General features: G+C 63.5%; 54 protein-coding genes and 1 tRNA gene (2 of these 55 only partly in view). 31 read left to right on the top strand and 24 right to left on the bottom strand.

The features are described from left to right. Positions 1-126, top strand: partial view of a sulfotransferase domain-containing protein gene (locus tag K3136_RS07315; RefSeq protein WP_221429692.1) — the 3' portion only. 792 nt of this gene lie to the left of the window's left edge; 126 of the gene's 918 nt are visible here — the last part of the coding sequence; the start codon falls outside the window, past its left edge; it ends in the stop codon at positions 124-126. A gap of 140 nt (positions 127-266) precedes the next feature. On the opposite strand, the gene K3136_RS07310 is transcribed toward K3136_RS07315, so the two are convergent. Then, the gene (locus K3136_RS07310) at positions 267-782 is read right to left on the bottom strand and encodes a thermonuclease family protein (protein ID WP_221429691.1); all 516 of its coding nucleotides are present in this window, start codon (positions 780-782) and stop codon (positions 267-269) included. A 139-nt stretch (positions 783-921) separates the two neighbouring features. On the opposite strand from K3136_RS07310, the gene K3136_RS07305 reads away from it, so the two are divergent. The 4 genes from K3136_RS07305 (at position 922) to K3136_RS07290 (ending at position 2,813) form a co-directional block, all read left to right on the top strand. Next, positions 922-1,173: an HP1242/YdcH family protein gene (locus K3136_RS07305; protein ID WP_221429690.1), complete on the top strand. Its 252-nt coding sequence runs from the start codon at positions 922-924 to the stop codon at positions 1,171-1,173. Between the two features lie 83 nt (positions 1,174-1,256). After that, entirely contained in the window at positions 1,257-1,793 is a 537-nt protein-coding gene (locus K3136_RS07300) for a DUF4440 domain-containing protein (RefSeq protein ID WP_221429689.1), read from the top strand. Positions 1,794-1,884: 91 nt separating this feature from the next. Beyond that, a complete protein-coding gene (locus K3136_RS07295; RefSeq protein ID WP_221429688.1) occupies positions 1,885-2,343 on the top strand; it encodes a hypothetical protein in 459 nt (152 codons plus the stop codon). Next, complete coding sequence (locus K3136_RS07290) at positions 2,340-2,813, top strand: DUF2314 domain-containing protein (protein ID WP_221429687.1); 474 nt, start codon at positions 2,340-2,342, stop codon at positions 2,811-2,813. Before K3136_RS07295 ends, K3136_RS07290 begins: the two co-directional genes overlap by 4 nt. Positions 2,814-2,816: 3 nt before the next feature. On the opposite strand, the gene K3136_RS07285 is transcribed toward K3136_RS07290, so the two are convergent. Further along, entirely contained in the window at positions 2,817-3,470 is a 654-nt protein-coding gene (locus tag K3136_RS07285) for a hypothetical protein (protein ID WP_221429686.1), read from the bottom strand. 108 nt (positions 3,471-3,578) lie between these two features. Between K3136_RS07285 and argB the strand changes: the two genes are divergently transcribed. From argB to K3136_RS07260, 5 genes are all read left to right on the top strand, one after another. Beyond that, entirely contained in the window at positions 3,579-4,469 is an 891-nt protein-coding gene (gene argB, locus K3136_RS07280) for an acetylglutamate kinase (RefSeq protein WP_221429685.1), read from the top strand. Between the two features lie 70 nt (positions 4,470-4,539). Continuing rightward, entirely contained in the window at positions 4,540-4,821 is a 282-nt protein-coding gene (locus tag K3136_RS07275) for a YggT family protein (RefSeq protein ID WP_221429684.1), read from the top strand. Next, complete coding sequence (folD, locus tag K3136_RS07270) at positions 4,821-5,714, top strand: bifunctional methylenetetrahydrofolate dehydrogenase/methenyltetrahydrofolate cyclohydrolase FolD (RefSeq protein ID WP_221429683.1); 894 nt, start codon at positions 4,821-4,823, stop codon at positions 5,712-5,714. The genes K3136_RS07275 and folD overlap by 1 nt, the downstream gene beginning before the upstream one ends. Then, on the top strand, positions 5,711-6,391 hold the full coding sequence (locus tag K3136_RS07265; protein WP_221429682.1) for a hypothetical protein: 681 nt from the start codon (positions 5,711-5,713) through the stop codon (positions 6,389-6,391). The genes folD and K3136_RS07265 overlap by 4 nt, the downstream gene beginning before the upstream one ends. Next, positions 6,388-7,011 (top strand): MarC family protein, encoded by a 624-nt coding sequence (locus K3136_RS07260; protein WP_221429681.1) that lies wholly within the window; start codon positions 6,388-6,390, stop codon positions 7,009-7,011. Before K3136_RS07265 ends, K3136_RS07260 begins: the two co-directional genes overlap by 4 nt. Here K3136_RS07260 and K3136_RS07255 read toward each other — a convergent pair. The 3 genes from K3136_RS07255 to K3136_RS07245 are packed head-to-tail and all read right to left on the bottom strand — an operon-like array spanning position 7,008 to position 9,065. After that, entirely contained in the window at positions 7,008-7,526 is a 519-nt protein-coding gene (locus tag K3136_RS07255; protein ID WP_221429680.1) for a hypothetical protein, read from the bottom strand. The two genes, K3136_RS07260 and K3136_RS07255, sit on opposite strands and share 4 nt — an antisense overlap. Continuing rightward, positions 7,523-8,134, bottom strand: coding sequence for an LON peptidase substrate-binding domain-containing protein (locus K3136_RS07250; RefSeq protein WP_221429679.1), 612 nt, complete (start codon positions 8,132-8,134; stop codon positions 7,523-7,525). The genes K3136_RS07255 and K3136_RS07250 overlap by 4 nt, the downstream gene beginning before the upstream one ends. A 7-nt stretch (positions 8,135-8,141) precedes the next feature. Further along, on the bottom strand, positions 8,142-9,065 hold the full coding sequence (locus K3136_RS07245) for a tetratricopeptide repeat protein (protein ID WP_221432260.1): 924 nt from the start codon (positions 9,063-9,065) through the stop codon (positions 8,142-8,144). A gap of 193 nt (positions 9,066-9,258) precedes the next feature. Between K3136_RS07245 and K3136_RS07240 the strand changes: the two genes are divergently transcribed. Together K3136_RS07240 and K3136_RS07235 are read left to right on the top strand one after the other, a co-directional pair. Next, positions 9,259-9,333: transfer RNA gene (locus K3136_RS07240), tRNA-Gly, on the top strand. 125 nt (positions 9,334-9,458) lie between these two features. Beyond that, positions 9,459-11,666, top strand: a complete 2,208-nt coding sequence (locus K3136_RS07235; protein WP_221429678.1) for a TonB-dependent receptor — start codon at positions 9,459-9,461, stop codon at positions 11,664-11,666. Positions 11,667-11,673: 7 nt separating this feature from the next. Here K3136_RS07235 and K3136_RS07230 read toward each other — a convergent pair whose 3' ends face one another. The 4 genes from K3136_RS07230 to K3136_RS07215 all read right to left on the bottom strand — a co-directional run bounded on the left by K3136_RS07230 (position 11,674) and on the right by K3136_RS07215 (position 15,947). Further along, positions 11,674-12,849, bottom strand: a complete 1,176-nt coding sequence (locus K3136_RS07230) for a saccharopine dehydrogenase family protein (RefSeq protein ID WP_221429677.1) — start codon at positions 12,847-12,849, stop codon at positions 11,674-11,676. 83 nt (positions 12,850-12,932) lie between these two features. Beyond that, entirely contained in the window at positions 12,933-13,487 is a 555-nt protein-coding gene (dcd, locus tag K3136_RS07225; RefSeq protein WP_221429676.1) for a dCTP deaminase, read from the bottom strand. Positions 13,488-13,566: 79 nt separating this feature from the next. Beyond that, a complete protein-coding gene (locus K3136_RS07220) occupies positions 13,567-15,519 on the bottom strand; it encodes a hypothetical protein (RefSeq protein ID WP_221429675.1) in 1,953 nt (650 codons plus the stop codon). Continuing rightward, positions 15,516-15,947, bottom strand: a complete 432-nt coding sequence (locus K3136_RS07215) for a hypothetical protein (protein WP_221429674.1) — start codon at positions 15,945-15,947, stop codon at positions 15,516-15,518. The genes K3136_RS07220 and K3136_RS07215 overlap by 4 nt, the downstream gene beginning before the upstream one ends. 110 nt (positions 15,948-16,057) lie before the next feature. Here K3136_RS07215 and K3136_RS07210 point away from each other — a divergent pair, with 110 nt between their 5' ends. Beyond that, positions 16,058-17,299 carry a glycosyltransferase family 4 protein gene (locus K3136_RS07210; protein WP_221429673.1) on the top strand — a complete coding sequence of 414 codons (1,242 nt, stop codon included), beginning with the start codon at positions 16,058-16,060 and terminating at the stop codon, positions 17,297-17,299. Here the strand turns inward: K3136_RS07210 and K3136_RS07205 are convergent. The 5 genes from K3136_RS07205 to K3136_RS07185 all read right to left on the bottom strand — a co-directional run bounded on the left by K3136_RS07205 (position 17,296) and on the right by K3136_RS07185 (position 22,334). Continuing rightward, positions 17,296-18,525, bottom strand: a complete 1,230-nt coding sequence (locus tag K3136_RS07205) for a WcaI family glycosyltransferase (protein ID WP_221429672.1) — start codon at positions 18,523-18,525, stop codon at positions 17,296-17,298. The two genes, K3136_RS07210 and K3136_RS07205, sit on opposite strands and share 4 nt — an antisense overlap. A 7-nt stretch (positions 18,526-18,532) precedes the next feature. After that, positions 18,533-19,159, bottom strand: coding sequence for a hypothetical protein (locus K3136_RS07200; RefSeq protein ID WP_221429671.1), 627 nt, complete (start codon positions 19,157-19,159; stop codon positions 18,533-18,535). Between the two features lie 73 nt (positions 19,160-19,232). Then, positions 19,233-20,030 (bottom strand): DUF1295 domain-containing protein, encoded by a 798-nt coding sequence (locus K3136_RS07195; protein WP_221429670.1) that lies wholly within the window; start codon positions 20,028-20,030, stop codon positions 19,233-19,235. After that, the gene (locus K3136_RS07190; RefSeq protein WP_221429669.1) at positions 20,023-20,652 is read right to left on the bottom strand and encodes a 1-acyl-sn-glycerol-3-phosphate acyltransferase; all 630 of its coding nucleotides are present in this window, start codon (positions 20,650-20,652) and stop codon (positions 20,023-20,025) included. The genes K3136_RS07195 and K3136_RS07190 overlap by 8 nt, the downstream gene beginning before the upstream one ends. A 71-nt stretch (positions 20,653-20,723) precedes the next feature. Further along, positions 20,724-22,334 carry a carboxyl transferase domain-containing protein gene (locus K3136_RS07185; protein WP_221429668.1) on the bottom strand — a complete coding sequence of 537 codons (1,611 nt, stop codon included), beginning with the start codon at positions 22,332-22,334 and terminating at the stop codon, positions 20,724-20,726. A gap of 64 nt (positions 22,335-22,398) precedes the next feature. Between K3136_RS07185 and K3136_RS07180 the strand changes: the two genes are divergently transcribed. Then, complete coding sequence (locus tag K3136_RS07180) at positions 22,399-23,160, top strand: hypothetical protein (RefSeq protein ID WP_221429667.1); 762 nt, start codon at positions 22,399-22,401, stop codon at positions 23,158-23,160. 31 nt (positions 23,161-23,191) lie between these two features. Here K3136_RS07180 and K3136_RS07175 read toward each other — a convergent pair whose 3' ends face one another. After that, positions 23,192-23,497 (bottom strand): alkylphosphonate utilization protein, encoded by a 306-nt coding sequence (locus K3136_RS07175; RefSeq protein WP_221429666.1) that lies wholly within the window; start codon positions 23,495-23,497, stop codon positions 23,192-23,194. Further along, on the bottom strand, positions 23,494-24,660 hold the full coding sequence (locus K3136_RS07170; RefSeq protein WP_282099887.1) for an isovaleryl-CoA dehydrogenase: 1,167 nt from the start codon (positions 24,658-24,660) through the stop codon (positions 23,494-23,496). Before K3136_RS07170 ends, K3136_RS07175 begins: the two co-directional genes overlap by 4 nt. A 168-nt stretch (positions 24,661-24,828) precedes the next feature. On the opposite strand from K3136_RS07170, the gene K3136_RS07165 reads away from it, so the two are divergent. The 4 genes from K3136_RS07165 to K3136_RS07150 all read left to right on the top strand — a co-directional run bounded on the left by K3136_RS07165 (position 24,829) and on the right by K3136_RS07150 (position 29,225). Next, positions 24,829-26,361 (top strand): GAF domain-containing protein, encoded by a 1,533-nt coding sequence (locus K3136_RS07165; RefSeq protein ID WP_221429665.1) that lies wholly within the window; start codon positions 24,829-24,831, stop codon positions 26,359-26,361. A gap of 79 nt (positions 26,362-26,440) precedes the next feature. Then, positions 26,441-26,926, top strand: a complete 486-nt coding sequence (locus tag K3136_RS07160; RefSeq protein ID WP_221429664.1) for a hypothetical protein — start codon at positions 26,441-26,443, stop codon at positions 26,924-26,926. A 5-nt stretch (positions 26,927-26,931) separates the two neighbouring features. Then, entirely contained in the window at positions 26,932-27,690 is a 759-nt protein-coding gene (locus tag K3136_RS07155) for an ATP-binding cassette domain-containing protein (protein ID WP_221429663.1), read from the top strand. Next, positions 27,687-29,225, top strand: coding sequence for an ABC transporter permease/substrate-binding protein (locus K3136_RS07150; protein ID WP_221429662.1), 1,539 nt, complete (start codon positions 27,687-27,689; stop codon positions 29,223-29,225). The genes K3136_RS07155 and K3136_RS07150 overlap by 4 nt, the downstream gene beginning before the upstream one ends. Position 29,226: 1 nt before the next feature. Here the strand turns inward: K3136_RS07150 and K3136_RS07145 are convergent, their stop codons facing one another. The 3 genes from K3136_RS07145 to lgt are packed head-to-tail and all read right to left on the bottom strand — an operon-like array spanning position 29,227 to position 31,631. Then, a complete protein-coding gene (locus K3136_RS07145) occupies positions 29,227-29,640 on the bottom strand; it encodes a DUF2147 domain-containing protein (RefSeq protein WP_221429661.1) in 414 nt (137 codons plus the stop codon). 60 nt (positions 29,641-29,700) lie between these two features. Continuing rightward, positions 29,701-30,756, bottom strand: a complete 1,056-nt coding sequence (locus tag K3136_RS07140) for a class I SAM-dependent methyltransferase (RefSeq protein WP_247711304.1) — start codon at positions 30,754-30,756, stop codon at positions 29,701-29,703. Next, positions 30,753-31,631, bottom strand: coding sequence for a prolipoprotein diacylglyceryl transferase (gene lgt / locus K3136_RS07135; protein ID WP_221429660.1), 879 nt, complete (start codon positions 31,629-31,631; stop codon positions 30,753-30,755). Before lgt ends, K3136_RS07140 begins: the two co-directional genes overlap by 4 nt. Positions 31,632-31,803: 172 nt before the next feature. On the opposite strand from lgt, the gene K3136_RS07130 reads away from it, so the two are divergent. From K3136_RS07130 to K3136_RS07120, 3 genes are all read left to right on the top strand, one after another. After that, on the top strand, positions 31,804-33,498 hold the full coding sequence (locus tag K3136_RS07130; protein WP_221429659.1) for a class I adenylate-forming enzyme family protein: 1,695 nt from the start codon (positions 31,804-31,806) through the stop codon (positions 33,496-33,498). Next, on the top strand, positions 33,495-36,254 hold the full coding sequence (locus K3136_RS07125) for a [protein-PII] uridylyltransferase (RefSeq protein ID WP_221429658.1): 2,760 nt from the start codon (positions 33,495-33,497) through the stop codon (positions 36,252-36,254). Before K3136_RS07130 ends, K3136_RS07125 begins: the two co-directional genes overlap by 4 nt. 85 nt (positions 36,255-36,339) lie before the next feature. Then, the gene (locus K3136_RS07120) at positions 36,340-38,745 is read left to right on the top strand and encodes a TonB-dependent receptor (protein ID WP_247711303.1); all 2,406 of its coding nucleotides are present in this window, start codon (positions 36,340-36,342) and stop codon (positions 38,743-38,745) included. Between the two features lie 165 nt (positions 38,746-38,910). On the opposite strand, the gene K3136_RS07115 is transcribed toward K3136_RS07120, so the two are convergent. Further along, entirely contained in the window at positions 38,911-39,576 is a 666-nt protein-coding gene (locus K3136_RS07115; protein ID WP_221432256.1) for a YggS family pyridoxal phosphate-dependent enzyme, read from the bottom strand. A 59-nt stretch (positions 39,577-39,635) separates the two neighbouring features. On the opposite strand from K3136_RS07115, the gene K3136_RS07110 reads away from it, so the two are divergent. The 5 genes from K3136_RS07110 (at position 39,636) to K3136_RS07090 (ending at position 47,171) form a co-directional block, all read left to right on the top strand. After that, positions 39,636-40,127, top strand: coding sequence for a thiamine phosphate synthase (locus K3136_RS07110; protein WP_247711302.1), 492 nt, complete (start codon positions 39,636-39,638; stop codon positions 40,125-40,127). Between the two features lie 57 nt (positions 40,128-40,184). Further along, on the top strand, positions 40,185-42,527 hold the full coding sequence (locus K3136_RS07105) for an FtsK/SpoIIIE family DNA translocase (protein ID WP_221429656.1): 2,343 nt from the start codon (positions 40,185-40,187) through the stop codon (positions 42,525-42,527). A gap of 9 nt (positions 42,528-42,536) precedes the next feature. Further along, the gene (locus K3136_RS07100) at positions 42,537-44,084 is read left to right on the top strand and encodes a DUF389 domain-containing protein (RefSeq protein ID WP_221429655.1); all 1,548 of its coding nucleotides are present in this window, start codon (positions 42,537-42,539) and stop codon (positions 44,082-44,084) included. A gap of 125 nt (positions 44,085-44,209) precedes the next feature. Continuing rightward, the gene (gene ald, locus K3136_RS07095) at positions 44,210-45,328 is read left to right on the top strand and encodes an alanine dehydrogenase (protein WP_221432153.1); all 1,119 of its coding nucleotides are present in this window, start codon (positions 44,210-44,212) and stop codon (positions 45,326-45,328) included. 61 nt (positions 45,329-45,389) lie between these two features. Further along, entirely contained in the window at positions 45,390-47,171 is a 1,782-nt protein-coding gene (locus K3136_RS07090) for a sensor domain-containing diguanylate cyclase (protein ID WP_221432152.1), read from the top strand. A gap of 1 nt (position 47,172) precedes the next feature. Here the strand turns inward: K3136_RS07090 and K3136_RS07085 are convergent, their stop codons facing one another. Genes K3136_RS07085 through K3136_RS07075 form a run of 3 tightly spaced genes read right to left on the bottom strand, consistent with a single transcriptional unit; the run spans position 47,173 to position 49,912 of the window. Beyond that, positions 47,173-47,562 carry an acyl-CoA thioesterase gene (locus tag K3136_RS07085; RefSeq protein WP_221432151.1) on the bottom strand — a complete coding sequence of 130 codons (390 nt, stop codon included), beginning with the start codon at positions 47,560-47,562 and terminating at the stop codon, positions 47,173-47,175. Then, entirely contained in the window at positions 47,559-47,837 is a 279-nt protein-coding gene (locus K3136_RS07080; RefSeq protein WP_221432150.1) for a hypothetical protein, read from the bottom strand. The genes K3136_RS07085 and K3136_RS07080 overlap by 4 nt, the downstream gene beginning before the upstream one ends. Before the next feature lie 14 nt (positions 47,838-47,851). Continuing rightward, positions 47,852-49,912, bottom strand: a complete 2,061-nt coding sequence (locus K3136_RS07075) for a S9 family peptidase (RefSeq protein WP_247711472.1) — start codon at positions 49,910-49,912, stop codon at positions 47,852-47,854. 235 nt (positions 49,913-50,147) lie between these two features. Between K3136_RS07075 and K3136_RS07070 the strand changes: the two genes are divergently transcribed. The 5 genes from K3136_RS07070 to K3136_RS07050 all read left to right on the top strand — a co-directional run bounded on the left by K3136_RS07070 (position 50,148) and on the right by K3136_RS07050 (position 55,500). Then, complete coding sequence (locus K3136_RS07070) at positions 50,148-51,953, top strand: aminopeptidase P family protein (RefSeq protein ID WP_221432149.1); 1,806 nt, start codon at positions 50,148-50,150, stop codon at positions 51,951-51,953. Positions 51,954-52,028: 75 nt separating this feature from the next. Next, positions 52,029-52,424, top strand: coding sequence for a VOC family protein (locus K3136_RS07065; protein ID WP_221432148.1), 396 nt, complete (start codon positions 52,029-52,031; stop codon positions 52,422-52,424). A gap of 188 nt (positions 52,425-52,612) precedes the next feature. Continuing rightward, positions 52,613-53,302 (top strand): EF-hand domain-containing protein, encoded by a 690-nt coding sequence (locus K3136_RS07060; protein WP_221432147.1) that lies wholly within the window; start codon positions 52,613-52,615, stop codon positions 53,300-53,302. A 48-nt stretch (positions 53,303-53,350) separates the two neighbouring features. Further along, on the top strand, positions 53,351-54,076 hold the full coding sequence (locus tag K3136_RS07055; RefSeq protein ID WP_221432146.1) for a response regulator: 726 nt from the start codon (positions 53,351-53,353) through the stop codon (positions 54,074-54,076). Beyond that, positions 54,073-55,500, top strand: coding sequence for a sensor histidine kinase (locus K3136_RS07050; protein WP_221432145.1), 1,428 nt, complete (start codon positions 54,073-54,075; stop codon positions 55,498-55,500). Before K3136_RS07055 ends, K3136_RS07050 begins: the two co-directional genes overlap by 4 nt. Here K3136_RS07050 and K3136_RS07045 read toward each other — a convergent pair. Further along, positions 55,497-56,690 carry the 3' portion of a helicase HerA-like domain-containing protein gene (locus K3136_RS07045; RefSeq protein ID WP_221432144.1) on the bottom strand. 345 nt of this gene lie beyond the right edge of the window, so 1,194 of the gene's 1,539 nt are visible here — the last part of the coding sequence; its start codon lies beyond the right edge, outside the window; its stop codon occupies positions 55,497-55,499. The two genes, K3136_RS07050 and K3136_RS07045, sit on opposite strands and share 4 nt — an antisense overlap.

The raw sequence follows: 56,690 nt of genomic DNA, 5'->3' as shown, positions 1-56,690 counted from the left end.
GCGACAGTCCTGCCCGCCTCGGTGACGGAGGCTATCGATGCCATGTGGGCCGAACGGGTGACTCCGGTCACCGGCCATGCAGATTTCGCATCGCTGGCTGCGGAGATCGACGCGCGCTTCGATTAAGCGCCCCTACCGCGACATCGCCCGGTGAAGGCATCGGGATAACATTCCGGCCCGCGCAGCCTTGCAAGCAGGCTTTCGGGCGGTCACTCGGGGGTGCTGACCCGTGTCATGCGAGGGGCCATATCGCACTACGCAAGGGCTCAGTCACCGTCCCCGCTGCACCAGTCTACCGCCGATGTGCCCCAGCCGCTGCCTTCGGCAAGGCCTGCCGCGATCATGTGATCGGCCAGCAAATCGTCGCCCCGTCGCGCCTCTCGCAATTCGCGGCCATAGCGGTCGTAAGGCGGTTCGGTCCCGCCCGTCCACTCGAAGCGACCCCTCGCGAGCCACCGGTGAAGTTCGAGCTTCGCCCGATTGGCCTTCGCAACCTCCAGCTTGCACGCGCCATCCATCTCCGGCGCGTCGAAACCGGTGAGGCGAACGAGGCGATTGCCGATGGCCAGCGTGTCACCATCGATCACGCAGGGGCCGGGCCCGGGCGTACCGCACAGGCGGAAGGTCATGCCGACCGTGGTCACCGGCTCGGGCGGGTCAAGCCGGTCGCCGAGCAGGAGCCAGGCGGCGATGAGGGCGACCAGCAGCGCCCATGTCACCAGGGTCTTGCGCCTGCTCCGTAAGCTGCGTCGTTTCGGCCTGAAGCGTGCGATCTTTCCCATCCTCGGCGGGACAATAGCGACGTCCCGCGCGCTCGCAAGAATTCCCGGCGGCGCGCTACCCGATTTGATCTGGCGCAAGGAGTGGCTGTACACTCCGCACTACTGAGGGCTGCAACACACTTCGAAAAGGATGCACGTCATGTCGCAGCACACGCCCAATGAACTCACCACGATCTTCAAGCGGGACCGTGACCTGATCACGCGGCTCAAGCGGGACGATGCGCATTATGCGCGGCTCGCGGACGAATATCACGAGGTGAACCGCGAGGTGCACCGGATCGAAGCGGAGACCGAGGCGGCCAGCGACGAGCGGGTCGAAGCGCTCAAGAAACAGCGCCTCTCGCTGCTCGACGAGATCACTGCGATCGTGTCGAAAGCGCGCGCCGCCTGACACGGCTGCGACGCGAACAGCGCAATAGTATTGACCTCTCCCGTTGGTGTATTATGTAAACGATACACCAACGGGAGAAAATCATGTCCGCTATCGCCGCCTTCCTGCTCGCACAGGCCGTGCCTGCTGCCGCAGTGCCCCCTGCAATGCCCGCGCTCGAAGAGGCTACGGCCCGGATAGAGGCCAATGACGCGCAGCTGTTCTGGGGCTTTTTCGAAGGCTGCGATCCCGATGCGGTGGCCGAACTGCTCCATCCCGACTTCCGCATGCTGCACGACCTCGTCGGCATGCCGCATGACAGTGCCGAAGACATTGTCGAAAGCTCGCGCAGGCAATGCGCTCGGCGTGCACCGGGCGGCGAAGCGGAAGGCTACAAGAACCGCCGCCTGCTCGTGCCGGGAAGCCGGACTATCAGCCGGCTGGGTGACTGGGGCATGCTGGAGGAAGCGCACCACACCTTCCACGAATGGCGCGGCGAGGAGATCGGCTGGGTGCAGACCGGCGGGGGGCGCTATTTGCACATCTGGCAGTGGATACCGGCGGAAGAGCGTTTCCGCCTGCTCGAAAGCCTGAGCCTCGATCACGGCCCAGCGCCGCAATACCCTCCTGCGCGCGACTAGGCCCACAGGACAATTTGCCGAGAATATGCTGGCCTGGCCTCTGGCAGGTCGAGACCTCTGCCGCTAAACCATTGGCAACAGGAGGGATCACATGAAACTACGGCTTGCCATTGTTGCCCCGTTTGCCGCGCTCGCGCTGTCGGGCTGCGTCACCACCGTTGCGCCGTCGACGCAGGCCAACACCGATGCATATCTCACGCGCATGCTGGCCGGGGAATCGGCGATGCAGGGCTCCGAGCTCGACAAGGCGCTTGCAGAGGCTTCGCAATATCCGCTCGGTTCGCTCGAGAACCCGGTGCGCGCGTCGATGCCGCGGGGCCAGCGCGCCTATCTTTCGCGCTTGCGCTGCGAAGACCTGAGCCGTCCCGAGTTTACCCGCGCGGGCAATGTCGGCCTCGGTCCCTTCGGAAATATCGTCGACGCCTATATCGTCACCTGCAACGGCAGCGAGCCTGCCGAGCGGACGATCCATATGGACATGTACCATTCCGGCTATGTCGAGAGCGAAGCGGTCGACGGCTACGGCATCACCGGAGGAAAGCCCGAGTGATCCGCGCAGCCAGCCTCGCCGCCGCCTTAATGCTCGCGCCGGTTTCGCTCTCGGCACAGGATGCCGAGGGCGATCCGATCATGGAATTCGAAAGCGTCGACGAGCAGATGAATGCCGCGATCGCCAACGCACAGGCGACTGCACCGCGGTTCCTGGCCTTGCTCGACAATCCGCCCGCAGGCGCAAGCAACTTCGTCTTCAAGTTTCCGCTCGAAGGCTATGAGCACATCTGGGTCGGCACGGTCGAACGCGATGGCGACTACCTGACCGGTCGGCTCAAGAACAATCCGCATGCGGAAGGGTGGAAGCTGGGCGATCTCGTCCGCGTGCCGATCACCGCGATCAGCGACTGGGGCTATGTCGACCGGACCGGCGTGGCGCAGGGATATTACACCGTGCGCGTCATGATCGATCACATGGAGCCCGTGATGGCCGCGGAAGTCCGCCGCCAGTACGGCTGGGACGACTAGGGACTACCAGCCCCAGGCAGCGGGCGGCGGGGCAACCGGCTGTTGCGCGTCGAATTCCACGCGGAACAGCCGGGTCGGGTCGTTGCGCCGTGTGAGTTGGTAGGCGAAGCGCGCATTCCCGCTGCCTGCCGGATCGACCTCCATGCGCCAGACGTTGGTGAGCGAGGCATCCAGCCCCTCGCGCTCGAACAGGGCGATCGAATAGGCATCGACCGGGAAGTCCTGGACCCGCGCCGTGCCCGCCGACAGCGTGTCGCCGCCATATTGGGTGACCGCGTCCTCCTCGCCATCTGCGTGGCGGTGATCGTGTTTCAGGCGAAGACCGTCCGACGTCCGGGTGACCAGCCAGGTGCGCGAGCGGTCCCAGCCGCCAGTTTGTCCTAACGCTTCGCTGCTTGAGGACGGCGCCTCCTCGACATGAAAGGCGATGGCGATGCGAGTCTCACTGCACTCGGCCCAATGCGCAATCATCGCGCGGCTCTGCCAGTCCTTGTCGCGCGCGTCGCTGCTGGCGAGTTCGCCGCGATAGGCATTGCCGCAATGGCTTTGCAGCGCGTCCCAGAAGGCTTGCTGCGATTGCGGCAAGGCAGGCAGGTCGGGCGTCGAGGCGCAGGCTGCCAGCGGCAGTGCGGCGAACAAGGGAAGGAGCTTTCTCATGGCGCAGGCCTAGCGCAGCTGTTGGCCCGCGAACAGATGTTACTCTTTCCCCCTCGTCGCAGGCCAGCTAGTGCACCGGCAAGCGTAACAGGGACCGAGTACCGGACGATGGATTTGAGCGACGCCAGCACCAAGGCACAGACGCTGATCGAGGCGCTGCCCTATTTCCAGCGCTATGCGGGCAGGAGCTTCGTTGTGAAATACGGCGGCAACGCCATGGGCGACGATGAAGCCGCGCGCGAATTTGCCGAGGATGTGGTGCTGCTGAAGGCAGTCGGTATCAACCCGGTGGTCGTGCATGGCGGCGGCCCACAGATCGGCGCGATGCTCGAAAAGCTCGGTGTCGAAACCCAGTTCATCGACGGCCTTCGCGTGACCGACAAGGCCACGGCGGAGGTTGCCGAAATGGTCCTGTCGGGCGCGATCAACAAGTCGATCGTCGGCTCGATCGCGCGCGCTGGCGGCAAGGCGGTCGGCCTGTCGGGCAAGGACGGCGGGCTGGTGACTGCGCGCAAGGTCGAACGCACGACCAAGGACCCCGAAAGCAATATCGAGAAGGCGCTGGACCTCGGCTTCGTCGGCGAACCCAGCGCGGTCGACACGACGATCATCGAGAAGGTCACGGCCTCGGGCATGATCCCGGTTGTCGCTCCTATCGGCAGCGGCGAGGACGGGCATACCTATAATATCAACGCCGATACGATGGCGGGCGCATTGGCAGCGGCGCTGGGTGCAGCGCGCCTGCTGCTGCTGACCGATGTCGACGGCGTGCTCGACAAGCAGGGCAAGCTGCTCACCGACCTGACGCCGCAAGACATCGGCAAGCTGCGCGAGGATGGCACGATCAGCGGGGGCATGATCCCCAAGCTGGAAACCTGTGTCAGCGCAGTCGAGGCCGGCTGCGAGGCTGCCGTCGTGCTCGACGGACGCGTCCCGCACGCCATGTTGCTCGAATTCTTCACCGCGCGTGGTGCAGGGACCTTGATAAGCGCTGCGTAACCCGTATCAGAGAGCTGATACACCTTCCCGGCGATGCCTCACGGTTCGCCGCCGAGCATTTGGAAATCACATGAAGACCCTCATCGATATTCTCATCATGATCATGCAGACGCTGAACATGATCGTGATTGTCTGGTTCATCATCGGTCTGCTCTTCGCCTTCAATGTCGTCGATCCGCGTCAGCCGTTCCTGTCGAGCGTCTACGATTCGATCAGTCGGCTGCTCGCTCCGCTACTCAATCCGATCCGCAGGATGATTCCGGACACCGGCGCGATCGATTTCTCGCCTATGATCCTGCTGATGGGCATGTGGATTATCATTCGTATCCTCGTCGGCATGGGGCCTTACTAATGACCGCGGAACGGATCGACGGCAAAGCTTTCGCCGCACGCCTGCGTGAGCGGGTGGGCGAAATGGCGGGCCAGTTCGAACAATGGTCGGGCCGCAAGGCCGGGCTTGCCGTGGTGCTGGTGGGCGAGGACCCGGCCAGCCAGGTCTATGTGCGCAGCAAGCACAAGGCGACCGTGGCTGCGGGCATGGAAAGCTTCGAGCACCGCCTGCCTGCCGATACGTCGGAAGAAGACCTCCTCGCGCTGGTCGACCAGCTCAACCGCGACGAAGCGGTCGACGGGATCCTCGTCCAGCTGCCGCTGCCCGACCATCTCGACGAGCAGGCGGTCATCGCCGCGATCAGCCCGAACAAGGATGTCGACGGCTTCCATGTGACCAACGCCGGACGGCTTGCCGTCGGGCAGAGCGGCTTCGTGCCCTGCACCCCGCTCGGCTGCATGATGTTGCTGGCAGACCGGCTGGGTGATCTCTCTGGTCTCGAGGCGGTCGTGATCGGCCGCTCGAACATCGTCGGCAAGCCGATGGCGCAGCTGCTGCTCGACGCCAATGCCACCGTCACAATTGCGCATAGCAGGACGAAAGATTTGCCTGCCGTAGTCAAGCGCGCGGACATCGTCGTTGCCGCCGTGGGCCGCGCCAAAATGGTGAAGGCCGAATGGCTCAAGGACGGCGCGACCGTGATCGATGTCGGCATCAACCGCCTGCCTCCTGCCGATGGCGAGGAGAAGGGGCGCCTGGTCGGCGATGTCGACTATGCCGGTGCCGAAGGCGTTGCCGGTGCGATTACTCCGGTGCCCGGCGGGGTCGGCCCGATGACCATCGCCGTGCTGCTGCGCAATACGCTGGTCGCCGCCTACCGGAACGCCGGGCTCGACGTTCCGGACAGCCTGTGATCGCGCGCAGCCTGGTTCTCGCCATTTCGGCACTCTCGCTTGCAGCTTGCAATGCAGGGCCGAACCCGCGTGACCGCTATGGGCGTTTCCTTCAGCCGGTCGCCCAGCCGAGCAAGGTGGTGGCGACCGAACTCGCCTTCGCGCGCGCGGCGCAGGAAGACGGCCAGTGGACCGCCTTTCTCGAATATGCTGCGGACGGCGCGCTGATCTTCGGCCGCAATGGCGCGATCGAGGCCAAGCCCTGGCTCAAGACGCTCGAAGATCCCGCCGCAGCCGTTTCATGGCAACCGCACCGGCTCTGGTCGAGCTGCGACGGATCGATCGCGGTGACGCAAGGCGCGTTCGAAGATCCCGAAGGACAGGTCGGCACCTTCAACACCGTCTGGCAGCGCCAGCGCGATGGTGACTACAAATATGTCTTCGATTTCGGCTTTCCGCAGGACGTCGCACCCGAAGCGCCCGAACTGATCCAGACCGCCGTGGCGGCTTGCGAAAAGTCAGTCGACGTCGGCGAACCGGATTCGACCATTCCGCTGAAGCTTTCGCGCGACGGCTCGCTCGCATGGGGCTTCCAGTTGGTGGGTGAAGGCGAGCGCCGCTACGTCGTCTGGCTTGTGACCGATGCCGGGTGGGAGCAGGTCGTGAACATCGCCCAGCCCGCAGGAGCCGCCGAATGACACAGCTCTTCCTGTCTGCATTCGTCACGCTGTTCGTCGTGATCGACCCTCCGGGTTGCGCGCCGATCTATGCCGGTCTGACCAAGGGCGCGACTTCCGCGCAGCGGCGCAACATGGCGATCCGCGCGGCGATTATTGCAGGCGTGATCCTCCTGATTTTCGCACTTTTCGGCGAGCAATTGCTCGGCGCGCTCCACATCGAGCTCGACAGCTTCCGTATCGCGGGCGGGCTGATGCTGTTCTGGATCGCTTTCGAAATGGTCTTCGAAAAACGCACCCAGCGGCGTGAGGAGCGGGCAGAGAAAGTCGCTTCGACGCCCGAGGTGGAAGACGTCTCGATCTTCCCCATGGCCATCCCCATGCTGGCCGGTCCGGGTGCGATCGCTGCGATCATGCTGCTGATGAACGAAGCTGACGGGATCGAGCAGAACCTCGTCGTGCTCGGCGCGCTGGCGGCAGTCCTCATCATCACGATGCTGGCCCTCATGGCAGCAGGCCCGATCATGCGGCTGTTCGGCGACAAGGTCGAAGCCGCGATCACCCGCGTCCTCGGCGTGCTCCTGGCAGCGCTTGCGGCCCAGTATGTGATCGACGGTTTGAGGGGAAGCTTCGGGATCTAGTCGGGCGACAGCCAAGGCATGTCATGATTGATCGACGAAATACGCAAACCCTTCTCGTCGGCAGAGATCCAGATTTTGCCACGATCCATCATGCAACCGCGCCAGCCCATATCTTCAAGGGCTGGCGCACCTTTGTCAGCTATCCTGATCCAATCCTCTCGCGAGAAGAACCTCGGCGTTACCGATGTGAAGTCTTCGCGATCGAAGACCATAAATCTATCGTCCCTATTCACGCTGAAACGGTCGGCGACAAACTGGTTGAAATAGGGAGCGGGCAGACCTTCCTTGATACCCGCGCTCAGGTGCGAGAAAAAACGGGAAACCTCCGCGCGTGTCGTTTCGCCGCCACAATAGACGATGTCAGTGGGGAGATCTTCTCGTGCTTCGAAGTCGCCGTCCTTGAGCATCGCTTCAAGGGCATAGACGGCGGTTTGGTCGGCCTTGCTGTCTTGTCCGGAAGCCGAGGTGCCGGATGAGGCCGCAATTGCGACCAAGAGCGGAACGACTATCTTCACTGGAGGGTCACGATCTCGTCGTCGTCGTCGCGCAAGGCGAAGAACTGCATCAGCTGGATCATTAGCTCGCAGCGTTCCGATAGGGTGGCAGCCTCGAGCAGTGCCTGCTTGGCGGCGCTGTCGAAGGGGGCGATCTGGGCCACTCCGTTGATCAGCGTTTCATCGTCCAGCCGCTCGACCGAATCCCAGTCCACCGAATAGCCCTGCATGGCGGCAAAGCGCTTGGCCTCGAATTCGAATCCGGCACGCTCCACGCTGGCGAGCACTTCGTTCTCCGGCTCTTCGATCAGCTCGGCCTCGACCTGCCGGAAGGCGGTGGTGACGTCGAGTTCGCGCAGGACACGGAAGCGCGCTTCGCCTTCCAGCACGATATTATAGCGCCCGTCCTCCAGTGCTTCGACATCGCCGATGCGGCCGATGCACCCGATCTCGTATAGCGGCGCGCCGTCCGAGCTGCGCTGCGGCTGGATCATCCCGATCAGCCTGTCCTTGGCCAGCGCGCTGCCGACGAGCTCGCGATAACGCGGCTCGAAAATATGCAACGGCAGCTGCAGGCCCGGGAACAGGATCGCGCCGGGCAGGGGGAAGATGGAGAGGCGTCGTGTCAAATCGCTTCTAACCGAACAACAGCTTCGAAAGGCGGCGGCGGGTGGCCACCACCCACGGATCTTCGAGACCGACGGCGCTGAAGATATCGAGCAGCTTGGCCTTGGCCGCACCCTCGTTCCATTCGCGGTCGGCCTCGAACATGGCGAGCAGCTCGTCGGCTGCCGCATCGCGGTCACCGGCGGCGAAGGCTGCCTCGGCATAGGCGAGGCGCGCATCCATATCGGCGGGATCGGCCTGCGCCTTTTCGCGCAGGGCCGCCAGCTCGCCGTCGTCGACCTTGTTGCCGGCAAGCTCGAGCGCGGCCTTGGCGTTCTCGATCTGCGGATCGCTGGCAAGGGCGGGATTGGCTTCGACGGCGGCGAGCACGCCCCTGGCTTCCTCGATCTGGTCGGCCTGCGTCAGCGCGCGGATCAGGCCGGCATGGGCTGCGACATTGTCAGGCGCCATCTCGGTAACCTGCGCGAAGACACCGGCAGCGCGTGCAGGGTCGCCTTCGGTCAGCATCTGTTCGCCCATGGCGACATATTGTTCCACCTGCTGGACCATCTGCGCTTCGGCGCCGTCGGCATCCCCGCCCTGGATCGGAAGCTGCGCCAGGATCTGGTCGAGCACTTCCTTCAGCTGCGATTCGCTGCGGGCCTGCGTCAGGTCGGCCACCGGCTGACCCTGGAACATGGCGTAGATCGTGGGGATCGACTGGACCTGGAACTGCGCGGCGATGAACTTTTCCTGGTCGACATCGACCTTCACCAGCACCACGCCCTTGTCGGCATATTCGCCCGCGACCTTTTCCAGCATCGGGGCGATCGCCTTGCACGGCCCGCACCAGTCGGCATAAAAATCGAGAATGACCAGCTTGGTCATCGACGGTTCGACGACCTCTGCCTTGAATTTCTCGACCGCCTTTTGCTCGTCGATGCTCAGCCCCATGCTTGCCACGTAATTCCGCCTTTCAATAAATAAAACGTCGGGTCCCCATGTGGGTCCCGGCTCGCGAATGTGAAGGGGCGTAGGCGCTCGATCGGCGCGGGTCAAAAAAGTGCATTTTTTCGCTTGCGAGACTCATAAGCCGTTGCTAGTTGCGCGCCTCCCCACCGGGCCACGCCCGGTAGAGCGCCAGTGAGCGGGCGTAGCTCAGGGGTAGAGCACAACCTTGCCAAGGTTGGGGTCGGGCGTTCGAATCGCCTCGCCCGCTCCATTTTTCCAAGACGACGTGAATCAGACGCAGCAGGCCCTCAGGCCTCGCTGTCGTTCGTCGTGCGCATATGCATTTTATCGCGAATCCGGTTGCAGTCGGGCAATGCGACACTAATAGGTCGCGATATGTTGTATCAGACCGCATCGCTTCGCCGCAGCCTGGCTGCTTCGCTTTCCATCATCGCAGTGGCAACTGCGGCGCCGACGATGGCGCAAGATCAGTCCGCCGAGGAAGAGCAGCAGGGCAGTCCGACTGCATCCGAGACCATCGTGGTCGAGGAAACGGGCGAGGACGATTTCCATAACCGCCGTATCGACGCGGACGGCACGATCATCGTCAGCGCGGAAGGCCTGCGCCAGTTCGACATTCTCGCAGGTGCCAGCGTGGTTGCAGGCGACGATCTCGACGAAAACATGAATGGCCAGATCGGTGAAGTCCTCGCTTCGCTTCCCGGCGTAACCGCAACCGGCTTTGCGCCGGGCGCATCACGACCGATCCTGCGCGGCTTTTCCGGCGAGCGCGTGAAGGTCCTCGTTGACGGGATCGGCGCGATCGACGTGTCGAACACTTCGGCCGATCACGCCGTATCGATCGATCCCCTGACCGCCGAGAGCATCGAGGTCCTGCGCGGACCGGCGGTGCTCCTTTACGGCAGCCAGGCGATCGGCGGCGCCGTCAATGTAATCGACAAGCGCATCCCGCGCCGCATTCCGACCGAGCCGGTACATATCGATGCGTTGGTACGTGTCGACACGGTGGCCGACCTTCGCGAAGGCGGTGCCTCCTTCGACATCCCGGTCGGCGACGGTTTCGTATTCCACGCCGACGGATCCTATCGCAAAACCGACGACGTCCAGGTTCCCGGCTTCGTGCTTGCCGACGGCCTGCGCGCCGAACTCCTCGAGGAAGCGGCCGAGGAAGAGGACGCAGGCGAATTCGAAGAAGCCGAAGAGCTGCGCGAGGCAGCCAATGCCAGGGGAACGCTGTTCAACAGCGGCACCGAAACCTGGACCGCGAACGGCGGTCTTGCATTCTTCCGCGGCGATTCGAGCCTCGGTTTCTCGGTCGGGGTCTACGACACCCTCTACGGTGTCCCGATCCGCCCCGGTGCAGGGCACCACGAGGAAGAGGGCGGCATGGATGTCGGGGAAGAAGAAGGCCCCGAAACCGTCAGCATCGGCTTGCGCCAGTATCGCGCTGACCTGCGCGGCGATATCGAGCTGGGCGACGGTTTCTTCGAACGCCTGAAAATCCGCACCGGCTATTCCGACTACACGCATACCGAGTTCGAAGGCGACGAGGTCGGAACCACTTTCGACGTCCAGGGCGTCGAAGCCCGCGCCGAACTGGTCCAGGATCCCGTCGCCGACCTGCGCGGATCGGTCGGCGTGCAGTATTATTTCCGTGATTTCTTCGCCCAGGGTGCAGAGGCCTATGTGGCACCCAACCGCACCGAGCAGCTGTCCTTGTTCGCGCTGCAGGAATATGGCGACGGTCCGCTGCAGCTCGAAGGTGCGCTGCGCTACGAGACCACCGATGTCGATTCCACTCAGCTGGGTGTCGAGCGCGCGTTCGACGGCTTTTCAGGCGCGCTAGGCCTTGCATGGCAGGCTGACGATAGCATCCGCCTGGGTGTGAACCTGTCGCGCGTGTCGCGCGCTCCCAGTGCCGAAGAGCTTTTCTCCGAAGGCCCGCACATCGCGACCCAGCAGTTCGAGATCGGCGACGTCGACCTGACGATGGAGCGCGCATGGGGCGCTGAAATCTTCGCGCGCGGCATCGCGGGCGACTTCGAGTTCTCGCTCGCTGCCTATCGGAACTGGTTCGACGATTACATCTATCTCAGTGCCAATGGCGAAGAGGAAGACGAGCTTCCCGTCTTCCTCTATCTCCAGCAGGATGCGACCTATTCGGGCGTCGAGGGCGAGGTCGTCTGGAATTTCTACGAAGGTGACAATCTCGACCTGCGCGCCGATTTCCGCGCCGAATATATCGATGCCAAGCTAAATGACGGGACATATGTGCCGCGCATTCCGCCGCTCGGTCTTCTCGGCGCGCTCGAAGCCGATGCGGGCGAGTTCAGCCTGCGCGGGGAAGTCGAATGGTTCGATGCGCAGCGCGATGTCGCTCCCTTCGAGACCGAGACCGACGGCTACACGCTCCTGAACGCAAGCGCCACCTGGCGCCCGCTTCGCGGCGATCCGGCAGTCACGGTCATTCTCAAGGCCGAAAACCTGCTCGACCAGACCGCCCGCCGTGCTTCGAGCTTTACCAAGGATTTCGTCCCCCTGCCCGGCCGCAACGTCAGCCTGGCAGTACGGATGAGCATCTAGGAGCGGTCTATTCCTCGACTTCGAAGCTGAGGTGGGCGCGGCTGCGAAGCCGCTCCACCAAGGCTTCGCCGAGGAAGGATCCGGGTGTGCCCACGCCGCCTTCGGCATCGCTTTCGAGCAGCGCCATGCCGGTTTCGCCGAGCATGCGGCTGGTCGAGCCGTAGCCCGGATCGAACTTGCCCTTTACGCCGTATCTGATGGTCTTCCCGTCGGGCCATTCGCCGGTGAACAGGACGTCGTAGAAGCCGTTCTCGCGCTCTTCCCTGGTCGGGCCTTCACCCGGCTTGGGCGGTTTGGCGCCGAACGGGTTCTTCATCATCTCGACCATGGCATTGGCGGCAGCCTTGCCGGCATCGCCGGGGCTGGTCAGCACCATCTCGTCATAGCGGAAGTCCTCGCCATAAGGGTGGCCGAGCAGGAAGTTCGTGCGGTGCACGTTCTTGGTGTTGATCGGGGCCATGACGAAAGGCGCGGCCCATTTGCCCAGTTCATCTTCATAGTGGGGGACCATGCCCGAAGGCTGGTCCGGGCCTTCGAAGCCAGGCGTCAGCGCGAAGGGATCGCGCAGCTGGCCGATGATCTTGGGGTTCTTCATCGCCGCCTTCATCGTCGCGCCGAGGCTGGCGGCCGTACCGCCTGAGAACGTGCCCTGCATGGCGCGGACACGGCCCTTCACACGCGGTGCGGGCGAGCCTTCGCGAGCCTTGGCTTCCTTCTGGAGCATCAGGACGCCGAGATCGAAGGGGATGGAATCGAAACCGGATGAGAAACAGATGCGCGCTCCGCTCTTCTTTGCCGCCTCGTGGTGCTGTGCGATCTTCTCGGCCATCCACGCGGGCTCGCCGCACAGGTCGGCATAGTCGGTGCCGGTCTTCACGCAGGCTTCGACCAGCGCGTCGCCATAAAGCTGGTAGGGTCCGACGGTCGTGAGGACGACCCTGGTGCGCTTGCACATGGCTTCGAGACTGGCAGGGTCGGACGCGTCGGCCACGATCATCGGCGTCGTACCCGGTGCCCCGATCTCGTCGCGCACAGCGGTCAGTTTGTCCTCGCTGCGGCCTGCCATCGCCCATTTGGGGCCGTCTGCCGCGTTGCCGTACTCGCGCACGAAATGCTCGGCGACGAGGCGTCCGGTATAGCCGGTCGCGCCATAGACGATGATGTCGAATTCCCTATCAGCCATGTCTCATCTCTCCACTGTGTGCGGAAAGATGTGCGCTGGCCCGCGCGAAGAGTCAAAGACGCAGGGTCAGCGCCGGACTGCGCTCAGAGCCGGGGCAGGGTAACGCCGCGCTGGCCCATGTATTTGCCCGCCCGGTCGGCATAGGTCACTTCGGGCCGCTCGTTCCCTTTCAGGAACAGGAACTGGCAGGCGCCCTCGTTGGCGTAGATCTTGGCGGGCAGCGGCGTGGTGTTCGAAAACTCCAGCGTCACATGGCCTTCCCAGCCCGGTTCGAGCGGGGTGACGTTCACGATAATGCCGCAGCGCGCATAAGTGCTTTTGCCGAGGCAGATGACCAGTACGTCGTCGGGAATACGGAAATATTCGACCGTCCGCGCGAGCGCGAAGCTGTTGGGCGGGATCACGCAGACATCGGTCTGGCGGTCGACGAAACTGGTGGCGGCAAAATCCTTCGGATCGACGATGGCGTTGTCGATATTGGTGAAGATCTTGAACTCGTCCGCCACACGCGCGTCGTAACCGAAGCTCGAAAGGCCGTAGCTGATGTTCCCTTCGCGGCGCTGGGCCTCGGTGAAGGGTTCGATCATGCCGCGGGTCGTTGCCGCCTCGCGGATCCATTTGTCGGAGAGAATCGCCATGGCGGGATAGATTCCGCATGGGCGGCCCATCGGCAAGCGGGAGGGTAAATTAATCCCCTCCCATCTGCTATTGCGAAGGTCAGGCGTCGGAGAAGAAGGCTTCCTCTTCCCACCTCTGCCAGTCGCGGTTGTAGCTGAACTCGATCCAGTCATAGGGATTGTCCAGCACCCGCGTCTCGCGCACGCCGAAGGAGTTGGAGGCGCCCTTGGTGAAACGGATCGCACCCGTCGCACCCTCCTTCACGAGGCGGATGCGCTGGCCGTCGACATAGCCGTGATCGGCCCCGCCAATCGGCGTTCGTGCAAGCGTCATGTCGGCGATAATCCCGCTGGCCATCTCCACCGTCATGCGCGGCGCACATGGCAATATCTCGCCCGACCCGGTGATCTGGGGCAGCTTGTACCAGCCGCGCGCCCAGAAATTGCTGGTCGGTTCGGCAGCCGCATAATGGATGCGCGGCATCGATATCGGGGTTGCGCCGCCGTTCGGGACACCGCCACCTGCCGTTTCGCCTGAGATGTGCAGCTCGCACGAACGGTCGAGGTATCCGGTCCAGAAACAGCCGAGCCACTGGTTGCCCTGTTCGGCGGCATGCCGGGTGCGATGGTGCGAAAGCCTGATGCGCACATGGGACGGCGGCAGCTTGTAGATCCCCACGGGCGCGCCCGGCATCGGCTCGGTCAGCGTGTCTACTCCGTAGAATTCGAGCGCATGGATGCCCGTCTTGCGGTCCAGCCACGATTCGATTGTCAGATCGGTATCGCGCAGCGCAAGTGCCTCGCCGCCATTCAGGGAGATGCTGCAATCCACCGTCCGGATGCTCCCGCGAACCCAGCTGGCGAAGCGCAGCGAACGGATATCGCGAAATTCGCAATTCTCGAGCAGCGTCATCGGCGGTGCACCGGTCTCGTCCCGCGTGGGATAGGCCTGTGCGTAAAGGACGCCATTTGTCGATCCGCTGCCAAGGCCCATCGCATCGCAATCGTGCCAGGTGCAATTGCGGTAGACGGCGCGGCTTTTCGCCACGTCCTCCTGCGCCTGGAAGCAGTCGCCAAAGCTGCTGTCGATTGCGAGGATTTCCGCATCGACACCCGGATTGAGCGCGCTGCCATTGCTCGTGGCAAAGCGGCAGTTTTGCAGCTCGATCCGTTCGACAGCATCGGCCTCGCCCGCGGTGAAGAGTATCTCGCCCTTCCAGCCCACCATGTCGGTGTCGCGGCAGATGATCTCGCCGACGAAGCAGTCCTGCACCCACAGCGCCTTGTCGGTGATGTCCCAGCCATCGCCCGTCTGCGCGTCGGCGGGCCACTCATAGGCTCCGGTATGCTGCCGGTTGCCCCTGAATACGAGACGATCGATTTCCAGCCGCCCGATGGTCCGCTGGCCCGGCCCCGGATTGGCAATATCGCCCTGAAGGTAGAGGCCGCCGCCACGCCAGACGGCGAGCGCAGGATCGCTGTCCGATGTCGGGACCAGCTGGTATTCGCTCTCCGGGTCTTCGCCATCGAGCGCGCGGAAATCGAGCACGGTCCGCTGCGCATCATGGCCCCTCAGGGCGATGGAGCGGCGTACGACGAGTGGATGTCCGTCTTCGGCACGCTTGTCCTCGGCCGGCGACAGGCGGGGCGGGCAATCGAGGCGGTATGACGATGCTTCGAAGCGGACCTCTGCCGCCTCGATTGCATGCGCGTAATCGATCGCAGCCTGGATCGCGGGCTGGTCGTTCACCGTTCCGCCACCGGCTGCACCGCCCTGCTCGACGGCGAGCGAACTGCGGTCGGGCAGCAGGCGGAAGATCCTGTTGTTGGCGGTCCTGGTCACGAAGCGGGGGTGGGCGGCGAGCAATGCCTCGTCGCACAGAGCGTCGCAGATGTAGCGCGCGGCACCCTTGCCGGGGACCGAATGGCCGGTGGTGTCGATCTGGACGACCTCGGCTGGCGGAGTGCGCGAAGCGAGGTCGGTGAACAGCGTAGGCAGCGCCTGCGCAGTGCGAGCGGCGAGCCCCAGTGCGGGGAGCGTGAGCGCGCTCATTGCGACAGCCTGTAGGCAAGCGTGCCCGAAGCGATTTTGCAATCGAGCCAGAGCGTGACGCCAGCATCGCTTTCCTCCCATACGGGCTCGCAGGCGTTGGCCGTAAAACTGCCCCACATGCCCCCTGCAAGCGTCAGGGGATGGAGCGTCGAACCAGCGTCGGTCGACCGCTTGACGGTGACGCTGCCGGTCCAGTCGCCCGAAAGGGTGCAGAAGATCGTGGAGAGGGCCGAAGGCACGAAAGGTCCGGCAAGGATATCGCTCGTAGTCTCTCCCTCGAGCGCCACAGGTGCCGCGGGCGGTGTCGCCTTTACCGGCAGTGGACGCGCGTCGGAGACGAGCGCGAGGTTGCCCGATCCATCGTCGAGGCCGAGCGCGAAGGCGGTTGCAAAGCCGGCCGGTGTTTGGAGGGGAATGGGATCGCTCATCGTTTTCGGTTCCTTGTTTGGATAAGATGAGCCAATCCGGTTAATCACGCGCCGGGCGGTAGGAAAATGCTTTTTGGCTTTCGCGCGCAGCCCGCTAGAGCTTGGCCGCGATGCAGGTCGCGGTTTTTCATCCCGGTACCCAACACAGCCGCCAGACCGCGCTGGCGCTGCAGCAGCTTGGCAGGCTGGCTTTCCTCGCGACCGGACTGTTCGACCATCCCTCCAGCCGCATGCGCAGTCTTGCCCGCGCCTTGCCGAGCGCCTTGTCCGCCCCGCTCGAGACCGAACTGTCGCGCTTTGCGGCCAAGGGCCTCGATCCGGCCAAGGTAAGGGCCATGGCCCGATACGAATTGCCCGAAAGGATTGCTGCGAGGCTGGGGGCAGGTGATCTCGCCACGCGACTGGACGCGGCGCTCAACGCGACTTTCGGGAGGAAGGTCGCGGCGATGGCCGGTCGCGAGGGTCCCTTCGTCTTGTGGGGCTATGACGGATCGTCCGCGACAGCTTTCAACGATCCGCGCGCAGCCGGTTGCTACAAGATCCTCGACCGCACCATGGCCGACAGCCGTTCCTGGAACGAGGAACGCGAGCGCATCGCCGCGACCCACGGTGACTGGCTGGGCAAGGGCTCTCCCGCATGGAGTGCGGACAAGATCGCGATGGACGATGCGGAGTTCGCGGCGGCCGACAGGATCGTGTGCGGCAGCCCCTTCGTGATGGACACGATCCGCGCCTATTCACCGGTCGGAGGCGTCGCGGACAAGCTCGAGCTGCTGCCATACGGTTTCGATGCCGCCCTGTTCGGCAGCGATGTCGATCCGGCCTTCGTCCCCGAAGCCGAGCCGGTACGCTTCCTGTTTGCCGGACAGGTAGCTGCTCGCAAGGGCGTCCAGCACGTCCTCGAAGCTTTCGGCAAACTGCCGAAGGGTTCGGCGCGGCTGACCCTGCTGGGACAATTGGGCCTGCCCGAGCCGATCCTTGCGCGATACCGCGACCGGGTCGACATACTCGGAGCAGTGCCGCGCGCCGAAGTGCCTGCGATCATGCGCGAACACCATGCGCTCGTGTTTCCGAGCCACAATGAAGGCTCCGCCATCGTGTTGCCCGAGGCGATGGCATCGGGCCTCGCCATTATCCAGACCGCGGCGGCGGGGCTCGGTGCCAGCGCGAATAGCGGCTTCGTTCTGGATCGGCCGAATGCAGGAGGCGTCGAAGAGGCGATGGCGAAGCTGATTGCGAACCGCGAGCTGCTCCATTCGATGCGTCTTGCGGCGATCGCCGAGGCCCGTCAGCGCAATTCCGACGCCTACCGCGATGCAATCGCTGCCTTGCTGGAGAAGCTGGGGCTTTAGCCGAGCAGGCGCGCCATGCCTTCTTCGAAACGGTCGACGATGGCGTCCTTCGACCAGTGCGAGGCTGCGCGCTCGCGTGCCTTCTGGCCCATATGCGCGCAATAGTCCTCATGTCCCGCGAGCGCCTCGACCGCCTCGGCGATCGCATGGGGCGTTTCGGGTGGCACGACAATTCCGCAATCGACCAGCTCGCGGGCTATGCCGGTGCCGGGCTGCACCGTCGCGATGACCGGCCTGCCGGAGGCGAGCATGTTGCCGAGCTTCGATGGGAGCACGAGATCGGCTGCATCGCGCAATTGCGGCAGGAGGTGGATGTTCGCCATCTTGAGCAGGTCGCCCACCCGGTCTTCCGGCTGGAGGTCGCGGAAGGTGACGTTGGGCAAGCCCTTGGCGAGGGCTTCGAGATGGGCGCGGTTTGGACCTTCGCCCGAGATCACGAATGCTATGTCTTCCCGCTCCCGCAGCATCGCAGCTGCCTCGATCACCACGTCCAGCCCCTGCTTGTTCGCGATATTGCCCGAATAGAGCGCGACGGTTTTTCCCTCGAGGCCCCATTCGCGGCGAAGCGACGCGCCATCGCCTGCCGCGATCCCCGACGCATGGTTCGCCCAGTTGCGCATTTCGAGGATGCGGTCCTCGGCCACGCCCTTGTCGCGCAGGAGTTCGCACATGGGGTGGCTGATCGTGGAGATAAGATCGGCCCGGCGCAGCACCCGCTGCTCGAATTGCGCGGCAGCATCGGCAGTGCGGCTGGTCTTGCCGATCAGGCCCGTTGCCAGCGCAGCTCCGACCTCGAAGTCCTGGATATGCAGCCATAGCGGCACCCCGGCCCTGCGCGCCATCCGCGCGGCAACCGGCGCAGCGATCATCGATGGCGCAACGGTGAAGACGAGGTCCGGCTTCATCTCGCGCCTTGCCCGGCGCGCGGCGGGATAGGCACTGCTCGCGAAGCTGGCATGATGGGCCATGCGCTTGCTGCCGGTCGGATTGGCGGGAATGTAATGCGGGCAGCGCATGATCTGCACGCCATTCTCAACGCTCGCCTTCCAGCGCCGGTGGTAATCCGGGTAGAGTTTCCAGTCGGGATAATAGGGCTGGCCGACGATGGCGCGAACCTCGTGCCCGCGTTCGACCAGCGCCTCTGCCAGACCAGCGGTGTAGGGCCCGATACCGATCGGTTCGGGCGCGTAATTCAATCCGATGAAAAGTATCTTGCGGCCCGCCATTGTGGCGTCACGCCGCGTGAAGGCCCTTGGTCGACCTCGCCCCGCCGTCCGCTGCTACAAGGCCGTCGAAGATGGCATCGACGATATGCGCGAGCTTCTCTTCGGTCAGCCGATCGCCGAGCATGGCAATGCTGTAGGGCTGGAGATAGGTCGACACGATCTGGTTGATGACCGAACGTGCGAAATCGACGTCCATGTCCTTCAGATGACCTTCGGCCTGGGCCTCTGCGATGATTTCGCAAAGGTAATGGTCGCCAAGGTCGATGTAGCTTTGTGCATACTCGAAATATCGCTCGCCCATCTCGATGTAGAGACGGAAGGCGGCCGGATCGTCCTGGAAATTCTGCTTCAGCAAGACGAAGCGGCGGGCGAAGAATTCATACATCTTGCGCCGGGGAGGCAGGCCGCTGGCCATCACCTCGTCCATGATCTCGATATAGGGAGCGAACCATTCTGCCGTGATCGCATCGAACAGGTCGCCGTCTTCGGGAAATACCGCATCGATCCGCGAGCGCGCCACCCTGAGCTCGGCAGCGAGCCTCATGCGGGTCACTTCCTCGCCAGTGCGCTCCATCAACGCCATCGCCTCGCGCGCGAAGCGGCTGCGCATCTGATCGATTTCTTCTTCGCTCACTGGCGTCGGTCCCCTCAAGAGTGGGACCAATGTAGCCAATCATGCGGAAGGTTAAACCCCCGCCGCGCCTTGATCAGGCGCTTTTCTTGGGCGGCATAGGGATGAAGGCCGAGGTGCGCTTCTTGTAATCCTCGTATCCGGGGCGCGTGTGCTTCATACCCTTTTCCAGCAAGGCTGCGCCCGACCACTTCACCAGCGTGAAGGTCAGGAAGAGCGGTCCGGCAACGGTCCACAGGGCGACTTCCCAGCTGACGCTGGCGACGACGAGCCAGATACCCCACCAGGCGCAGGCATCGCCGAAATAATTGGGATGACGGGTATAGCGCCACAGGCCCTTGTCCATGACCTCGCCCTTGTTCGAGGGGTCTTTCTTGAATTGGGACAGCTGCCAGTCGCCTACCCATTCGAAGAAGATGCCGACGAGATACAGGGCGATGCCCGCGATCGTCAGCGCGGTCACCTGCTGCGCCGGATCGCTCGTCAGGATCCCGACCTGGGCCGGCGAGGAGACGAGGAACAGCAGCAAGGCCTGCCCGAGCCAGATCTTGGTCAGCGCGGCAAAGGCGAAACGGCCCTTCTCGCGGTCCTTCCTGAGCATGCGTTCGTAACGCTTGTCTTCCCCCTCTTCGCGCCAGCGGCGCAGGAGATAGATGCCGAGGCGCAGACCCCATGCGGCGGTCATCGCCAGCAGAAGGTGGGCGAGCACGCCGCGTTCTTCGACCTGCAGCCAGCTGGTGAAAGCCATCAGCGCCATACCCGCGCCCCAGAAGCTGTCGATGAAGGACACATCGTCGATCTTGACCGAGATCGCCCACAGCACCAGCACGACCGCCACCAGCACGGCGACGTTCACAAGCAGCATCTCAACCATCTGCGCGTTCCTCCTCGATCAGCTTGCGGGCCTGCGCTTCGAGCACGTCGAAGCGATGGTATCCGGGGAGCTTGGATTGCATGAAGCGGGCGATCTCGGCGAGTGTTTCGCCGTAGCTGTCCGTGGGTACGATGGGTGGTCCGAAGCCGAGCACCATGGTTTCGTTGTTGACGTAGGCTGGCACGATCGGAACGTTTGCGGCCCGGGCAATATGGTAGAAGCCCGATTTCCAGCTACCGTCGGTCGAGCGCGTGCCCTCTGCTGCAATCACCAGCGCCAGCTTGTCGCGTTTGGCGAATTCCTCGGCCACTTGCTCGGTGACGTTCGCGCGTTTCCTCCGGTCGACCGAAATACCGCCCATGTCGAACATGAAGTTGCGCATCATGCCCCGGAACAGCGTGTGCTTGCCCATGAAATTCGGCTGCACGCCTTCCTCGGCAGTGGCGCCGATGAAGAACACGAAATCCCAGTTGGAGGTATGCGGCGCACCCGCGATCACGAACTTGTCGAGATCGGGCAGGCGTCCGTCCAGCTTCCAGCCCTTCCAGCGGTACAGCACCATGATGATGCGCCGCACGATCCGGCTCAGCAGCGACGGCTTCCTGAAATTGGCTCTGGGCATTCTCTCTCCTGCCTTTGAGGCCTAGCAGCTACGCTACGGAAAGCGAGAGGGATGCAGCGGCTTCCCGCCAATTACATCCGGAACACACCGAACTGCGGCTTTTCCGGAATCGGGGCTTCGAGTGTTGCCGAGAAGGCCAGGCCGAGCACGTCGCGGGTCTGGACCGGGTCGATCACGCCGTCGTCCCACAGGCGGGCGGTGGCGTAATAGGGGTTGCCCTCGTCCTCGTATTTCTGACGGATCGGAGCCTTGAATTCCTCGGCCTGTTCTTCGGTCCAGCTGTCCGCGTCGCGGTGGACGGTGGCAAGAACCGATGCCGCCTGCTCGCCGCCCATCACCGAAATGCGGGCATTGGGCCAGGTGAAGAGGAAGCGCGGGCTGTAGGCGCGGCCGCACATGCCGTAATTGCCTGCGCCGAAGCTGCCGCCGATCACTACGGTGACCTTGGGTACGGTGGCCGTAGCAACTGCAGTCACCAGCTTCGCGCCATGCTTGGCGATGCCTTCCGCCTCGTATTTCCCGCCGACCATGAAGCCGGAAATGTTCTGGAGGAACAGCAGCGGAATGCGGCGCTGGCAGGCGAGTTCGATGAAATGTGCGCCCTTTTGTGCGCTTTCGGAAAACAGCACGCCATTGTTGGCGAGGATCGCCACCGGCATGCCCCAGATATGCGCAAAACCGCAGACCAGCGTGCTGCCGTAATGCGCCTTGAATTCGTGGAATTCGCTGCCGTCTACGAGACGGGCGATCACTTCCTTTACGTCATAGGGCGCGCGAACATCATCGGGCACGATGGCGTAAAGATCTTCCGCGTCGAACTTCGGTGCGCGCGGTTCTTTCAGCTCGATATTCTTCGCTTCGGCGTAGTTATCGCCAAGGTGGCTGACGATGTCGCGCACGATGGTGAGCGCATGCTCGTCGTTCTCGGCCAAATGGTCGACCACGCCCGATTTCTTTGCGTGGAGGTCGCCGCCGCCAAGGTCCTCGGCGCTGATTTCCTCGCCTGTTGCAGCCTTCACCAGCGGAGGTCCGGCAAGGAAGATCGTGCCTTGGTTCCGGACGATCACCGTCTCGTCCGACATGGCGGGCACATAGGCACCGCCCGCGGTACAGCTGCCCATTACGCAGGCGATCTGCGGAATGCCGAGCGCGCTCATGTTCGCTTGGTTAAAGAAGATGCGGCCGAAATGGTCGCGGTCGGGGAAGACCTCTGCCTGGTGCGGCAGGTTCGCCCCGCCGCTGTCGACGAGGTAGATGCACGGCAGGCGGTTCTCCTGCGCTATCTCCTGCGCGCGCAGGTGCTTCTTGACCGTCATGGGATAGTAGGTGCCGCCCTTTACGGTGGCATCGTTGCACACGATCATCACCTGCCGCCCGGAGACGCGCCCGATCCCGGCGATCATCCCTGCGCCGTTGATCTCTTCCTTGCCGTACATCCCGTTGGCAGCAAGCTGGCCGATCTCGAGGAAAGGGCTGCCCGGATCGAGCAGACGCTCGACACGCTCACGCGGGAGCAGCTTGCCGCGCCCGACATGCCGTTCGCGGCTGCCTTCACTCCCGCCGAGCGCAGCCGCGGCGACGGTGGAGCGCAGGTCCGCTGCGAGCGATTTGTTATGCTCGAACCGAGCCTTCGCGTCGGGGCCCTCGCGGTCGAGCGTGGATGTGAGGACGGGTGCGGTCATTTTCTCTCCTTGCGGCCCCCCTAGCCATGTTGCATGGCATCGCCAACATTGGAGGGTCGCTACAATGAAATTTCATTGGCCTGCTGCGCTTTGCGCTGCGTTACTTGGAGGCATCGCGATGCCCGTGAGTGCAGACATTTCTGCCATTTACGAAGTTCAGTCGGATGATGAATTCGAGCAAGCTCTCGACTTCGCCATGACTATCGAGGTGAATGATGCTGGCGATGCTCGGCTGCACATTACCGGTCGTACAGGCTATTTCCTGATCCGCGACGGCGAAGCCTATAAAGTCAGCCGGGGGATCGATGGCCCCTATGCAGAAAAGCTCGACGATCTCGAAGCTGTCATCGTGCACGCCGGCCATGCTGGAGGGATATCATTGGAGCTGCTCGAAAATTTTCCCAAGATCGAGCTAGTCGACAAAGGAACCGTTGAGGTCGGGCAATGGCGGGGCCGTGGCTATGGACAAGCTGAAGACGAAATGGGCTCCGGTTGGCCACAGCTTGTCATTTCACAGGAAGAGTCGCTTCGACCAATTGGCGGCGCATTCTCGCGCCTGTCTTCCGGGCGTTTTGGCGCGATGCGAATGCTGACCTTGAGCAACCTGTTCGGCGGATTTGGCTTCTATGATCCGGAAGTCCGTGAAGTTATCGCGGGCGGGACGCCCATTCGAATCAATATGCTCGAACTAACTGCAGTATCGACGGACGCAGTCGATCCGGCCCGTTTCGAACTTCCGGATCGCGTACTCACTCGGGAAGAGATTTCAGCTCGGGACAAACCTTTCGAATGGGCGCCAGCCTTCGATCGCCAGCCGGCAGGTTAGTTGCCCCGTCGTCTCGCTGGGTTCTGAAGCCCTAGCGTTTCTTCACGAATTCGGCACGAAGGACGAGGCCCTTGATGCCGGGAAATTTGCAGTCGATTTCCTGTGCGTCGCCAGTCAGCCGGATCGATTTGATCAGCGTACCCTGCTTGAGCGTCTGGCCAGCGCCTTTGACCTCGAGATCCTTGATCAGCGTGACCTGGTCACCGTCCTCCAGCAGGTTGCCGACCGCATCGCGCACTTCGACGCGTTCGGCCGCTGCCTGCTTTGCCGCCAGCTCGGAAGCGGGCATCCATTCGCCGCTTTCCTCGTCGTAGACGTAGTCCTCGTCGGCGCTCATCCGGCAGCGCCGATCAGCTCGCGACCGATCAGCATGCGGCGAATCTCGTTCGTGCCGGCACCAATGTCGAGGAGCTTGGCATCGCGCATGTAGCGCTCGACCGGCCAGTCGAGAGTGTAGCCTGCGCCGCCCAGCGCCTGAACGCTTTCGGCGGCCACGCGGAAGGCGTTCTCCGATGCCAGCAGGATCGCGCCTGCCGCGTCGAAACGGGTGGTCTTGTTGGCATCGCAGCTCTTGGCCACCGCATAAGTGTAGGCGCGGGCCGATTGCAGCGCGACATACATGTCGGCGACCTTGGCCTGCATCAGCTGGAAGCTGCCGATGGGCTTTCCGAACTGCTTGCGCTCGCGAAGGTAGGGGATGACCGTGTCGAGGCAGGCCTGCATGACGCCCAGCTGGAGGCCGGCGAGGACCACGCGCTCGTAATCGAGGCCGCTCATCAGCACGCCAACGCCGCCGTTTTCGGGACCCATCACGTTCTCTTCCGGAACGAAGCAATCGTCGAACACCAGCTCTGCCGTGGGCGAACCGCGCATGCCGACCTTCTCGATCTTCTGGCCGATCGAGAAGCCTTCGAAATCCTTCTCGATCAGGAAGGTGGTGATGCCGCGGCTGGCCGCTTCGGGGCTGGTCTTGGCGTAGACCACCAGCGTGTCTGCGTAGGGCGCGTTGGTGATCCAGAACTTGGTGCCGTTGAGGACATAGCCGCCGTCGACCTTCTCGGCCTTGGTGCGCATCGATACGACGTCCGAACCGGCGCTTGCCTCGCTCATGGCAAGGCTGCCGACATGCTCGCCGCTGATGAGCTTGGGCAGATATTTCGCCTTCTGCTCCTCATTGCCCCAGCGTGCGATCTGGTTGACGCAAAGATTGGAATGCGCGCCGTAGGAAAGGCCGACAGATGCACTCGCGCGGCTGACTTCCTCGACCGCAATGACGTGCTCGAGATAGCCAAGGCCGAGGCCGCCATCGGCTTCCGAAACTGTGATGCCGTGGAGGCCCAGTTCGCCCATTGCGGGCCAGAGTTCCTGCGGGAACCAGTCTTCGCGATCGACCTTTTCGGCCAGCGGCTGGATCTGTTCGTCGGCAAAGCGCGATACGCTTTCGCGGATCATGTCGGCGCTCTCGCCGAGCTGGAAATCGAAATCGGGGGTGGCGCGCACGTTTCTCTCCTCGCGGGGCGCCCTTTGGCGCCCTGAAATTCTTTGCGGCGCGATAGCCGAGGTGGGAGAGCTGTGCAAACCTATGAATAGACTGGATGATTTTGCCAGTCCAAATGTGGCAAAAACCTTTGAAACTTAGGCTGTTATGGCCTAGGAAGCTGCCCGGTTATGGACAGGGCAGCATCTTTGGGGAACGTCTACCCCGCCGATCGCGCACCTTCGCCGCAATTTTGCGGTGAAGACGAACGCCTGTCCGTGCTTGCAAACTATGGCGGCAAGGATCTCGTCGGAGACGACGAACTGCAGCGCATCGCAAGATTCGCTGCCAAGCTGTGCGATGCCCCCATGGCAATGGTGACCTTCGTCGAGAAGAACGACCAGCGCTTTCTTGCCAAGGTCGGCCTCGAAGAAGAGACTACGCCTCGCAAGACCAGCTTCTGCGCCCATGCCATGCTGGGCAGCGAACCGATGGTCATTACGGACGCGCTCGAGGACGAGAGGTTCGTCAACAACACGCTCGTCACCGGTCCGCCGCAAATCCGCTTCTATGCCGGGCATCCCCTGATCTCCGAGGAAGGGGCGCCGCTCGGCGCGCTGTGCGTGATAGACACGGTTCCGCGCGAAACCGGCTTGAGCGAACTCCAGCTCGATGGGCTTGCGGTCCTCGCGCGGGCGGTCATGCGCAGGCTTGGTCAACGGCGGCTGGGGCGGCACGTCAACCAGACGCTGCAGCAGAGCGAGCGTGAACTCCAGCACATGGTTGATAGCGTCCCGGGCATCGCCTGGCGTGCGGACGATGCCGGGAACTTCACCTATGTGAATGCGCGCTGGCAGGAGCTGACCGGTCTCGAACCGCCGAAGACGGCGGACGACTGGCGCCCCGCGATCCATGAGGAAGACTGGGACGCGACCATCGCCAAATTCACTGCCGCGGTGGAAGCTGCGGAACTGTTCGAGGACGAATGGCGGCTGAAGATGGCTGACGGGACCTATCGCTGGGTCCAGTCGCTTGCAGTGCCGGTCGTCACGGAAGGGCAGCCTGTGAGCTGGTTCGGCACCGTAGTCGATATCGACAAGGCCCACCGGATTTCGGAGGCACGCGACCTGCTGGCGCGGGAGCTTTCGCATCGGATCAAGAATATCTTCGCCGTTGTTTCGGGCCTTATCGCGATCCGAGCGCGCGGCCGTGAGGAAATCAGCGAGTTCGCACGGGAGCTGACCGAAGCGATCCGTGCCCTTGGCTCCGCGCATGATTACGTGCGCCCGATGAGCGAGCGGCGCGGCGAAACCCTTTCGGGCCTGCTGCGCGACTTGCTGGCGCCCTATGACACCAAGGGCGGCGAGCGGTTTTCGGTGTCCGGACCCGGCGTGAAGATCGGTGCCCGAGCCGCGACGCCTCTTGCGCTCATCTTCCATGAGCTCGCGACCAACTCCGCCAAGTACGGGGCTCTGTCCTGCGCCGAGGGCGAGGTGGCGGTCCTCGTCGAGGACGATTGCGAGGGTGATGGAGATATCTGCATCACCTGGGAAGAACGGGCGAGTCTGGGCAGCATTCCCGAAGAGCAGGAGCGTGAAGGTTTTGGCTCGCGGCTGCTGCGCATGGCGATCGAAAGCCAGCTCGGCGGGACTTTCGAGCGTGTCTATAGCGACGACGGCCTCGATGTCCGGCTCGTCATTCCGCGCAAGAGCCTGACCGACTGAACCGGCCATCGGCATGGGGGTCGCCAAGTCGGCGCTGCGGCCCTAGGGTCGGTGCCTGATTTTCCAGCGGAGGCCTGAATTGACGCGATATCGCACCGCCCTCATTTCCGTCAGCCTGCTCCTTGCGGCCTGTGCCGCTCCCGACGCAGAGGAAGAGGCCGTACCCGCCGCCGAGGACGGCGCCCAAGCAACACCAACGCCGGCCCATAGCGGCGAGGTTCCCACAACTATGGAAGGTACCGCCTGGCGTGCCGTTGCGGAAAGTGGCGCGCGTTTCACGACCTATCTCGATGAAGGCGGGACCTACCGAGACCTGCGCAATGGCGATCCCTATGGCACGGGCGACTGGACATATACCGATGGTGCGCGCGGCAAGCTCTTGTGTCTCGCCCCCGACCAGGTCGAGGAGCCCGATGGCGCAGAGGCCGAAACGAACGAGACCTGCTGGGAAACCAGCCGCATGCGTGGCGACACGATGATCGTCACCGGGCCGGGCGGGAAAAGGGTCGAGCTGACCAGCGTGCGGTATGAGGCTCCGGCAGAAGCGGAGGGTGACGAGCAATAGCCGTCATGCCCGAACCCGTCCTGACCTTTCGCGGCGTTTCGAAGGCCTATGGCCCGACTCGCGCTATCGATGCGCTCGACCTCGCGATCGAAGCAGGCAGTTTCGTTGCGTTGGTGGGCGCCTCGGGTTCGGGCAAGTCGACCCTGCTCAAGACGGTGAACCGCCTGGTTGAACCGACCACCGGATCGGTTACGTTTGACGGTGCTGATGTCGCGGAACTCGCCCTCGCGGGCCTGCGCCGCAGGATCGGATACGTGTTCCAGTCGATCGGGCTCTTCCCACATATGAGCGTGGCCGAAAACATCGCCATCGGTCCGCGACTGGCAGGCGAACGACTGCCCGAAGACCGCATCGGCGAGCTGCTCGAATGGGTGGAACTCGACCGCGCGATGGCGAGCCGCATGCCCGATGAACTGTCGGGTGGCCAAAGGCAGCGTGTCGGCGTCGCGCGCGCACTGGCGGCTCAGCCGCAGCTGCTCCTGATGGACGAACCCTTCGGCGCGCTCGACCCCGTGACGCGCGATGCGCTGGGCGAGAGGGTGCGCAAGCTGCACGAGGAGCTGGGGCTGACGACCGTCATGGTCACGCACGACATGGCCGAGGCGCTCCTGCTGGCAGATCGCGTACTGGTCATGGACGCAGGCCGGATCGTTGCGGACGAGACGCCCCAGTCGCTCGTCGCAGGGGCCGGCGGCGAAACGGCGCAGGCGCTTGTCGCCGTTCCCCGTCACCAGGCAGAGCGGCTGGCGGAGCTTTCGGCATGACCGGAATGTGGGAAGCGCTGACCGGTCTGGGCGACCAGCTGTCGGCCCATGTCATCCTGTCTGCTGCGGCAATTGCGCTGGGGATCGCGGTGGCGTTGCCGCTGGCCGTCTGGGCGAGCCGGTCGGAGAAAGTCGCGCGCGCAGCGCTCGCCTTTGCGAGCCTGGTCCAGACCATCCCCGCGCTTGCGCTGCTCGCGCTGTTCTTCCCGATCCTGCTGAGCCTGCGGGCCGTGTTCGGGGAAGGGCTGCCGACACTCGGCTTCCTTCCCGCACTGCTTGCGCTGGCGCTCTATGCACTGCTGCCAATCCTGCGCAATGCGGTAACGGCGCAGGCCAATCTCGATCCCGGTGTGATGGAGGCTGCCGCAGGTGTCGGCATGAATTTCCGCCAGCGGCTGCTGCTGGTCGAAGCGCCGCTTGCCGCGCCCTATATCATGGCGGGCATCCGCACCGCCGCGGTCTGGACCATCGGTGCCGCGACGCTCGCCACGACGATCGGCCAGAAGAGCCTTGGCGATCCGATCTTCGCAGGCCTGCAAACCCAGAACTGGGTGCTGGTGCTGGCGGGCTGTATTGCCAGCGCGGGCCTTGCGCTGGTCGCCGATACCCTGCTCGGCCTGATCGAACGCGGCTTTCGCGAGCGCAGGCGCGGCCTTTGGCTCGGCGGCCTGGTGGTGGTCGCGCTGGGCGTGATCGCCGCTCTCTTCGCGCAATTCGGTGGTGGAGACGATGAAGACCGCGTCGTGATCGGCGCGAAGGGCTTTTCCGAGCAATACATCCTTGCCCGGCTTATCGGACAACGTCTGGAGGAAGAAGGGTTCACGGTCGAATATCGCGACGGGCTGGGCTCGGCGGTCGCCCATAGTGCTGCGGCAAGCGGCGATATCGACGTCTATGTCGATTACACCGGCACGATCTGGACCAACCAGATGAAGCGCGAAGACAATCCCTCGCGCGACGAGATGTATGCGCAGATATCCCAATGGGAGACCGAGAACACCGGGATGCAGGTGTTGGGGCGGCTCGGTTTCGAGAATGCCTATGGCTTTGCGGTCCCGAGCGAGACCATGAAGATGCGCGGGATCGAGAGTATCGAGGACCTCGCCAATGTCGCTCGTGAAATGACCGTGGGCGGCGATCCGGAATTCTTCGAGCGACCCGAATGGATCGCGGTTCGCGATGCCTATGGCTTGCGCTTTGCCGAACAGCGCAATTTCTCGCCGACCTTCATGTATAATGCGCTTCAATCGGGCGAGGCCGATGTGATCGGCGCCTATACGTCGGACGGACGGATCGAGGCGGACGACCTCTTCATCCTGGACGATCCGCGTGGTGCCTTTCCCAATTACGATGCAGTCCTTCTGCTAAGCCCGGAGGCTTCGCGTGACGAGGTCCTGGTGGAGGCGCTGCGGCCGATCATCGGTTCCATCGATGTCGCAGCGATGCGCGAGGCGAATTGTTCGGTCGACCGCGAGGCGGACAAGCTGTCCTTCGACGAGGCTGCAAGGCGGCTGGCCGAGCGCGCGGGCCTCTAGGTCAGCGGGCGCGTTTCCAGGTCTGGGTCTCGCAGAAGGGACCGACGCATCCTTTCACTTCGAGCGTGGTCGCATTGATCCGGCGGATGACCGAGCGATAGGTCTTGCCGGTCTTCGGATCGTAGATCTCGCCGCGCCACAGATCCTCTTCCTCTGTGAAGCCGCTCAGCACCGGCATTCCCAGCAGCTTTCGGCCGCGCAGTTCGGGATTGCGGTTGTTGACGTCGCGCTGTTCTGCGCCCTGCGGCGGCGGGACGAGGAACTTGGTGATCCGCCCGCAAACGGTCCTGCCGCAATCTGCGATGGTAATGACCGCATCCTTTTCCGCCGTGATCCAGCGACCGTCGACCGGCGGGGCGGCCATGATCGGCGTGGCGATGCACAGGGCGGCAAGGGCAAGCAGGCGTTTCGTCATAGGCGGTCCTTCGCATCGGATTGCATGAGGGTTACCATAGTGACCGGAATTTCCTGAACCTCAGCCGAAGCCCGCCCCCCGCGCGGAATGGGCGGGCGTGATCGCCATGACCTTGAAAAGGCTGCCCATGGCATCGGTGCCGACGAGGCGATCGTGGGCTTCCTTCAGCTGCGCGGCATGGTCCGGGCTGCGCTGTGCAAGCGCCTGCATGCGCAGCGATAGTCCCATCGCGCTGAGCCATTGGCCCTGCGTCGCAGTCTCGACCGCGAGCCCGGCGCGCTTGGCGATGTCCACCAGTACCGAGAAATCGACCAGTGCGGTGAGGTCCATCTCGCCGGGATGATCGAAGACGCCGACCTTCTGGTGCGCGCGCACCGCCTGCAGCGTTTCGCCGGCTTGCGGGAGCAGGTAGCCATAGTCGATGAACAGTGCCGCGCCGCCCTGAATGTCGATGCGGCGGGCGATCTCCTCGATCGTCGCAGCGGCACCGGGACAGGCTTCTATCACCGTGCCGACCGGCTGGCTGCGGCGGTCTTCGGGCACGGCATCGTCCATGGGGTTGGGGCCGGCTGCAAAGACGAAATCCTCGCCCGCCAGAGCGACCATGCGTTCGCGCCAGCCGCGCTTGGTCATCACCAGCTGGCGGATCGGCAGGGCGTCGAGGAATTCATTGGCGACGAGGTAAAGGGGCCGGTCGTCGGGCAGGGTCTCGATACTGTCGTGAAAGCGCGCCTGCGACACGGCATCGGCCTGCGCATCGCGCAAGGCTTGCGAACCTTCGACGAGGTGGACCGGCGGTCTCAGCCCCTGGCTCGACATGGCGCGCAGGGCGTCGCGCGCCAGCGTCCCGCGCCCCGGCCCGAGCTCGACATAGAGGGCATCGGGCCGGCCCGAGCGCGACCAGAGATCGGCGAACCACAGGCCCACCATCTCGCCGAACATCTGGCTGATTTCGGGTGCGGTGGTGAAGTCGCCCGCCGAGCCCAGCGGATCGCGGCTATCGTAATAGAGCGCGTTGCTTTCGCCCATATAACGCGACACGGGCATCGGCCCGTGGCGCTCTATCAGGCGGCGGAACCGGGCGGCGAGATCCTTGTCGTCGCCGGCAGTGATCATGTCGTTTGCGGCTTGGGCTCGGACTTGGCGCCGCCGACCGGCTGGCGCAGCAGCGAATAGACGAGCACGATGACGCCGACTGCGATCATCGGGATCGACAGCCACTGCCCCTGGCTGAGGCCGGTCTCGACCACGCGGTTGGCAAGGTGCGCATCGGGTTCGCGGAAGAACTCGTTGACGAAGCGACCGACACCCATGCCCACGGTGAACAGGCCAACAAGCAGGCCCGCACGATAGCGCGCGCGGGTCTTCCAGAAGAGCGCGATGAGGAGGATGCCGAGCAGCAGGCCTTCGAGGCCCGCCTGGTAGAGCTGGCTGGGATGGCGGGCGATGTCGCCACCGCCCGGGAACACCATCGCCCAGGGCAAATCACCCTCGACCGGACGGCCGTACAGTTCGCCATTGATGAAGTTCGCGATGCGGCCGAGCATGTATGCGAGCGGGACGTTGACCGCGATATAGTCGCAGATGCGCAGCCAGTTGAGGCCGCCGCGCCATGCCACCCAGGTGATCGCTAGCAGCACGCCGATCACGCCGCCGTGGAAGCTCATCCCGCCGCCCCAGAGCTTGAACAACTCGACGCTGGTCAGGAGGTCCGGGCGGTAGAAGACCGCATAGCCAAGCCGTCCGCCGATGATCACGCCGAGCGTGCAATAGAAGAACAGGTCGTCCGCATGGCGCTGCGCCATCGGCGCGCCGGGCGACTTGATCATCTTGGACAGGTGCCAATAGGCGAACAGGATGCCGAACAGGTAGGCCAGCGAGTAATAACGCAGCTGGAAGCTGCCGATCTCGAACAGATAGGGCCGCAGGCCCAGTTCGGCCCACTGGATCGGTTCCGAAGTAGCCGCAGTGGCGGCCAGTAGTGACAGCAAGGTTTTATCCCCTTAGAGAACGTCTCGAAAGCCGACATGCGCGACCCGTTTCGGATGCGGCTTTTGGCATAGCAGGCCTTTTGGGGAAAGCCTGTCTCGCAAGCTCACCGGCAATTTGTCGGGAGGATGCGGATATGCCCGCGCTTGCAACCGGAGAGGACCTTACACAACCATGCCGACCGAACTCGACAAGGATATCCATCGCTTCACTGCTGCCGTGACGGCCCCTGGCCAGATGTTCGAAACAACCCCCATCGAACGCCGCGGTGTCGAAATGCCCGCTTTCAAGAATGCGCCGCCGAGCCTCGCGCATTATTTCGCGCATTTCTGCAACGAGAAGAAGGACGAGCTTTTCCTGGTCGATGGCGACCTGCGCCTCACCTTCGGCGAGGTCTACGCCGCCGCGACGCATGTCGCGCACGGGCTTGCCACCAGGCACGGCGTGAAGAAGGGCGACCGTGTCGGTATCGCTGCGCGCAATTCCGCCAACTGGATGATCGCCTACATGGGCACGCTGATGGCAGGTGGTTGCGCTACCCTGCTCAACGGCTGGTGGACCGGCGAGGAAATGGCATACGGCATCAAGCTGTGCGAATGTTCGCTGGTTCTCGCCGATGCCCAGCGCGCCGCGCGTATCGACGGTGATGCGGTCGAGGCGAAGGTCGTCGTCTTCGATCACGGCGTTCCCGCAGAAGGCCTCGCCCCGATCTGGGAAGCGGGCGATACGGCGATGAAGATGCTGGGCGAAATCGGGCCTAACGATCTTGCCACCATTCTCTATACCTCGGGTTCGACCGGCTACCCCAAGGGCGCCTATTCCGATCATCTCGGCGTCGTTTCGGGCGTGATGAACTACGTCGCGCAGACCGCCATGATCCTGGCCCTGATGACCGAAAAGGGCGAAGCGCCGACGGTCCAGCCCAGCGCGCTGGTCGCCGTGCCGCTGTTCCACGTCACCGGCGAGGTCCCGCTGTTCCTCCAAAGTTTCGCGATGGGCCGCAAGCTGGTACTGATGCCCAAGTGGGACGCCGGCGAGGCGCTGCGCCTGCTCGACGAAGAAAAGGTCACCTATTTCGTCGGTGTGCCGCTGATGAGCTATGAAATGGCGACGCATCCGGACAGGGACAAATTCGACCTGTCGCAATGCAAGAGCTTCGCTGCAGGCGGCTCTGCGCGTCCGCCGGAGCATGTGAAGAAGATCAAGGACGCCTTCCCCGAGGGCTTCCCGCTGCTGGGCTACGGTCTCACCGAAACCAATGCGGTGGGCTGCGGCAACCTCAATGAAAACTACATGGCCAAGCCCGGTTCGACCGGCATGCCGTCGAAACCGCTGGTCGACCTCGCGATCCTCGACGACGATGGCAACAAGCTGGCGCAGGGCGAAGTGGGCGAGGTCTGCATCCGCTCGGTGGCAAACTTCCTCGGCTACTGGAAAAACGAGGAGGCGACCGCTTCGGCCTATACCGATGATGCCTACTTCCGCACCGGCGACCTCGGCTATCTCGACGAGGACAACTACCTCTTCATCGTCGACCGCAAGAAGGACATCATCATCCGCGGTGGCGAGAACATCTCCTGCATCGAGGTGGAAGAGGCAATCTACGCGCATGATGCGGTCGCCGAATGCAGCGTCTTCGGCGTGCCCGACGAACGCTTCGGCGAAGTGCCGGCCGCGGTCTACTTCACGCACCCGGGCAAGGAGTTGTCGAAGGAAGAGCTGCAGGCATTCCTTCGCGAGCATATCGCTCCCTTCAAGATCCCGAGCGTGCTCTGGAAGGCCGACGAACAGCTTCCGCGCCTCGGTACCCAGAAGGTCGACAAACGCACCGTCAAGACCATGTACGCCAAGGATTACGCCCCCAGTTGAGCACGACGCGGATCCCCGACCAGCGCGCGATCATCGACAGGCGCAAGCTTGCTTCCGAGATCGAGGCGCTGGTCGCCCAGCATGGCAATAAATCGCGCCCGCCGGTGGTGGAGGCGCTCAAGCGCGCTCTGGAGTCCGGCAGGACGGAAATGGAAGGGCGGCTGGCCGCGCGCCCATCGGCAGGTCATGCCGTGGCGGGGGGCTATTCCTTCCTGATCGACCAGCTGGTGCGCGTGATCCACGAATATGTGACGCAGCACACCTATCCCAATGCCAATCGCAGTGCGGGCGAAAGGCTCGCGATCATGGCAGTGGGCGGCTACGGACGCAGCGAAATGGCGCCGCATTCCGATGTCGATATCGCCTTCCTCGTCGGCGAACGCCGGAATGCCTGGTGCGAGCAGGTGGTCGAGGCCATGCTCTACCTGCTGTGGGACCTCGGCCTGAAGGTCGGCCATTCCACACGCACGCTGGACGAGGCGATCCGGCTGGCGAAGGACGATCTCACCATCCGGACAGCGCTTCTGGAAGGGCGGTATGTCTGGGGTGATCGCACTCTCTACGAGGAGGGCGAGCGGCGCTACACGCGCGAGGTGGTCGAAGGGAACGAGCGTGCTTTCCTGTCGCAGAAGCTGGAAGAACGTAACGCGCGTCACAAGCGGCTGGGTGACAGCCGCTATGTGGTCGAGCCCAATGTAAAGGACGGCAAGGGCGGCCTGCGCGACCTGCAGACGCTCTACTGGATCGGCAAGTTCATCCACCGCGTCAGCAGTGCCGCGGAGCTGGTCGATGCCGGCCTGATGACGCAGGTCGAATATCGCAGCTTCCGCCGTGCCGAACGCTTCCTGCTGGCGGTGCGCTGCCACATGCACATCATTACGGGGCGCGCCGAAGACCGGCTCACTTTCGACCTGCAGCGGCAGGTGGCAGAGCGGATGAATTTCGCCGACCGCCCGGGCAAGAGCAAGGTCGAACGTTTCATGCAGTTCTATTTCCTGCAGGCCAAGCGCGTCGGCAGCCTCACCGGCGTCTTCCTCGCCCATATCGAGGACGACCTTGCGAAGAACGCGGCCCGCAAGGGCTTCTTTGCCGGTTTCCGGCCCAAGCCGAGGCTGGTGAAGGGCTATCGCGTTTTCGGCGGGCGGATCGCGGCGCCTTCGGACGACTGGTTCCGCAAGGACCCGGTGCGGCTGGTCGAGATTTTCCAGATCGCCGAGGCGGAGGAACTGGAAATCCACCCCGAGACCATGCGCCAGGCCGCTCGTGACGCGAAGCTGATCGACAATGAAGTGCGCGAGGACGAGCGTGCCAATGCGCTGTTCCTAGAGCTGCTTTGTGGGCGCAACGATCCCGAGATGGTCCTGCGCTGGATGAACGAAACCGGGGTTTTCGGCCGCTTCGTGCCCGACTTCGGCAAGGTCAATGCACAGATGCAGTTCGACATGTACCACCATTATACGGTGGACGAGCACACGATCCGCGCCATCGGCCTGCTCAGCCAGATCGAGAAGGGCGAGCTCAAGGACGACCATCCGCGTGCAACCCGACTGATCCACAAGGTCAGTTCCCGGCGCGTCGCCTATGTCGCGGCTCTCTTGCACGATATCGCCAAGGGTCGCGGCGGCGATCATTCCGAACTCGGTGCCGAAGTCGCGCTCGAACTATGTCCGCGTTTCGGCCTGACCGAGAGCGAGACAGAGCTGGTTTCATGGCTGGTCCTCAACCATTTGCTGATGAGCCATACAGCGCAGAAACGCGACCTTACCGACCCCAAGACGATCGAGGATTACGTCTCGCAGGTGCAGAGCGTCGAACGCCTGCGCCACCTTGCGATCCTGACGGCAGTCGACATCCGGGCGGTGGGTCCGGGCACGTGGAACAGCTGGAAGGGTCAGCTGCTGGGCGAGCTTTACGATGCCTCGTCCGAACGGTTGCGGCTCGGCCACATGCGGCATGGCCGCAAGGAAAAGGTCGCCGCGAAGAAGGGGCATGTCGCAGATTTGCTCGGCGAGAAGGCCGGGCTGGTCGAGGAGCTCGGCACGACCTTCGGCGATGCCTACTGGATCGCCGAACCGGTCGACATCATCGCGCTCAACCTCGTCCATTACGCCGCTGCCCGCGATCTCGAGCACGTGCTTTCGGTCCATTGCGAATATTACGAGGCGCGCGGGGCCACGCTGGTGACGGTCATCGCGTCCGACCATCCCGGCCTGTTCTACCGCATCGCCGGCGGGATCCACCTTGCCGGCGGCAATATCATCGATGCGCGCATCCATACCTCGCGTACGGGATGGGCGCTCGACAACTTCCTCGTGCAGGATCCCCACGGCGCCCCGTTCCGCGAGGAACAGCAGCTGCGCCGGATCGAACAGAGCATTTCCGATGCGCTCGCCAACCGGATCGACCTGACCCCGAAACTGGCCCAGCGACCCCTGCCGCACAGCCGGTCCAAGGCCTTCGACGTCTCGCCTCGCGTCTTGTTCGACAACAAGGCTTCGAACCGCTTCACCGTCATCGAGGTCAATGCGCGCGATCGTCCCGCACTTCTCAACCGGCTGGCAAGGGTCCTGTTCGAGAGCCGACTGGTGGTCCATTCCGCCCACATCACCAACTACGGCGAACGCGCGGTCGACACATTTTACGTGACCGATCTGACGGGCGGGAAACTGGTCGAGGGCGAGCGCCAGAATCGCTTAGAAGCGCGGCTCGTAGAGGCGGCAGGTGATGCATTACAGGCACGGTTGGAAGACGCCTGACTGCCGTTCGTGGTTTGATTGTTGCAGTTAGGTTGCAAATCAGCCACTGATTCTTGCGAGAGATTTCCAAAGGAGAGGACCCCTCATGCGATCTACTACGCTATCATTGCGCACGCTTGCACTTCTCGGCGCCGGCTTCACGCTGCTGCCCCAGGTTGCAATGGCTCAGGACTCGGATGACGACACCGATACGGTTGTGCAGGAAACCGTTACGGTTGTTGAGGAAGATGATGTTACGGTTGTCCAGGAAACCGTAACGGTTGTGGAGGAAGATGATACAGCGGACCAGACCCCGGCCCGCGGTATCGACTCGCTCAACACCATCATCGTCACCGGCACCAAGACGCAGAACCCGGAAAACGTGCAGGACATCCCGCTTGCCGTGACCGCGTTCAATTCTGAAAGCCTCGATGCCCTCAACGTGCGTGACGTCCAGTCGCTGACCTATTCGGCACCGAACGTTTCGCTCGACCAGGTCGGCACCAGCCGCGGTACGGCGAACTTCTCGATCCGCGGTCTCGGCATCAACTCCTCGATCCCCTCGATCGACCCGACCGTCGGCGTTTTCGTCGATGGCGTCTATCTCGGCTTCAACGGCGGCGTCGTGTTCGACGTGTTCGACCTCGACAGCGTGGAAATCCTGCGTGGTCCGCAGGGCGTGCTGTTCGGCCGCAACGTGACCGGCGGCGCAGTACTGCTGAACACCGGCAACCCGACCGACGAATTCAGCGGCAAATTCCGCGCTTCGGTCGACGGCCCCTGGGTCGATGGCGGCCGCGGCGGTTCGAACTACACCGTCAGCGGTGTGATTTCGGGCCCGATCGTCGAAGACACCCTGCTGTTCAAGCTGGGTGGCTATTACAACAAGGACGAAGGTTACTTCACCAACCTGTTCGATGGCGAGAATCACGGCGAAGCGGAAACGAAGATCCTGCGCGGCGCGCTCGAAGGGCGTTTCGGCGGCCTGATGATCCGCGGCAAGCTCGACTACTTCACCTCTGAAGGTGACGGTCCTTCGGGCCAGAACCGCGGTATCTTCCGCCGTGACACCTTCGATTTCGCGATCGACGAGCCCGGTAATTACGACAACGAAATCTGGACCGGTTCGGTTACCGCAGAAGTCGACATCGGCCCGGGTACGCTGACCAATATCTTCGGCTATCGTAGCTATAGCGCGACGACGCTGGGCGATATCGACAGCGCGCCCTTCTTCGGTTTCCACTCGAGCACCGAAACCGAGCAGGACCAGATCTCGAACGAACTGCGCTACGCGGTTTCGGGTGATAGCTTCGACCTGACCGTCGGCGGGTTCTTCTTCGACCAGTCGATCGCCTACACCGAAGTGCGTGACCTGCCGCCGCTTTCGCCGCTGACCTTCTACGGCGGCGGTACGCAGGACCATCAGGTCCTCGGCGCGTTCGCCAACGGCCAGTTCTACCTCACCGATGCCCTCTCGGTCATCGCCGGCCTCCGCTGGAGCCGCGAAGAAAAGGATGCGGGCGTCACCTACATCCGTCCGCGTCCCGAATGTTCGGTGGTCGACGGCACCTGCCCGACCAGCGGTACCAACCCCTTCATCCCGACCGAAAACAACGGCTTCACGGATGACAACAGCTGGTCCAACTGGTCGCCGAAGCTCGGCCTTCAGTACGAATTCGACAAGGGCCAGGTCTACGCACACTGGACCCGCGGCTATCGTTCGGGCGGCTACAACTTCCGCATCACCAACGCGACCGTGTTCGAGAACGTCGTGGTCCCGGCAACGGGCGGCAACTTCTCCTTCGACGAAGAGAAGGTCGACAATTACGAGCTGGGCGGCAAGTTCCAGTCGGACGATGGTGCCTTCACGCTGAATGCTGCAGTCTACCTGACCGACATTTCGGACATGCAGCGCGAAGTGAACCAGTCGAGCCCGACCGCCGGTGTCTCGCAGTTCATCCTGAACACGGCCGATGCCTCGATCCTCGGTTTCGAGGCGGAAAGCCGCATGCGCGTCACCGACTCGCTGCTGTTCACGGCCAATATCGGCGTGATCGACGCGGATTATGACGAAGTGCGTTTCGACATCTCGAGTGACGGCGTGATCGACGATGCCGACCTCGCGCTGTCGCTGCCGCGCGTTCCCCCGATCACCTGGGGTGTCGGCATGATCCACGAGCTGTACCTGGGTGACAGCGCAATCACGACCCGCGTGAACTACCAGTTCCGTGACGAGTTCGCGTATACCGACAACAACTTCGGTTACATCCAGGAAGCGCAGATCCTCGATGCCAACATCACCTGGGATACCCCGATGGAAGGCCTCAGCTTCTCGCTCTACGGAAAGAACCTGCTCGACCAGGTCCAGGCCGGTGGCGATACGCAGCTGCCCTTCGGCGGTCCGCTGAGCAATGGCATCAACGAGCCGTTCGGCTTCTTCCCGGCAGGCGGCACGCTGTCGCCGCTGTCGAAGGGTCGCCAGATCGGTGTCGAAGCGACGTTCGAATTCTGATCGGACGCAGCATCTGAGAAATGGGAAAGGGGCGCTTTCGGGCGCCCCTTTTTCTTTGCGCTACCGCTTCGCTGCTTGAGCGTGTCTTGTCCGCGCTACCGCTTCGCTGCTTGAGCGTGTCTTGTCCGCGCTACCGCTTCGCTGCTTGAGCGCGGGGCTGGCGGTTCAGGAAGGGCGTTCGCCAAACAGCGCGGTGCCGACACGCACATGCGTCGCGCCGAGCATGATGGCCGTTTCGTAGTCGCCGCTCATGCCCATGCTGCGCCCTTCGAGCCCGTGATCGCGTGCGAGCTTGTCGAGGAAAGCGAAGAACGGTGCGGGCTCGATCTCGGCTGGCGGCAGGCACATGAGGCCCGCCAGCGGGATCTCGGCGTCGCGGGCCTCCTTGATCAGGGCGGACAGTTCGCCAACCGGGCAGCCGCCCTTCTGCGGCTCGTCGCCAACATCGACCTGCACGAAGCAGGGCACCTGCCTGCCGGTCTTGTCGAAGGCCTTTGCCAGCGCCTTCACGAGGCTTGGCCGGTCGAGCGAATGGATCACGTCGAACAGCGCGGCGGCATCCTCGGCCTTGTTCGACTGCAGCTGTCCGACGAGATGCAGCTGCACACCGGGATGCGCCTCGCGCAGTGCGGGCCACTTTTCCTGTGCTTCCTGGACGCGGTTCTCGCCGAAATGACGATGACCTTCGAGCAGGAGCGGTTTGATCGCCGCGGCTTCGTGGCGCTTGCTGACCGCGACGAGAGTGACCTCGCCGGGATCGCGCCGGGCGCGTTTGCAAACCAGCGCGATATTGCTGCGAACCTGTGCGAGAGGAGTGTCTGCCTTTTCCATCTTGGGCGCGCTATAGCCGAGATGTGACGACACGCCAGTCCCTCCCCCTGCTTTGGTTCTTGAGCGATGCGCGCAATGATACAGGGCTCGCAGAAACCCTGCGCGCCCTGCCGCGCGGCTCGGGTTTCGTGTTCCGTCATTATCACCTTGAGCCGGCGCAGCGGCGCGCGCGTTTCGACGAACTGGCAGGAATCGCACGATCCTGCGGCCACAAGGTCATCCTGTCGGGCGAGGAGGATTGGGGTGCGGACGGCAGCTATGGACCGCCCGAGCGATCGGGCAAGGGCCTGAAGCTTGTCACTGCCCATGACAGCGCCGAGATCGAAAAGGCCGTGGCCGCGCAAGCTGACGGTATCTTCCTCTCGCCGGTCTTCCCGACTGCCTCGCACCCGGGGGCGGCAACGCTCGGTGTGCACGGATTTCACGAGTTGGCGCGGCAGTCGCCAGTGCCTGTCATCGCATTGGGCGGCATGAATGCGCAGCGGGCTCTCGAACTCGACTGGCCGCGCTGGGGCGCTATCGACGGACTCGGCTCGACGAACATGCCTTGACCTCGGACTCTCCGAGGATTCATACTGCGCGCTCTCGACGGATTAGGGGAAATACGAATGGCAACGCGCGCAGGCGCCAAACCCGATTGGCGGGCGGCTTTCCGCCGGTCTTTGCGGCGCGCCACGCATATGGCGGGCAGCGGGATACTTTTCGCGCTGCTGCTGTTCCTCGCGCTCGCGCTGGTCAGCTACACTCAGACCGACCCCAGCCCGTCGACCGCGGCCGACGGCTCGCAGATCGGCAACTGGATGGGGCTGAGCGGCGCATGGGCTTCCGAGCGGGCCTATTTCGTCTTCGGCCTGCCCGCGCTGCTGCTTCTGCCCCTGCTCTGGATTTCGGCGCGCCGGTTGTGGACCGGGGTCGAGGATCCCGAAGAGGAGGAAACGCCGGGCAAGTGGTGGAGCCCCTTCGCCCTGCTCATGCTGGCCATGCTGCTGCTGGGCACGGTGATATCGCTCCTGTTCGAAGACAGTCCGGGGCCATTCCCGGCGGGCGCTGGCGGGCTGGCCGGCCTGCTCGGTGCGGGCGGCATCGATGCCGTCGCGACACGTTTTGGCGGCGAATTCTCAGGTTGGATCATCGGAGGGCTGGGGCTCCTGGCCCTGGGCGGCGGATTGGCGCTGGTGACCAAGGTCTTCGCGATCGACTGGGCGCAGTTTTTCACCTTGCCGGAAAAGCTTCGGCGCAGGCCCGACACCTCGGATATCGATCTTCCGCTCGCGCCGAAAAGGCAGAAGCGCGCCAAGCGGGCCGCGATCGCCGAAGACGACGAGGCGGACGAGGATGCAACGGTGCGCGAACCGCGCCGCGCGCCCGAGATTGCCGATCCGGTTTCCGCTCCCGCACAGTCGCGTCCGGCCAAGGCAAAGCAGCGCGACATGTTCGCCAGCTACCAGTTGCCGAGCCACGAACTGCTGACCGACCAGCCCGAAACCAATGCGCCCAAGCTCGACAAGATCGCGCTCGAGAGGAATGCGCGCCTGCTCGAAAACGTGCTCGACGATTTCAACGTGAAGGGCGAGATTACCGCAGTACGCGCCGGTCCGGTCGTTACCATGTACGAGCTGGAGCCCGCCCCCGGGATCAAGGCTAGCCGCGTCGTCGGTCTTGCCGAAGACATCGCCCGCAACATGAGCGCGATCAGCGCGCGCGTCTCGCCGATTCCCGGAAAGACCGTGATCGGTATCGAACTGCCCAATGCCGACCGACAGATGGTCAGCTACAAGGAACTCGCGACTTCGGCCGCCTTCGTCGATCATCGCGGCAGCCTGCCGATGATCCTCGGCAAGGACATCGCAGGCGAGCCGATCATCGCCGATCTTGCCGCCATGCCCCACCTGCTGGTCGCGGGTACCACGGGTTCGGGTAAGTCGGTCGGCCTCAACGCGATCCTGCTATCGCTGCTCTACCGCTTCACGCCCGACGAGTGCCGCCTGATCCTGATCGATCCCAAGGTGCTCGAGCTCAAGACCTACGACGATATCCCGCATCTCCTTTCGCCGGTGGTCACCGAACCGGCCAAGTCGGTCCGCGCATTGAAGTGGGCGGTCGAGGAGATGGAGAAGCGCTACCGCATGATGAGCAGCGTGAATTCGCGCAATATCGCGGGCTTCAACGAGAAGGTCCGCAAGGCCGCGGAAAAGGGCAAGCCGCTCGGCCGCCGCGTCCAGACGGGCTTCGATCCCGAAACCGGCGAGGAGCTGTATGAAGAAGAGCAGCTCGATTACGAACCGCTGCCGCTGATCGTCCTGATCGTCGACGAGCTGGCCGACCTTATGGTCACCGTCGGCAAGGAAATCGAAGTGCTGATCCAGCGGCTGTCGCAGAAATCGCGTGCCGCCGGCATCCACCTCATCATGGCGACGCAGCGCCCCTCGGTCGACGTCATCACCGGCGTCATCAAGGCGAACCTGCCGACCCGCATCAGCTTCAAGGTGACGAGCCGTATCGACAGCCGCACGATCCTTGGCGAGCAGGGCGCCGAACAGCTGCTGGGCAAGGGCGACATGCTCTACAAGCCGAATACCGGCGCGATGGTGCGCGTCCATGGACCCTTCGTCGGCGACGACGAAGTCGAACGCGTGGCCGATCACTGGCGCGCGCAGGGCAAGCCCGATTATGTCGACGCCGTGACCGAAGAGCCCGAGGACGGCGGCTTCAATTTCGAGGACGAGTTCACCGCTTCGGACAATCCCGAAGAACGGAAATATCGCCAGGCCTGCCAGATCGTGATCGAGAACCAGAAGGCCTCCGGAAGCTGGCTCCAGCGCCAGATGGGCGTGGGCTACAACACCGCGGCCAAATGGATCGAGCGCATGGAAAGCGAAGGTCTCGTGGGGCCTGCCAACCACGTCGGTCGCCGCGAGATTTTCCGCGACCAGGATGGAAATCCCATTTAAAGAGCACCGATGAACGCATCTGCCGCAACCGAAACTGATACCAACGAAAAGGCCGAAAGCACCCCGCGCTGGGTCTATTCGCCGCTTGGCAGGTCGATCGCGCCGCTGCGCCGCTATTGGCGCGAGAAGGTCGTCAGCGATGTCGATCACAAAGCCGTGGTCGCCAAGATCGCACTCGAGTGCCCGGCAACACCGCGTTACATCCTGATGATCATGATGTCGGCAGGCATCGCGATCCTCGGCCTGCTGCTCTCATCGCCCGCAGTCGTTATCGGGGCCATGCTGCTTTCGCCGCTGATGAGCCCGATTCTCGGGGTCGGTTTCGCCCTTGCGACCGGCAAGCAGAAGTGGCTGCGCATCTCTGCCCGCTCGCTGGCGCTGGGCAGTATTGCCGCGGTCCTGTTCGCCGCACTGATCGTTCTTGTCTCGCCGCTCCAGACCGTGACCGAAGAAATCGCGGCCCGCACGCGTCCCAACCTCTTCGACCTGCTCGTCGCACTGTTTTCCTCGATAGCCGGCTCCTACGCGATGATCCGCGGGCGCGAGGGAAGCATCGTGGGTGTGGCGATCGCGACCGCCTTGATGCCGCCGCTCGCGGTGGTCGGTTTCGGTCTTGCGACCTTCAACTGGACGGTCTTCTTCGGCGCTCTCGGCCTCTTCTTCACCAACTTCCTGACGATCGCGCTCACCGCCACGCTCATGGCCCGTCTCTACGGGTTCCGCACCACGCTCTCCACCCGGCAGGGCTGGTTCCAGAATGTCGGGATCTTCTTCATTTTCGTGGCCCTGGCGATACCGCTCGGCCTCTCGCTGCGTCAGATCGCATGGGAAGCAAACGCACAGCGTATCGTGAAGAACACGATCGAGGCGGAGTTCGGGGATCGTTCGCGCATCAGCGAACAGTCCATCGACTGGGGCAGCAAACCGCTGAGCATCACGGCGACCGTGCTCACCCCCGAATTCGATGCCGATGCCAATGAAGACATCACCCGCGCACTGCGCAGGCGGTTGGGCGACGATGTGTCAGTCAGCATCGAGCAGTTCCGCGTAGGTGCCGACCCGGGTGCCGCCGAGCAGGCCGAACTCGCGCGCGCGCGGGCTGCGGAACAGGCCGCTGCTACAGAGCGACAGATTGCCGGCATGGTCGACAGGATGGCCATGGCAGCGGGCGTATCGCGGGACGACGTCATGCTCGACCGCGAAACGCGCAGGATCGCGGCGACCGCGAAGCCCCTGCCGCAGCTCAGCCTGCAGGGATACCGCGAGCTCGAGAGCCGCGTGACACGCTCGGTTCCCGGCTGGACTGCCAGTCTCAGGCCGCCTCTGCTGCAACTCCCGCGGATCTCGATGGAGGACGGCAAGCCGAGCGAGGCGGGGCAGGCAAGTCTCGAACTTGCTATCTGGGCCGCCGAGCGTACGGGCGTGCCCGTCATGGTCCTCGGCAATGCGCAAGATGCGACCACCATCGCGAACCTGCTGTCGGACGCCGGCATCGATTCGAGCGTAACGGAGACTGCGGGCAGCGATACGATCGAGCTGTCCTGGATCACCATCTAGCCCAGGCGCGCTGCCAGGAACCTCGCTTCTGCTTGCTGTGATTTCGTGCCCTCGCGGGGGACGACAAGCCTTGCCCGCCGATGGTTACAGATGTAACGGCATCGCCGACATCAAGGAGTCCCCCAATGCGCATCGGTTGCCCCAAGGAAATCAAGAACCACGAATATCGCGTCGGCCTCACGCCGGAGAGCGCGAAGGAACTGATCGTCCAGGGTAACGAGGTCTGGATCGAGACGCAGGCAGGCTGCGGCATCGATGCGACCGATGAACAATATGTCGCTGCAGGCGCGAAGATCGTCGACACTCCGGACGAGATCTTCGCCGAATGCGAAATGGTCGTGAAGGTAAAGGAACCGCAGGCGGTCGAGCGTTCCAAACTGCGCGAAGGCCAGATCCTTTACACCTACCTCCACCTCGCGCCCGATGCGCCGCAGACCAAGGACCTCGTCGATAGCGGCGTGACCGCGATCGCCTATGAAACCGTCACGGGTCCGCGCGGCCAGCTGCCGCTGCTGAAGCCGATGAGCCAGGTCGCCGGCCGCATGAGCGTGCAGGCAGGTGCGACTGCGCTGGAAAAGGCTCATGGTGGCCGCGGCGTCCTTCTCGGCGGTGTCCCGGGCGTCATGCCGGGCAAGGTCGTGGTCATCGGCGGCGGTGTGGTCGGTTTCAACGCCGCGCAGATGGCTGCCGGCCTCGGCGCGGATGTCACCATCCTCGACCGCGATCCCGAAGTTCTGGAAAAGGTCGGCACGCATTTCGAAACGCGCGCCAGCACCCGCTTCTCCAACGCCGCAAACCTCTACGACGCAGTGTGCGGTGCGGACCTCGTGATCGGCGCCGTGCTGATCCCGGGTGCAGCCGCTCCCAAGCTGGTCACCCGCGACATGCTCAAGGATATGCAGAAGGGCGCAGTGCTCGTCGACGTGGCGATCGACCAGGGCGGTTGTTTCGAGACTTCCAAGCCCACGACCCATGCCGATCCGACCTATATCGTCGACGATATCGTGCACTATTGCGTCGCCAACATGCCCGGCGCGGTGGCGCGTACCAGCACCTATGCGCTGAACAATGTTACCCTGCCGCATGCGCTGCGTATCGCGCGGATGGGCTGGAAGGACGCTCTTGCCGCCGATCCGCACCTTGCCGAAGGCCTTAATGTCCACAAGGGCGAGGTGACCTACAAGGCCGTGGCTGACGAACTTGGCTACGCCTACCGACCTGTCGCCGACGTCCTCAAGGGATAAAGTTAACGCGCAGGCGGTTTTTGATAACCTGCTCTTAATTCATACCGCGTATGGCGCAGCGATGGGAGTGAATCTCGCCATGGCTGCGCCGCGCTTCTTGCGGCTGATATTGCTCGCTTTTCTGGCGATGCTTTGCGCCATTGCGCCTGCTGCTTATGCGCAGGAAGCCGCCCAGGCAGCGAAATTTGCGCCCGGATCCATCTGCCACACTTCGGACAAGGCCGGGACGACATACGACAGCCTGCTGGCGGACGGCTCGCGCTGGACCTGCGAGGGGGCCGAATTCGACTGGGAAGCCGAACGCCATTTCATCCGCCACGACCTGACCAAGCCCGCAGCCGGTGCGCAGCCTCCGCGCTTCGCCGAGTTCGACCGCAACGAATACGAGAAGCTGACCGTCATCGCCATCGAGGCTGACGGCACGCAGAGCTCGGTCAGCTACGGTTTTGCCGACACCCAGCTGGGTTCCTCCAGCCTGAAATCGATTGTGGAGTTTCCGCAGTCCGCAACGCCGCCGGTGGCCATTGTCATGGTGGTCGACAAGTCGTGGTGGCCCGAAACTCTGGTTGCGGCGGAACTCGTCGCGGAGCCTTCGGTCAAGGCAAAGGCAGGCTACATCCACCTGCTGGCCGCCCTCTTGTGCGGACTGTTCCTTGCGCCGATCATCTTCGATCTCGGTTACTTCAGGGCCCTTCGCCAGTCGTTTCCGCTGTTCCACGCGGCTTTCTGCCTGATGGCGGCAATCCAGACCGCTGCCGTGTCGGGCCTGCTTCCGCTGATCATGCCGATTTCCTATTCGGCCGAACTCATCGTCACCTATTTCACGCTCGACCTGATGATCCTGGCGACGATCCTGTTCGCCTACAAGTTCATCGAGCAGGAATTCATGACCCGCCGCCACAAGGTCATCATGCTGTGTGCTGCGGCAGGTGTGCTCGTCAATGGCGCCGTCCTGACCTTCTTCCCGGAGCCCTTCGGCCTGTGGATCGACCGGATTTACTTCGGGGCGCTGTGCACATTGCTGGCGGGATATTTCTATGTCCTGTTCTCGGCTCGCGCAGCCGGCAGCCGGATGGCTCCCTACCTCATCCTCGGCTTTGCGCCCCTGACCGCGATCGTCATCTTCCAGGCGTTGACAGTCTTCTTCGTCGATCCGGTCAACATCACCGAGGTCACCTTCGACGAGACCTGGGCGCAGAACCTGGCCCTGTTGTTCGAGGTCGTGGCGACTGCGCTGGCGGTGGCTGACCGGTTCATCTCCATCCGCCGCGAACGCGATCGCGCACTCGACGCCGCGCGTGCGATGGAGGCGCTGACCGAGCATGACGACCTGACCGGCCTGCTGAACCGCCGCGCACTGCAGTCGCGGTTCGACGCCTTGGTAGAGGACGGCTTTACGGTCATGGCGATCATCGACATCGACCGGTTCAAGGCGATCAACGACATACACGGGCACCCGGTCGGCGATGCCGTGCTGCGCTATACCGGCGACACGCTGAGGGGCGGGGCCGACCGCAACCTCGTGGCTTTCCGCATCGGTGGCGAGGAATTCCTGCTGATGCTGCGCGGAAAGGATGCAGCCAAGCGGGCGGAGGCGCGTCGCCGCGCAATCAGCTCGCGTACGCTGGCCGAGATCGAAGGCCTCGACAGCCCGGTCACCGCGAGCATGGGCCTGCTCGATTTCGAATTGCTTGCCGAGCAGCAGGACGTCGACTTCGGGGCGCTTTATTCGCGTGCCGACCAGCTGCTGTATGAAGCGAAGTGTGCGGGCCGGAACAGGACTTGCTCGGATACAGTCGAGATGTTCGAGGCCGAGGCGGCCGCAGGGCGCTCGGCAGCCTGACCTAGCGGAAGGGTGCGAGAACTTCGGGCCGCACCCTGACCAGTCGCTGGCTCTCGCGATCAAGCATGGCCCAGGTCGTGGCCGCAGAAACGATCACCTTGCCCGCCTGATTGCGAAAATCGACGCGGCGGATCGAGGTCGCCCCGCGCGGGTCGCCCTCGATCCAGGTCTCGCCCGTCACGCTCTCGCCCTCGGACACATTGCCCCGGTAATCGATTTCGTGGCGGGTCACGACCCAGAAGAACTGTTCGGCATCTTCGGGTCGCGCAGTGTCCGACCAGTGCGCCGTAGCCAGGTCCTGGATCCAGCGGACCCAGACCGTGTTGTTGACGTGCCCCAGCTCGTCGATGTGCTCTGGAAGCGCGGTGAAGGTTTGGCGGAAATGTTTCATGCCCATACCTCGCTGGCGTAGGATATTCCGAAGAACAGAATGCTGATTGCGAATGGAGAGAGGGCGAGGATGTATCGCTTGCTCTTCCCGTCACTGTCGAAGGCCGATCGCCGAATAACAGCAAGTGCAATGAGCATGCAAAGCGATAGGAGGAGGACAGCCGCCCCTCCATAGATGAGCAAGGCGACGGCTGCCCAGTTCTCTGGCCCCTCCCAAGCAAGCGTGGAATAGGAGAGAAACGCGACGATGATCAGGCAAGCGAACTCGATGCCCAACAGCGCGCGCAAAATCACTCCGTCAAGCCCATCTGCCACAGGATGAAGGCGTATTCCTCCGCGACCTCGTAGATCGAGGCGAAGCGGCCCGACTTGCCGCCGTGGCCTGCGCCCATATTGGTCTTCAGCAGCAGCTCGTTCTCATCGGTCTTGTATTCGCGCAGCTTGGCGACCCACTTCATAGGCTCCCAATAGGTCACGCGCGGATCGTTGAGGCCGGCGGTCACCAGAAGCGGCGGATAGTCCTGCGCCACGACCTGGTCGTAGGGCGAATAGGACAGGATATAGGCGAAGGCCTGCTTGCTCTCGATCGGGTTGCCCCATTCGGGCCATTCGCCCGGGGTGAGCGGCAAATCCTTGTCGAGCATCGTGTTGAGCACGTCGACAAAAGGCACATGCGCCACCACCGCGCCCCAGAGTTCGGGATTGGTGTTGAGCACGACGCCCATGAGCTCGCCGCCGGCCGAACCGCCGCTCGCGCTGATCTTGCCCTGCTGCGTGTAACCCTTGGCGATCAGCCCCTTCGCCACATCGACGAAATCGTTGAAGGTGTTGGTGCGCTCGTTGAGCTTGCCTTGCAGGTACCAGTTGCGGCCCAGATCGTCGCCGCCGCGGATATGCGCGATGGCAAAGGCGAAACCGCGATCGACGAGGCTGAGGCGCGTGGTGGAGAAGTTGGGCGGATAGGCGAAGCCGTATGCGCCATAGGCATAGAGATGCAGCGGGCCGCCAGCCTCGCGGTCCTTGCGGCTGACGATCGAGACGGGGACCATGGTCCCGTCGCGTGCGGCGATCTCGATACGTTCGACCTGGTAGAGGTTCGCGTCATAGCCGCTCGGGATTTCCTGCTGCTTGAGCAGTTCCAGTTCGCCATTTCCGACATGGTAGTCATAGACCGAATCCGGCGTAACCATGCTTTCATAGGCAAGCCGCAGCTTCTGCGTGTCGTATTCCGGATTATTCGAAAGGCCGGTCGAGAAGCTCGCTTCGGTGAAGGCGATCGGCTTCACGAGGTTCGGATCGGCATAACTGCGCAGCTGGATCTGGTCGAGACCGCGCAGGCGGCCTTCGGTGACGTAGAAATCCTTGAACAGCTCGAAATCGGAGAGGTAGAATTCGTCCGATCCGGCGATCAGCGTGGTCCACTCGCCGGGATTGTCGAGGCTCGCCGTGGCGAGGCGGAAATTCACGTGATCGTCGTTGGTATGGATGTAGAGCGTGCCGTCACGAACATCGACATCGTATTCGCGGCCGGTCTTCCGGGCTGCGACGAGGATCTGTTCGCCGGTCGGATTGTCGGCGCGTACCATGCGCACTTCGCTGGTCTCGCTGTCGCCGACCGCGATGATCAGCCAGTCTTCCTGAGCCGAAAGGCCTGCGCCGACGCGGAAACCGTCATTCTCGGTCTCGCGGTAAAGCTCGACATCTTCGGAAATCGGTGTGCCGAGAACATGCAGCGTCGCATCGTGGACGCGCCACTGTTCGTTGGCGAGACCGTAGACGATCGCCTTGTCGTCCATCACCCAGGTGAGGCCGGTCAGCGTGCCGGGAATTTCGTCGGGCAGCAGCTCGCCGGTCTCGAGGTCCTTGATCCGCGCGGTGAAGCGTTCCGAACCGTTGGTGTCGCTCGAATAGGCGAGATAGCGGCCATTCTTCGACACGGAGAAGGCGCCGAGGCGGAAATACTCATGCCCTTCGGCCAACGCGTTCTCGTCGAGGATTAGCTGCGCTTCGCCGCCGGCCACCGGCTTGCGGTAATATTTGCGGTACTCGGCGCCTTCCTCGAATTCCGACCAGTAGATCCAGTCGCCATCCTTCTGCGGAACGGAGGAATCGTCTTCCTTCACGCGCGCCTTCATTTCTTCGTAGAGTTCGTCGACCAGCGCCTTTTGCGGAGCCATGCGTGCTTCGAACCATTCGTTCTCGGCCTTCAGGTGATCGAGCACATCCTTGTCGTCGACGGTCGGATAGCTCTGGTCTTTCATCCAGTTATAGGGATCGGAAATGGTGATCCCGTGCTGGGTGTAGGAATAGTCGCGCTTCTCGGCAGTCGGCGGCGAGGTCGGTTCAGTCACGGATGTCCCTTCGGCAGTTTGGGCAGCGATAGGTGCGGCAAAAGCCACCAGGCAGGCAGATAGGCACGCAGCCAGTCGGTTGAAAGTCACGAGCGATCCCTTTCGGTGCGGCACAAAGGTGGAAAGAACAGCCGCAGTTCCCTATTGAAGGATGGTGATTATGCGCGGCAAAGCGCCGCGGCAAGCGCTGCTTCGCCAAAAGGCAGAGCGGCACCGATGAAAGGATATTTCGCCCATGCTTATGCAAACCCATGAAGCCCGTCTCGACGCGCTGCGCACCGAACTGGACAAGCGCGGCCTCGACGGGTTCGTCATCCCGATCTCCGACGAACACATGAGCGAATATGTCGGCTCCTACGCCCAGCGCCTCCACTGGCTGACCGGCTTCGGGGGCAGCGCGGGCAGCGCGGCGGTGCTCAAGGACAAGGCCGCCATGTTCACCGACGGCCGCTACACCGTGCAGGTGCGCGAGCAGGTCGACTCCAAGCTCTACGACTACGAAGACGTGCCGGCGACTTCGCCCGCCAAATGGCTGGCCGAGAATGCGCACAAGGGCGCCAAGATCGGTTACGACGCGTGGCTCCACGGGGTCGAATGGGCAGAGGACGCGCAAAAGTTCTTTGCCAAGAAGGGCATCGAGCTGGTCCCGGTCGATGGCAATCCGATCGATGCCGTCTGGGCCGACCGGCCGCAGCCCTCGCGTGCGGCGGCAGTCCCGCATGACGACAAGTTCACTGGCCGTTCGAGCGCGGACAAGCGTGCCGAGATCGCCGACTGGCTCAAGCAGGAAGGCTATGACGCCACAGTCATCACCGCACTCGATTCGGTTGCATGGGTGCTGAACATGCGCGGCGAAGACGTCGACAATACGCCGGTCGCGCTCTCCTATGTGCTCGCCCATGCCGACGGCACGGCAGAGCTGTTCATCGCGCCCGAAAAGGTGACGCCCGAACTGACCAAGCATCTCGGCAATGCGGTTCGCATCCGTGATCGCGCGGATTTCCAGCCCGCGCTGGCGGACCTCAGCGGCAAGACCGTGGCGGTCGATCCCAAGCATGCCGTGGCGGGCATCTTCCATGCGCTGGAGGAAGGCGGCGCGACCGTGGTGCGCGATGCCGATCCGGCAGTCCTGCCCAAGGCGATCAAGAACCCCGCCGAGCAGCAGGGGCACCGCGATGCGCAGGCTCGAGACGGTGCTGCTGTCGTGAAGTACCTTCGCTGGATCGAGGAAAACGCTCCTTCGGGCGAAGTGGACGAGCTGACGGCAGCCGCCAAGCTGCGCGAATTCCGCGGCCTTAGCCCGGACATGAAGGACACCAGCTTCGACACCATCAGCGCCGCCGCCGGCCATGCCGCGCTGCCGCATTACAAGGTGGATGAAGACAGCAATATCCCGATCCCGCCCTCCAGCATCTACCTGTGCGATTCGGGCGGCCAGTATCTCGACGGCACCACGGACATCACGCGCACCGTCTGGGTCGGCCCGGGCGAGCCGACGGCCGAAATGGTCGACCGCAACACGCGCGTGCTGAAGGGCCATATCGAGCTCGACCTCGCGCGTTTCCCAGACAAGACCAGCGGCGGCGCCCTCGACGCGCTGGCTCGCATGCATCTGTGGCAGGCGGGCGTCGATTACGGCCACGGCACCGGCCATGGCGTCGGCAGCTATCTCTCTGTCCACGAGGGCCCGCAGCGTATCTCGAAGCCCGGCGGCGCTTTCCCCGGCACCGAGACCCCGCTTCAGGAAGGCATGATCCTCTCGAACGAGCCGGGTTATTACAAGCCGGGCGAATACGGCATCCGGATCGAGAACCTCGTGCTGGTCGTCGATGCGCAGATCGAAGGCAGCGAGGGCAAGTACCTCACCTTCGAAACGCTCACCCACGTGCCGCTCGACCGCAAGCTGGTCGACAAGAACCTGCTTACCGAACGCGAGATCGCATGGTGGAACGAGTACCACGCGAAGACCCGCGCGATCCTCGCCCCGCAGCTCGAGGGCGAGGACCTCGTCTGGCTCGAGCGTGAGTGCGCTCCCCTCTGAGGCGGGTTGTAGGATTACGCATGTTCACGTAATGTTCCATCGGTCGCGAGTCGTTTTGGATAAGGAGTCACGCGGATGATTGGATATGTTACGGTCGGTACGAACGACCTTGAGCGGGCGGCAAAGTTCTACGATGCCATCGCCGCCGAAATGGGCGTCGGGCGCATGATGGAGTTTGAAACCTTCATCGCCTGGGGCGAAATGGGCGGCGCGCCCGGCATCGCGGCGACCAAACCCTTCAACGGGGAAGAAGCAAGCGTCGGCAATGGCACGATGGTGGCTATCGAGGTGAAGAACCGCGAGCAGGTCCACAAGCTGCATGAAATCGCACTGGCCCACGGCGGCACCGACGAGGGCGAGCCGGGGCCGCGCGGCGAACCGGACGAGAACGGCATGCTCTTCTACGCCTCCTATTTCCGCGATCCGGACGGAAACAAGCTCAACGCCTTCCTGATGGACAAGGTCGCCTGACGGCAAGGCTGACTTTTCGCCAGCATGAACAGGCACTTCGTCCTGCGACAAAGCGTTACAAAACACCCGTTTCACGGCATATTGCTGCGACATTGGGTGCCTAGAAAGGGCACACGAGCTGCGGCGCCTTCCTCCCCTCCCTCGCAAGTCCCCCGGCGCTGCAGCTCCCCCATTCCAGGAGCTTGAAAATGAAAAAGACGACCCTTTCCCTGACCGCCGCCGCGCTCGCACTGACCGGCACTGCGGCACTCGCCCATGGCCACATGGGCAAGATGAAAATCGATGCCGATGGTGACGGCCTCGTCACGCGCACCGAAATGACCGCACATGCCGACCAGATGTTCGCCCGGATGGATGCGAACAGCGACGGCGTTATCAATGCCGAGGACCGTGCGGCCCGCCGCCAGGCGCATTTCGCCAAGGCCGATACGAACGGTGATGGCGAGCTGTCGCAGGCCGAAATGCAGGCCATGCATGCAGAACGCATGGAAAAGCGCGACCAGCGCCGGGCGCAGCGCGGCGAACGCCGTGAAGAGCGCATGGCAGAGCGCTTCGAGCGTCTCGACACCGACAATTCGGGCGGTCTTTCGCAGGCCGAGATGAAGGCCGGTCATGAGGCGCGCGGCGAGCGTCGTGGTGGTGAGCGCAAGGCCCGTGGCGGCAAGCGCGGTCATCGCGGCGGCATGCACATGCTGCGCCTCGCCGATGCCAATGGCGACAAGACGATCACCCGCGCCGAATTCGATGCAGCGATCGCCGACCAGTTCGCCAAGACCGACACCGATGGCGATGGCCAGGTGACGACTGCCGAAATGCAGGCCCGTCACAAGGCGATGCGCCAAGCCGTTCGCGGCGAACGCAAGGCCGGCGGCCAGTAAGCCGCTTGCGCGCCACGCAAACCAGGAGGTAGGCGCGAAGAGGACCATATGACCGATACAGCGCCTACCTCACTCCTGCTTGTCGATGACGAGCGCACCTTGCGCGAACCCCTGGCGGAATATCTTTCCGGCCAGGGGTTTGCCGTGCGCGAGGCGGAAAGCGCGGCGCAGGCCCGCAGCCTGCTCGAAACCGAGATGCCCGATCTCGTCCTGCTCGACATCATGATGCCGGGCGAGGACGGGCTTTCGCTCTGCCGCCACCTCGTCGAAAGCCGCCAGCTTCCGGTGATCCTGCTCACCGCGAAGGGCGAGGCGATGGACCGCATCGTCGGGCTGGAAATCGGTGCCGACGACTATGTCACCAAGCCGTTCGAGCCGCGCGAACTGGTCGCGCGTATCCGTTCGGTCCTGCGCCGGACAGACCGTTCGGGCCCGGCTCCTGCCGAAGACCTTGTCTATCGGTTCGAAGGCTGGACGCTCGACCCGCTGAAGCGTCGCCTCACCGATCCAGAAGGCACGCTGGTGCCGATCTCCACGGCAGAATTCCGCATGCTACGCGCCTTCTGCGATCATCCCCGGCAGGTGCTCGACCGCGACCAGCTGCTCGACATGGTGCAGGGACGCGAGGCGCATCTGTTCGACCGCGCGGTCGACAACCAGATCAGTCGCCTGCGCCGCAAGATCGAGGCCGACACCCGCAATCCGCAATTCATCCAGACCGTACGCGGCGGCGGCTATCGCCTCGCCGCCGACGTCACGCGGGTGCCCGCATGAAGCGTTTCCTGCCGAAAAGCCTGCTCGGACAGCTCACGTTCGCCCTCGGGCTGACGCTCTTTATCGTGCAGGGCGTGAACGGCTTTCTCGCTTACAGCATCGAGAAGGACCGCGTCGAAACGGCGCTCGTGAACACGCTCAGCCTGCGCCTCGTCGCAGCTTCGCGCTTCGCCGACGATCCGCTGGTCGTAAACATCGACCCGCGCCCCACCGCGCGCGATGCGGAAGGGCGCCGTCCGCCGCGCCGGCCCGGCCCGAACCGCCGCCGCTTCGCCAATACCGATTTCCGGCAGTCGGACACCTTCGACATACTCCCTGTGGACGAGCGCCGTCCCGAACTGGAAGAGCGCCTGGCGGAGAACCTGCGCGACAACGGCCGCACTTTCTCCGACATCAGGGTGGTCGAACGACCGGTCAGCGCCGATCCGGTCTCGCAGCGCTTCCTGCTCAGGTTCGCCATGCGTCGCGGCCTGTCCGAGCGCGATGTACCCAAAACGGTCGCGATTGCGGGCATTTCCGAGGGCGAGGGCTGGGAAATCGTGCGCGCGCCGGTCCGCGATACGCACCAGCACTTCGGACCGGTGTACCCGCTGTTGCGGGCTGCGGCACTCACGCTGCTCCTCTCCTTCATCCTGTGGCTGGTCCTGCGCCGCCTGACGGGACCGCTGGCCCAGCTCACCCGCCAGACCGAAAGGTTCGCCGCATCGCCCGGCCAGTACGAACCGATCCAACCGCGCGGCCCGGAGGACGTGCAACGGCTGATCACCGCGCATAACGCCATGGAAGCGCGCATCGGTGCCATGCTGGAAGAGAAGGACGTCATGCTCGGCGCGATCGGGCACGATCTCAAGACGCCGCTAGCCGCGCTGCGCGTACGGGTCGAGGGTGTCGAGGACGAGGTCGCGCGGGCCCGCATGGTCGACAGCATCGAGGATATCACTCTCACGCTCGATGAAATCCTCGCGCTTGCGCGGGTGGGCAAGTCGAACGAATTGCCCGAGCGCACCGATCTTGCCGCGCTGGCCGCATCGGTGGCCGAGGAGTTCGAGGATACGGGCGAGAAAGTCACGCTCGATGCGTCCCGCGTGGTCGCCCCCGTGCACCTCACCTGGCTCAAGCGCGGCCTCAGGAACCTCGTATCGAATGCGCTGCGCTATGGCGGCAATGCCAGCGTATGGATCGGGAAGGAGGGCGATGAAGCCATCCTGCGGGTCGAAGATAGCGGCCCCGGCATTCCTGAAGACCGCATCGCCGAAATGCTTCAGCCCTTCACGCGCGGAGAGGCAAGCCGCAACCGCTCAACCGGGGGCGCGGGCCTCGGCCTGACGTTGGCACGTGCCGTGGCCGAACAGCATGGCGGGACGCTGGCCCTCTCCAACCGCCCTGAAGGCGGCCTGCGGGCCGAGTTCCGCCTCCCGCTCTAGCGCATCAACCCGCCGACGATATTGCGCACGAAGGCATTGAGGCCCGTGCGGACCGGATCGGCGCGCGATTTCTTGCCGAGCACCGTCGCGACCGCGATCGAGGTCATCGACCCCGCAGCCGCCTTGGCCGCAGCCTTGCCTGCCTTGCCGATGTCCATGCCCCAGAGACTGGTCGATTTTCGCTCACGCTTGGCCACTTCCTCGCGGCCCTTTTCCTCGACCTCCTTCGCGGTCTCGGCAGCATCGGCGGCCTTGGCGGCGAGCACTTCCTCGGCGCTCTCGCGGTCGACGGCCTCGTTATACTTCCCGTCGAGATCGGAGACCGAGTTGATGATCTTGCGTTCTTTCTCGGTCACCGGTCCGAGGCGCGAGTGCGGCGGCTTGATGAGCGTGCGCTGCACCACGGTGGGCGCGCCGTCCTCGTCGAGCGTGGAGACCAGCGCTTCGCCGACTTTCAATTCGGTGATCGCTTCCTCGACATCGAGCTCGGGATTGATGCGAAATGTCTCGGCCGCTGCCTTGATCGCCCGCTGGTCGCGCGGGGTGAAGGCGCGCAGGGCGTGCTGGACGCGGTTGCCCAGCTGGCCGGCGATCTTTTCGGGAATGTCGATCGGGTTCTGGGTGACGAAATAGACGCCGACGCCCTTGGAACGGATCAGGCGCACGACCTGTTCGACCTTGTCCTCCAGCGCTTCGGGCGCATCGTCGAAGAGGAGGTGTGCCTCGTCGAAAAAGAACACCAGCTTCGGTTTTTCGGGATCGCCGACTTCGGGAAGGGTCTCGAACAGTTCGGCGAGCAGCCAGAGCAGGAAGGTCGCGTAGAGCTTGGGACTGCGCATCAGCTTGTCGGCGGCGAGCACGTTGATGATGCCGCGACCCTGTTCATCGACGCTAAGGAAATCGTCGATCTCCAGCGCAGGTTCGCCGAAGAACTGGTCGGCGCCCTGGCTTTCGAAGCTCAGCAGCTGGCGCTGGATCGCGCCGACACTGGCCTTGGAAACATTCCCGTAAACACCGGACAAATCCTTGGAATTCTCGTAGGCGAAGGTCAGCATCGCCTGAAGGTCGCCGAGATCGAGTAGCAGGAGGTTGTTCTCGTCCGCATAGCGGAAGATGATGTTGAGCACGCCTTCCTGCGTTTCGTTGAGGTCGAGCAGCCGGGCAAGCAGCAACGGCCCCATTTCCGAGAT

This window comes from Qipengyuania gelatinilytica, from assembly GCF_019711315.1.
GTDB lineage: Bacteria > Pseudomonadota > Alphaproteobacteria > Sphingomonadales > Sphingomonadaceae > Qipengyuania > Qipengyuania gelatinilytica.
Note: the sequence above shows the minus strand (reverse complement) of the source record. Positions and strands in the feature narration are given on the sequence as shown.

Excerpts from the sequence above, each read along its gene's own strand:
- K3136_RS07215 (WP_221429674.1), bottom strand. The coding sequence starts at position 15,947 with ATGAGCGATCCCATTCCCCTCCAAACACCGGCCGGCTTTGCAACCGCC.
- K3136_RS07245 (WP_221432260.1), bottom strand. The coding sequence starts at position 9,065 with ATGGGGCTGAGCATCGACGAGCAAAAGGCGGTCGAGAAATTCAAGGCA.
- ald (WP_221432153.1), top strand. The coding sequence starts at position 44,210 with ATGCGCATCGGTTGCCCCAAGGAAATCAAGAACCACGAATATCGCGTC.
- K3136_RS07055 (WP_221432146.1), top strand. The coding sequence starts at position 53,351 with ATGACCGATACAGCGCCTACCTCACTCCTGCTTGTCGATGACGAGCGC.
- K3136_RS07115 (WP_221432256.1), bottom strand. The coding sequence starts at position 39,576 with ATGGAAAAGGCAGACACTCCTCTCGCACAGGTTCGCAGCAATATCGCG.
- K3136_RS07085 (WP_221432151.1), bottom strand. The coding sequence starts at position 47,562 with ATGAAACATTTCCGCCAAACCTTCACCGCGCTTCCAGAGCACATCGAC.
- K3136_RS07210 (WP_221429673.1), top strand. The coding sequence starts at position 16,058 with ATGCAGGTCGCGGTTTTTCATCCCGGTACCCAACACAGCCGCCAGACC.
- K3136_RS07220 (WP_221429675.1), bottom strand. The coding sequence starts at position 15,519 with ATGAGCGCGCTCACGCTCCCCGCACTGGGGCTCGCCGCTCGCACTGCG.
- folD (WP_221429683.1), top strand. The coding sequence starts at position 4,821 with ATGACCGCGGAACGGATCGACGGCAAAGCTTTCGCCGCACGCCTGCGT.
- K3136_RS07050 (WP_221432145.1), top strand. The coding sequence starts at position 54,073 with ATGAAGCGTTTCCTGCCGAAAAGCCTGCTCGGACAGCTCACGTTCGCC.
- dcd (WP_221429676.1), bottom strand. The coding sequence starts at position 13,487 with ATGGCGATTCTCTCCGACAAATGGATCCGCGAGGCGGCAACGACCCGC.
- argB (WP_221429685.1), top strand. The coding sequence starts at position 3,579 with ATGGATTTGAGCGACGCCAGCACCAAGGCACAGACGCTGATCGAGGCG.
- K3136_RS07190 (WP_221429669.1), bottom strand. The coding sequence starts at position 20,652 with ATGCCCAGAGCCAATTTCAGGAAGCCGTCGCTGCTGAGCCGGATCGTG.
- K3136_RS07090 (WP_221432152.1), top strand. The coding sequence starts at position 45,390 with ATGGGAGTGAATCTCGCCATGGCTGCGCCGCGCTTCTTGCGGCTGATA.
- K3136_RS07300 (WP_221429689.1), top strand. The coding sequence starts at position 1,257 with ATGTCCGCTATCGCCGCCTTCCTGCTCGCACAGGCCGTGCCTGCTGCC.
- K3136_RS07105 (WP_221429656.1), top strand. The coding sequence starts at position 40,185 with ATGGCAACGCGCGCAGGCGCCAAACCCGATTGGCGGGCGGCTTTCCGC.
- K3136_RS07065 (WP_221432148.1), top strand. The coding sequence starts at position 52,029 with ATGATTGGATATGTTACGGTCGGTACGAACGACCTTGAGCGGGCGGCA.
- K3136_RS07120 (WP_247711303.1), top strand. The coding sequence starts at position 36,340 with ATGCGATCTACTACGCTATCATTGCGCACGCTTGCACTTCTCGGCGCC.
- K3136_RS07235 (WP_221429678.1), top strand. The coding sequence starts at position 9,459 with ATGTTGTATCAGACCGCATCGCTTCGCCGCAGCCTGGCTGCTTCGCTT.
- K3136_RS07205 (WP_221429672.1), bottom strand. The coding sequence starts at position 18,525 with ATGGCGGGCCGCAAGATACTTTTCATCGGATTGAATTACGCGCCCGAA.
- K3136_RS07195 (WP_221429670.1), bottom strand. The coding sequence starts at position 20,030 with ATGGTTGAGATGCTGCTTGTGAACGTCGCCGTGCTGGTGGCGGTCGTG.
- K3136_RS07180 (WP_221429667.1), top strand. The coding sequence starts at position 22,399 with ATGAAATTTCATTGGCCTGCTGCGCTTTGCGCTGCGTTACTTGGAGGC.
- K3136_RS07175 (WP_221429666.1), bottom strand. The coding sequence starts at position 23,497 with ATGAGCGCCGACGAGGACTACGTCTACGACGAGGAAAGCGGCGAATGG.
- K3136_RS07100 (WP_221429655.1), top strand. The coding sequence starts at position 42,537 with ATGAACGCATCTGCCGCAACCGAAACTGATACCAACGAAAAGGCCGAA.
- K3136_RS07230 (WP_221429677.1), bottom strand. The coding sequence starts at position 12,849 with ATGGCTGATAGGGAATTCGACATCATCGTCTATGGCGCGACCGGCTAT.
- K3136_RS07305 (WP_221429690.1), top strand. The coding sequence starts at position 922 with ATGTCGCAGCACACGCCCAATGAACTCACCACGATCTTCAAGCGGGAC.
- K3136_RS07260 (WP_221429681.1), top strand. The coding sequence starts at position 6,388 with ATGACACAGCTCTTCCTGTCTGCATTCGTCACGCTGTTCGTCGTGATC.
- K3136_RS07130 (WP_221429659.1), top strand. The coding sequence starts at position 31,804 with ATGCCGACCGAACTCGACAAGGATATCCATCGCTTCACTGCTGCCGTG.
- K3136_RS07165 (WP_221429665.1), top strand. The coding sequence starts at position 24,829 with ATGGACAGGGCAGCATCTTTGGGGAACGTCTACCCCGCCGATCGCGCA.
- K3136_RS07275 (WP_221429684.1), top strand. The coding sequence starts at position 4,540 with ATGAAGACCCTCATCGATATTCTCATCATGATCATGCAGACGCTGAAC.
- K3136_RS07060 (WP_221432147.1), top strand. The coding sequence starts at position 52,613 with ATGAAAAAGACGACCCTTTCCCTGACCGCCGCCGCGCTCGCACTGACC.
- K3136_RS07310 (WP_221429691.1), bottom strand. The coding sequence starts at position 782 with ATGGGAAAGATCGCACGCTTCAGGCCGAAACGACGCAGCTTACGGAGC.
- K3136_RS07150 (WP_221429662.1), top strand. The coding sequence starts at position 27,687 with ATGACCGGAATGTGGGAAGCGCTGACCGGTCTGGGCGACCAGCTGTCG.
- K3136_RS07185 (WP_221429668.1), bottom strand. The coding sequence starts at position 22,334 with ATGACCGCACCCGTCCTCACATCCACGCTCGACCGCGAGGGCCCCGAC.
- K3136_RS07285 (WP_221429686.1), bottom strand. The coding sequence starts at position 3,470 with ATGAGAAAGCTCCTTCCCTTGTTCGCCGCACTGCCGCTGGCAGCCTGC.
- K3136_RS07070 (WP_221432149.1), top strand. The coding sequence starts at position 50,148 with ATGCTTATGCAAACCCATGAAGCCCGTCTCGACGCGCTGCGCACCGAA.
- K3136_RS07295 (WP_221429688.1), top strand. The coding sequence starts at position 1,885 with ATGAAACTACGGCTTGCCATTGTTGCCCCGTTTGCCGCGCTCGCGCTG.
- K3136_RS07140 (WP_247711304.1), bottom strand. The coding sequence starts at position 30,756 with ATGATCACTGCCGGCGACGACAAGGATCTCGCCGCCCGGTTCCGCCGC.
- K3136_RS07155 (WP_221429663.1), top strand. The coding sequence starts at position 26,932 with ATGCCCGAACCCGTCCTGACCTTTCGCGGCGTTTCGAAGGCCTATGGC.
- K3136_RS07145 (WP_221429661.1), bottom strand. The coding sequence starts at position 29,640 with ATGACGAAACGCCTGCTTGCCCTTGCCGCCCTGTGCATCGCCACGCCG.